The organism is Pseudoalteromonas sp. 78C3 (genome assembly GCF_002836695.1).
GTDB lineage: Bacteria > Pseudomonadota > Gammaproteobacteria > Enterobacterales > Alteromonadaceae > Pseudoalteromonas > Pseudoalteromonas arctica.
This window is the reverse complement of record NZ_PJAV01000139.1, coordinates 1-57671: the sequence shown is the minus strand read 5'-3', so window position 1 is coordinate 57671 and position 57671 is coordinate 1. Positions and strand designations below refer to the sequence as shown.

Here is a 57671-nt window from a genome sequence, read left to right as displayed (position 1 = left end):
AACAGCTTGTACTGGGCTATAACCGCCCCATTTGCTGTAACTTTTGATTGCGATGCAGAGTCAATCACACCTTCTAGGAGACAGACTATTATTTCCAAGCTTTTTCAATTTTGCCGACAAATAATCGGCCCGAATACCAGTGCCGAAAGCGCTTCTGTAAGCAGTGAGCCTATTGTTGTCACTCGTGGTGAGCATGGTATTTCTCGCAAACAATTTAGCCCAAATGCAATCAAAGTATTATACCGCTTAAAAGACGGTGGCTACGATGCCTACCTTGTTGGTGGTTGTATTCGCGATATATTGTTAGGCCAACAGCCAAAAGATTTTGACGTAGTTACTAATGCAACGCCAGATCAAGTAAAAAAACTATTTAGAAACTGTCGCCTTATTGGTCGTCGCTTTCGTTTAGCACATATTGTATTTGGCCGTGAAATTATTGAAGTGGCGACTATGCGTGGCCACCACGAAGCGCAAGAAGACAAAAATCAAATAAGCCAATCAAGCGATGAAGGCCAATTACTACGAGACAACGTATTTGGCAGTATTGAAGAAGATGCAGAACGCCGCGACTTTTCAATCAATGCACTTTATTACTCAATCAAAGATTTTAGTATTCACGATTACGCCAACGGCTTAGCGGCAATTAAAGCTAAACAAATTGAGCTAATCGGCGACCCTGAAACGCGTTACCGCGAAGACCCTGTTCGTATGTTACGTGCAGTTCGCTTTGCTACTAAACTTGATATGAGCATTGCGCCTAAAAGTGAAAAGCCAATTAGTGAGCTTGCAAGTTTGCTTGATAACATTCCGCCGGCACGTTTATTTGAAGAAATTCTTAAGCTGTTTTTAAACGGCAAGGCCGAAGCTAACTTTTTAATGCTGCGTAAATACGGCTTATTCCGCTCACTGTTTCCTGAGCTTGATAAAATCTTAGATAAAAATCCAAGTGGCTTAGAACACACGCTTATTCAGCAAATGTTTCAAAATACCGACAAACGTATTAATGCAGATAAAAAAGTAACACCAGCGTTTATTTTTGCCGCACTACTTTGGTTCCCACTGCTTGAACGTACTAAAAAGATTCAAAGCCAAGAGCAACTACCTGAGTACGATGCTTTCGCACAAGCAATGAATAAAGTACTAAGCGATAACTCACAACACATTGCGGTTCCTAAACGCTTTACTTTAGGTGCTCGCGATATTTGGCATATTCAGCACCGTTTGGATAAACGAGCAGGCCAACGTGCTTACAGACTAACGCAGCAACCTCGCTTTAAAGCCGCCTACGACTTTTTACTCTTACGCGTAGACGCAGGCGAAACACAGCATACTGAGCTTGCCCAGTGGTGGACACAATATTTAAGCCAAGATATAAACGGCCAAAAAGAGATGGTTAAAAACTTAGGTCACCAAGGTGGTCCTAAGCCGCGAAAGCGCCGTCGACCGACTAAAAAGCCAGCTGAGTAATAACATGTACTGTGTTTATTTGGGTTTAGGTGCCAACCTAAACTCACCAAAAGAGCAGCTTGATAACGCGGTAATCGCGCTTAAAAAGCTGCCTAATTGTGAATTTATAAACGTATCGCATTACTATGCAAGTAAGCCTATGGGCCCACAAGATCAACCAGACTATATCAATGCAGTAGCGTGCATTAAAACGACCCTTGAGCCAGAGCAATTACTTGATTTAACGCAACGTATTGAACTTGAGCATGGTCGAGTAAGAAAGGCTGAGCGTTGGGGTCCACGCACTCTTGATATAGATACTCTATTATTTGATGATCAAATTATAAATACGGTGCGCTTAACTGTGCCTCATTATGGTTTGAATAATCGCGAGTTTGTGGTTTATCCACTATTAGAGCTTGCACCTGAACTTATTTTACCAAGCGGCATTGCATTAAAAACCATTGCAAATAACTTACCGCTCAACGACTTACAACAATTACCTCTGTAATTAACCTAGGCTTTTGCCTGCGAGGATATTATGTCTAAAATAACCGTTTCTACTTTAAATAAAATGAAAGCAGAAAATAACAAAATTACTGCATTAACAGCCTATGACGCTAGTTTTGCAAAGTTATTTCATGATAACGGCGTTGAAGTTATTTTAGTGGGCGACTCTTTGGGCATGGTACTACAAGGCGGCGATGACACCCTTGGCGTAACCAATCAAGATATTGCATATCATACCCGCTGTGTACGCGCTGGTAGCCGCGAATTATTTGTAATTGCTGACTTACCTTTTATGACCTACTCAAGCGTAAGTGATACTTGTAAAAATGCAGCTGAGCTTATGCGCGCTGGCGCAAACATGATTAAACTTGAAGGCGGAGAGTGGCTTTACGAGAGTATTAAAACGCTTACTCAACAAGGTATTCCAGTTTGTGGGCATTTAGGCCTTACACCACAGTCAGTACATGTATTTGGTGGCTTTAAAATACAAGGTCGCGAAGAAGACAAAGCACAAAAAATGATTGATGACGCAAAAGCACTAGAAGCTGCTGGCGCACAATTATTAGTACTTGAATGTATTCCAAGTGCACTGGCAAAACGCATTACAGACGCTCTAAGTATCCCAACAATTGGTATTGGTGCGGGCAGTTTAACTGACGGCCAAATACTGGTAATGCATGACCTTGTTGGTATTTCAGCAGGTTACATTCCTAAATTTTCTAAAAACTTTTTGCTCGAAACAGGCAATATGCCTGCAGCCGTTCAAAAGTATTGTACAGACGTTAAAAATGGCGCGTTTCCAAGCGCTGAACACGAGTTTAAATAATGCAGTCAATTACTGAAATCAGATCGTTACGTAGTCAAATTAAAGCATGGCGCCAAGCGGGTCTTAGCGTGGCTCTTGTGCCAACAATGGGCAACTTACACCGTGGGCATTTTTCGCTAGTAGAAAAAGCAAAAAACTTAGCCGATAAAGTCGTTGTGAGTATTTTTGTTAACCCAATGCAATTTGGTGCTAACGAAGATTTAGATAACTATCCTCGTACACTAAACGAAGATAAACAAGGCCTTGCAGAACTAGGCACTGATATTGTATTTACCCCAAGTGTAGAGACAATTTATCCAAATGGACTTGGCGCACAGAGCTTTGTAGATGTGCCTGATATTTCATTAGGTTACTGTGGTGGCTCACGCCCTGGTCACTTTAGAGGTGTTGCCACGGTAGTTACAAAATTATTTAATCTTGTACAACCCGATTACGCCTGCTTTGGTGAAAAAGATTTTCAGCAACTGCAAGTAATTAAAACCATGGCGCGCGACCTATCAATTCCGGTTGAAGTTATTGGTGTACCTACAATGCGAGAAGTTTCTGGCCTTGCTATGAGCTCGCGTAATGGTTACTTATCTGATGAGCAAAAAGCGACTGCAACCGTATTATTTAAAGCACTTAATACATGCGCTGAGCAACTTAAAAGCGGCGAAAAAGACTTCGTAAAACTTGAAAGCTTAGCTAAACAGAGCTTAGAGCAAGCTGGCCTAAAGCCAGACTATTTTGAGATTGCTCAACGAGATACATTAAAAACTGCTACAATCGAAGATACTCAATTTGTTATTTTAGCCGCAGCCTATTTTGGTGGTGTTAGATTGATCGACAATATTCAAGTCGAAATTTAATATTATTGCGACTCCATTTTAAGGATAAGAAGCATGCACACTTTAATAAAAACAAGCGTAGTCGCCCTTACTTTTGCACTATTAGTAGGTTGCCAAAACCAAGTTGAAAACCCTGAAATGAATCAGTGTGCTCAACAAAATTACCAATGCGAAAGTACATGTGAACAGCAAACAACTGCTGAGGGCTTAAAACAGCAAGTATGCTCTGGTAAATGTGTTGAGAGCTATAATCAATGTAAAGCACAAGCCGAAAAATTAGGTAATATTTAATTCCTTAAAGTTTTTAGTTTTAGGCATAAAAAAACCGCTCAGTGAGCGGTTTTTTATTGCCTATGGTTTATCATACCAATTTTATTAAAAACATGACCATTCTAGCGTATTAAATAACTCACTAACTACGTTAAAAATTATTTATATAGAACAACTATGTATCATAATTTTAGCCTTGTTATTGCGCTATTTTCTTATCGCTATAATAACTCACTAATTTAATGCAATTGGTATTAGTTCAAACCAAGCTTTTTAAGTTCTGTTTTTACTAGCTTTGCAGAAAGTGGTACATAACCATCTTTTTCTACAATTTGCTGACCATCTTTTGAAAGTACCATTCTTAAAAATTGTTCTTCCATAGGTGATAGTGGCTTATTCGGGTGTTTATTCACATAAACATATAAAAAGCGCGATAGCGGGTATTTACCTTGCGCAACGTTATCAAGTGTTGCATCAACAAAGTTATCGCCTTTTTTAGCAAGCGGTACTGTACGTACGCCCGATGTTTTATAGCCGATACCAGAGTAACCAATTGCATTTAATGAAGATGAAATTGACTGTACTACCGATGCAGAACCCGGTTGCTCATTTACGTTATTACGGAAATCACCTTTACACAGTGCTTTCTTTTTAAAGTAGCCATAAGTACCTGACACTGAGTTACGTCCATAAAGCTGAACGTCTTTAGCAGCCCAATCGCCTGTTAGGCCGACATCGCTCCAACGATTAACTTGCTCTGGTGCGCCACATTTACGAGTAGATGAAAAAATAGCATCTACTTGGTCAATACGAAGACCTTCAATTGGGTTATCTTTATGTACAAATACAGCAAGTGCATCAATAGCTACGCGAACTTCTGTTGGCTTATAACCGTAACGTTTTTCGAACGCTTCGATTTCTTTTGATTTCATTTTACGGCTCATTGGACCTAGGTTAGCTGTACCTTCGGTAAGTGCCGGTGGCGCAGTAGAAGAACCTGCCGCTTGAATTTGAATATTTACATTTGGGTAAATACGTTTGTACTCTTCAGCCCAGAACGTCATCATGTTGGCTAAAGTGTCAGAACCTACAGATGAGAAGTTACCTGAAACACCACTAATTTTTTGATACTCAGGAATATCTTGATCTAAAGCAACTGCTTGTGCAGATACGAAAGTTGTAACAGCCACACCCATTGCGGCAACTAAGTTTTTAAATTTCATGTAGGGTTCTCCGGTTTGTTCGTCCCATTTTCTAACTGCTGCCCACTCTAAAGTGAGTACATGACAGTTACATTACTCTTAAATGACACTTTTATGACTTTGCTTTTCAGCCTAATTACTTAGCTAGCGAAACTGTCTTATCTATTGAAAATTCGAAAGAAAAACACGAACCTTTGTTAACTTCACTGCTAATATTTAATTTACTATCGTGGCGCGTTAGTACATGTTTTGTAATCGCAAGCCCTAAACCTGAGCCACCTGTTGTTCTGCTGCGGGCTTTATCAACACGATAAAAACGCTCAGTTAAACGGTTAATATGCTCTGGCGCAATACCATCACCATTATCGGTAACACTAAAACACGCTTTATTGTTTTTGCGCTGCCAACATACTTCCACTTTGCCACCGGGTTTAGTGTAATGAATGGCGTTAAATACTAAATTAGAAAACGCACTACGCAGTTCATCCTCAGAGCCTTTAATATCGAGGGTTTTATCAATATTAAAAATAAGCTCATGGCCTTTGTCTTGATTAATTGAGTTTGCCTCAGTGTGAATATAACCAAGTAATTGCGGCACATTTATAGCTTTATCGTTGTCTTGGCGCCGTGCACCTTCAATACGCGAAAGCGATAATAATTGGCTGACTAAGCTATCCATGCGCTTGCATTGTTCAAGCATAGTATTTTGCGCTTTGTTCCACATTGCTGGCGGCGGCATCATGTCGCCATCCATCATCTCAAGATAGCCAGTAACCACTGTAAGCGGTGTACGTAGTTCGTGTGACACATTGGCTACAAAGTCTTTACGCATCTGTTCTAGCTGTTTTAAGCGCGTTACATCACGCACAACAACCATAAGTTGCGTGCTTGCATAAGGCATAACCCTAAATTCTAGTACTTGCTCAATGCTATGACCGTTATCCAGCTCAAGCGCGTCGTCAAATTCACCTTTGTGCATGTATTTAGCAAACTTAGGTTCGCGAATTAAATTATCAAGACGCTGACCATGATCGGTTGGCCACTGCAAACCAAGCACTTTAAGGGCTAATTGATTACACCACACAATACTTAAATCATTTTGCAGTACCACTACCGCATCAGGTACTGCTTCAGCTCCATCGCGAAAGCGACGAATTAAATCAGCAAGCTCATTACGTTTTTTACGATTACGGTGCTGTAGATGATAAATACCTTCAAACACTTGCTCCCATGCACCCTCGCCCTCAGGTGGATTAAAGCTACGTTGATTAAGTAGCCAATCGCTCAAACGATAAAGTTGATGGTAGTGCCAAATAAGGAGGGAAAAAGATCCTAAAAATAAAAGCAAAAATGGCGCGCCAACCAGCACACCAATTAATAGTAAGGGTAAAAAATAGATAAACAGGCGCTTTACTAACGCCTGCTTATTAACAACTCGATACATACACTCACTTTACCTTAGAGTAGTAATACATGCGTATTTCATACATTAGCTAAGCTTTAAGCTGATCACAGCTTACTTGAAAAACGATATCCAGCACCACGTACAGTTTGCACCAAACGGTCATGTCCAAGTGGGCCAATTGCTTTACGCAGACGACGAATGTGCACATCAACCGTGCGATCTTCTACGTAAACATTAGTTCCCCATACATGATCAAGCAGCTGTTCACGGCTATAAACACGCTCTGGGTGAGTCATAAAAAAGTGCAGTAATCTAAATTCGGTTGGCCCCATATCAAGCTCGTTACCTTCTGAGGTAACACGATGCGAAATAGGGTCTAAACGCAGGCCATGTACTTCAATAGCTTCTTCTAATGAGGTTGGCGATACACGGCGAATAACCGCTTTAATACGCGCCATAAGCTCTTTAGGAGAAAACGGCTTAGTTACGTAATCGTCAGCACCTACTTCAAGACCGCGTACTTTGTCTTCTTCTTCGCCACGGGCTGTAAGCATAATAATTGGGATTTGGCGGGTGTGTTCGTTTTGCTTAAACTTTTTAGCAATTTGAATACCGCTTCCACCTGGTAACATCCAATCAAGTAAAACCATATCTGGGTAAGGTTCAACCATAGCTGCAATAGCAGAGTCGTAATCTTCTGCTTCAATTGCTTGAAATCCATTTTGCTCTAAAACAAAAACCAACATCTCCCTGATAGGAGCTTCGTCATCTACGACTAGTACTTTACGTGACATTCCAATTTATCTCTTACGCTATCGAATTAGTTTTCATTATTATGACTAAGTATGACATTTTTATGAAAGTGTAACGTGTAAATTAAAATGGTGGTAAAAAAAACACAAATTAGTGACAAAAAACCTCATTAACGTCATATTTTTAAAACCTTTTTAATATTTAACGTAATAATAAGAGATTTACGATAAATTTATAAAATAGCTAATTTTTGAAATTATCTGCTTTTTGTCGCTAGTTGAATCATTAAATAATACAAAATTAGCTGGGATCATTGTTTTACTAACCAAGACATTTTTACAGATCGATCGTTTAAAAGCAGCTTTAAAGCCATTTTAAAATTAATAAACCCGCCTGTGTAACAATCAATACGTTTAAAAATAGATCTAAATTTTACTAAGCCCAAAATAAAGGATCAGATTTTTACCAAGCCGATCCACTCTCAGATCAGAGTTGTACCTAGTCAAAGCCATAAGTTGTTGATTGTTTATACAAATAAATAACGATCAAATTATCTCAGAGCCCAAAATAGCATTAAAGTGTATTTGGCTTAGTAAAGTAATGATCCGAAAAAGGCTGTGTTAGTAAATGCGTGATCCCAAAATTCCGCGTTGGTAATGCAGTGATCTGATCAAAAAAAGCCGAACCTGTAATATAAAAAGAGCTGACATTAAAAAAGCCAGTAACAAAGTTATTGGCTTAGTATTATAAATTGATCCATTATCTAATTTTAGGGTCTAGTTCGCCGCTTAAGTATTTAAGGTGCATTTCATCAAGTGAAATTGGCTTAATTTTACTAGCCTGACCAGAAGTACCAAACGAGTTATAGCGTGCAACACAAATCTCTGTCATTGCTTTAGTTGCTTCAGCTAAGTATTTACGTGGATCGAAGTTAGATGGGTTAAGCGCCATATGACGGCGAATTGCACCGGTAGATGCTAAACGTAAATCGGTATCAATATTTACTTTACGAACACCAAACTTAATACCTTCAACAATTTGCTCAACAGGTACGCCGTAAGTTTCTGGAATTTCGCCACCGTACTGATTAATAATTTCTAACCACTCTTGTGGAACTGAAGATGAACCATGCATCACTAAATGCGTGTTAGGAATACGTGCATGAATCGCTTTAATGCGGTCAATCGCTAAAATGTCATCTGTTGGTGGGCGAGTAAATTTATAAGCTCCGTGCGAAGTACCACAGGCAATTGCAAGTGCATCAACATGTGTTTTATTTACAAAGTCAGCCGCTTCTTCAGGGTCTGTTAGCATTTGCTCAGTGGTTAGTATACCTTCTGCGCCAACACCATCTTCTTCGCCAGCTTCACCTGTTTCAAGTGAACCAAGTACACCTAGCTCGCCTTCAACCGATACGCCACAAGCATGCGCCATAGCAACAGTTTCGCGCGTTACTTCTACATTGTATTCGTAGCTTGAAGGAGTTTTGCCGTCGCTCATTAACGAGCCATCCATCATTACTGATGAAAAACCAAGCTGAATTGAACGCTGACATACACCTGGCGATGTGCCGTGATCTTGGTGCATAACAACGGGAATATGTGGCCATTCTTCAACGGCTGCTAAAATCATATGACGAATAAATGGAGCACCAGCATAAGCACGTGCGCCAGCTGATCCCTGAACGATTACTGGGCTGTTTGTTTTGTCAGCCGCTTCCATTATTGCGCGCATTTGCTCTTGATTGTTAACGTTAAAAGCAGGTACGCCGTAACCATGCTCTGCTGCATGATCTAAAAGTTGTCGCATACTGATTAAAGCCATTGGGTATTCTCCAATTTATCGACAGTAGTTCCCTACCATCTAGTTTGAACGGATGTGTTAGTTTGGCGTTATAACAACGCCACGAAAAACCACTGCTTTGCAGTAATATTCCGTCTAAATTAACTATTAAATTAGGGTGAGAGGTATTTAATAATTAATTGTCGGTGGGGGCTATTACCCCCTCACCTTACGCTACTAAAATTACTTAGCGCGCGACTCTAGCATTTCAACTGCTGGAAGTTTTTTGCCTTCTAAAAACTCTAAGAACGCACCACCACCAGTAGAAATATAAGAAACTTTATCGGCAATGCCGTATTTATCAATTGCGGCTAAGGTATCACCACCACCAGCAATTGAAAACGCATTTGAGTTAGCAATTGCTTGTGCAATAGCACGTGTGCCATTACCAAACTGGTCAAACTCGAACACGCCAACAGGGCCATTCCATACAACAGTGCCCGCATTTGCAATAATTTTTGCAAGCTTGCTCGCTGTATCAGGACCAATATCAAAAATCATATCGTCGCTTGTTACTTCGCTTACATCTTTAAGCGTAGCTACAGCAGATTCAGAAAACTCATTACCAACAACTACGTCAGTCGGTACCGGAATTTCACCATTATTAGCAATCGCTGCAGCACATAAACGGTTCGCTTCATCCATTAAATCTGGTTCGTAAAGCGATTTACCAACTGGGCTACCTGATGCAGCAATAAAGGTATTTGCAATACCGCCACCGGTAACTAATTGGTCAACAATTTTAGAAAGTGAATCTAAAACGGTTAGCTTAGTTGAAACTTTAGAACCACCAACAATCGCTACTAATGGACGAGCTGGGTTATCAAGTGCTTTGCCTAACGCTTCTAGTTCAGCTGATAACAATGGACCTGCACATGCCACATCAGCAAATAAGCCAACGCCATGCGTAGATGCTTGTGCACGGTGAGCCGTACCAAATGCATCCATTACATATACATCACACAGTGCTGCAAGTTGCTTAGATAAAGCTTCGTCGTTTTTCTTCTCGCCTTTGTTAAAGCGCACATTTTCAAAAACAACAACTTCGTTATCAGCAATATCAACACCGTTTAGGTAATCTTTTTCTAAACGTACAGTTTGCTCAAGGGCATCGTTTAAGTAATCAGCTACAGGTGCTAGCGAAAACGCTTCATCATATTCCCCTTCCGTAGGACGGCCAAGGTGTGACATAACCATTACTTTAGCACCCATCTCAAGCGCTAATTTAATAGTAGGTAGTGCTGCACGAATACGCGCATCTGACGTCACTTTACCTGCTTTAACTGGTACATTTAAATCTTCACGAATTAATACGCGTTTGCCGTTTAAATCTAAATCTGCCATTTTTATGACCGACATGAACATCTCCTTAGTTAACGATACTGAACCTGAAAAATACGTTTAAAATTATTATATTAATAAATTACTTATTCACTGCCATCATAGCACGCGCTGTGTCGAGCATACGATTAGCAAAACCCCATTCGTTATCACACCATACTAATAACTTTATCAGTCGTTTGTGACTAACACGTGTTTGTGTGCCATCAATAATACAAGAATGTGGGTCGTGATTAAAATCAACCGACACAAGCGGCTCTTCGGTATAACTTAAAATACCTTCTAAGCGGTCTTTTGCTTGTGCTTTAAGTGCGTTATTTACTGCGTTTAAATCTACATCAGTATTAACCGTTACACTTAAATCCATTGCCGTGACATTTATAGTCGGTACACGTACAGCTATGGCTTCAAAACGGCCTTTAAATTTAGGTAAAATACGGTCTATACCACGGGCGAGCTTTGTATCAACTGGAATAATTGATTGGCTTGCAGCGCGAGTACGGCGTAAATCATGATGATAACCATCAATCACTTGTTGATCGTTCATCGACGCATGAATCGTTGTAATAGCGCCCGACTCAATACCAAATGCATCATCTAATACTTTAATAACCGGCACAACACAGTTAGTTGTACACGAGCCGTTAGACACAATTGTGTGCTCGTTTTTAAGCTCATCGTCGTTAATGCCATACACAATCGTAGCATCAACATCGTTATCGGCCGGATGCGAAAACAACACCTTTTTAGCGCCTGCGGTAATATGTAACTGCGCATGTTCACGTGAGTGATAAACACCTGTACATTCAAGTACAACGTCTACATCGAGCGTTTGCCAAGGTAATTCAATTGGGTTTTCTTCACAAAAAAGTGCAATGGTATCGCCTGCAACACTAATGGTGTCTTCACCAAGTTTTACAGGAAAAGAAAAACGACCGTGGGATGTGTCGTATTTTAATAAATGAGCAATAGCTTCAGGATCAGCAAGTTCGTTAATCGCAACAATTTTTATATCGTCGCTCAAACCAGACTCGTATAACGCGCGGACAATATTTCGACCAATACGACCAAAACCATTAATTGCAAGTTTGATTGCCATGAAATATAAAATCCACTCTTTTAGTGTGCAGATAAAGGCAATACGCCTTTTAGATGGCTGTATTGTAATCGACCTTGCATCTGATTATAAGAGGGAAGCATTAGAAACTTTAAATTAAGGTTAAAGAGCTTAGGCATTGCAAGCTCTTCGAGGGTTCTGGCTTTTTAAATTAAGTTTTTTATACTAAATTTTTCAATGCATTAATTATATCTTCTGGCTCAGAACGAGTACGATAATCAACATCAACATAACGCCAAGTCACTTTACCTTGTTTATCTAAAACAAAGGTGGCAGGGATCGGTAAAACACGACTATTGCCATTGTTAACCGACTCTAAATCTAGGCCTCTGTCTACTCGCATATGCTCTAGTAAAAATGTGGGTACTTGCCATGCTACGCCGTAGCTTGCTGCTACATCCGCATTTTGATCACTCAGCACTAAAAAATCCATTTTACTTATTTCATCATCACTAAGTGAGCCATCGGGTACTTGCGGGCTAATAGCCACCAATTGTGCGCCTAATGCGTGAATTTCAGGTAAACGTGCTTGAAGCGCTTTGAGCTGTAAATTACAGTACGGACACCAACTTCCACGATAAAAAGTAACAACCACAGGCCCTTTAGCAAGTAACTCAGTTAACTGCACCGATTGACCATGTTGATTTGGTAACTCAAAACTTGGTGCGATTTGGTTTAAATCAAGTGCATTAGCACCTTGTTGAAACGCTTTTGCTTGTGCAATCGTTTCATCAACACCTTTCATAAAATCAGGATTACCTTTACGCCCTGCTGCTATTTTTGCCTCAGTTTGTCCTTTTAACGTGTTATTTTCATCGCTCATAATATGGCTACCTTCAAATTAATCAAAAACTTAAAGCCAGCTTACATTATGAAAATGTATTTGAAATGAAAATTTTAACTTAATCATTTACTTCTAAATCAAACACCACGTTTATTGATGATTTAAAGCTTACCGTTTGTTGTAGATAATTTTTGCGAGCTTTAGGAAATGAATCGCTTATTGGATTTACTCTATCTATTTTTTTAACCGCTGCACCAAAACCACTGTAAACGCTTTTTTGAGTTGAGCTAATAGTGCGTACTTCACCCACTTTTGTACCAAAGGAGTTAGCAAGCATATTTGCTTTTTCTTTTGCGTTATTAAGTGCTTGTTGTGTAGCTTGTGCTTGTAACAGCTCAGCTTTTGAAGATAAAAACTCAGTATTTTGAATCGCATTTACTTTTAAATTCAATAAAAAATCACTTAAATCATTCACTCTTTTAATATTTTTTAGTGTTACTTCAAAAGTCCTTATAGCTGCGTATTCAGCGGGAGCCTGATGCCCTGTTTCAATGTAATCCATACCCGTTTTTTCAACTTTAACACTTGAGGCGACTACATCATCGGCAGTTATTTCAAATTGACTTAGTCCGTCAATTAGTAAATTAACTTTATTATCAAGATCGTTCTTAGCTGCTAAAGGTTCGTTTTTAATACTTATAATTTGAAATAGTATTTTAGCGATATCAGGATTGGCAAGCACCTCTGCAGTCCCTTGAACCGAAATTTTACGGCTTGTAGGTAAGCTTGAATTGGCAAAAGTGATAAGTGGGAATAAGGTTAAGAAAATGGCAGTGATGAGTTTCATGTTCGTTCCTTGAAGTAATTAGTAAATAATGATTACGTAACTGTACCTATAGCTATACGGGTAACAATAAAAGTAAACTGCTCTTTATTGTAGGCGGGAGTTTATCTCGCGCGGCATAAAGCCCCGCCTACAGCCAACCTACATCAACTCGGCTACTTTTAACTCTTTGCCACGGCTTATTTGATGACACTGGGCTAGCAGTAGCTCGGCGGTGGCTTGTGCATCGGTTAACGCATGATGGCAATGATAGCTTGGTAACTCATAACGTGTGCGGCATGCATTAAGGGTTAAATCATCTTGTTTTATTTCAGTTGAATGATGGAGTAAGCGCTTTTGTTCAATATGGAGTGTGTCGATTATGAGTTTAGGACGTATAGTTATATTGGCATTTTTAAGCGCTATTTTTAAAAACCCCCAATCGAGCATGGCATTATGAAACACTAAAATACAATCACTAAAGTGGCTACTTAGTTGCGTTAATATACTGCACAAGCTCTGTCCTTTTGTTATAGCATCGTCGCTAATCCCATGAAAAACAGGACTTTGCTCAAGGCTTTTTACGTCTTTATTTATAAGGTGCTGCGACTCGCTCATTTTTATACATTGGTTATCTATTATCACCCACGCTACCGATACAATTTCGTGCTGTTTTGCATCAAGCCCAGTGAGCTCTAAATCAATCACCAAATAACGTTGTTGTAAGGCATTTTTGCCTAGTAATTTACGGCGCTTTAAATACCGAGTGAGCAGCTTTTTTACCATGTTAGTAATCCATCATTATAAACTGCCGCGAGCAAACTTAAACGCGGCGGCTTGCTGCGCTTGTTTAACAAGGTAAAACGCTTCTTTTAGTTGATGGCGCTCTAATGAGTTTAATTTATTAGGGTTAATACAATTACTCGGTAAACCCTCTTCGTTTATTTGTGTACTCAAGCGAAGCTGCGTTAAGAACCGCCAGCAGTCTTTTAGGTTGTATATATCTTCTTTGCTGATCAGTTTATGTTTTAGTAGTGCGTCCAACCGCTCTTGTGTGTTGGCGCGCCTAATACCCGCTTTTAAAGCGTATAACCGCACTATGTCATTTATAATTACGACACCGCGTTTTTTTAAATCTATATATTTATTATTTTGATCTGTTTTTTCAGTTTTAAATTTATTAAATAAACCAATTGGCACGCTGTTGCTGCTTATGTCGGTTGCCATTGCGGCATAGAATAAGTCGTTACGCGATATACGAATTAATTGCTCGCAAAAAGCGGTGTATAAAGTATTTGAGCCTTCAATAAATCGCAGGTCAAAAAATATTTTACAGTTAAGCATTGCATCAGGCGTTGGGCTTTTTATCCATTTAAAAAATCGCTCGCTCCAGTCGTTTACGCTCATACGGCACTCATCGCTGCTTGCCATAATATTACCTGGGCAACGCCTAATGCCGCATTCAACTAAGTTTTCACATACAAACTCCCCCATGCTTTTAAAGTAAGCGTGCTGCTCGGGAGTTAAGTCGTTTGGAAGTAATAAGCCGTTATCTTGATCTGAATGCAGAGTTTGCTCTTCGCGTGCTTGCGAGCCAAAGCAAATAAAACTAAAGCTGGTTGGCGCTGCGCCATGCTCTTCTTGAAATAAATGAATAAGGCGCGATGTAAGCGCATCAGTTAAACCACTCAGTAATTTACCAATTAGCGATATGTCGTCAATGTTGTACGAAAAACCACGCAAAAGTTCGGGGATTTCTTTTGCGTAGCGTTTTAAATCAGTAACAGTATGCGCTTTGTATATGCGCCCAATAAGCTGTACGGGGTCACTTTTTTGTTGGCGCAGTAAATCGGTGCTGGTTATCATTCCTATCGGGTTATGGTTTTCGTCGAGCACCGGCAAATGATGAATATTGTATTTAAGCATTAAGTGCAGCGCCGAAAACACCCGGTTATTTTCAAATATAAACTTGGGCTTGGCGGTCATAATACTGCTGACTGCATCTTGTGGATCTACTTCGTCGGCAAGTACTCGATTACGTAAATCGCGGTCAGTCACAACTCCCACTAAGTGTGCGTGCTGCGTTATCATTATTGACGAGACACCATGCTCTTTCATTTTTTTAGCGCTTTGCCTAATACTTGCATCGGGCGAAAGTGTAATTGCTGTGCGGGTCATCAGCTCTGATATTTTACGTTCAGACCAACTATCGTTTTTACTTTTATAATGCGATGACAACAACCGGTTAGCATGAGCGCGTACAAAATATTGCTCAAACGATTTATATTCTCTGCGTAAAAAATCAAAGTGCGTTTGAGAGAGCATATACACTATGCCCTCTTTTTGTACTTTCAACCTATTTTGAATTGCCTCACCAGTTAACAGCGACGGAAAACCAAAATAATCACCTTGCGCTAAGCGTGTAACTACATCGCCCTTGCCATCAACTAGGTCATACAAACCAGAGCGAATTAAAAACAATTTAGGGTTTTCACTTTGTAACCACTGAGTTTGGTTTTCGCGGGTGAGGTAAATAATATCAAGATGATTTACAAAATATTCGCATGCGCTGCTATCAAGCATAGTAAAAGGCGCTTGCAAACAAACGTATTGGGCTATTTCTTGTTGTTCTACACTCATTGTATTCGCTCTTTAAATGGTGATGTACCAATCTAATGTACTTATTTATTAAACAAATAAAAAGCCCGACTAAAGTCGGGCTTTTGGTGCTTTATGTTTTCTAAACTATATTTATAAATTGTAGCCTAGTGGTCGTGTGCTTCTGCAGACCCTTTAGGGTTACGAATGCTTTCAACCATTTCTTGAATTTCAACTGGTGTTGGTTTAGTAAACTTAAGAACAATTGCAGCAACTGCAAAGTTAATAATCATACCAATTAAGCCAATACCTTCAGGCGAAATACCTAAGAACCAGTTTTCAGGGCTGTTTAGCTCTGGGCTAACAAACTTGAAGAAAATGATATACGCAGCGGTAAAGCCAATACCCGTTACCATGCCTGCAATTGCGCCTTCGCGGTTCATTGTTTTAGAGAATATACCCATAATAATTGCTGGGAAGAAACTCGCTGCCGCTAGGCCGAATGCAAATGCCACTACCGATGCCACAAACCCAGGCGGGTTAATACCAAAGTACGCGGAGATAACAATAGCGACCATGGCTGCCAACCTCGCTGCAAGTAACTCTTGCTTGTCGGTAATATCGGGCTTGAGAGTTCGCTTGAGTAAATCGTGCGAAACGGAGGTCGAAATAACCAGTAGTAAACCTGCTGTTGTAGAAAGTGCCGCGGCAATACCACCTGCAGCTACAAGTGCGATTACCCATGCTGGTAAGTTAGCAATCTCTGGATTTGCTAATACCATAATGTCGCGGTCTACGTTTACTTCGTTAGCACTGTTCGGATCGGTGATTTTACCCGCCGTGTAGAACATTTTGCCATCGCCGTTTTTATCATCAAATGTAATTAAACCTGTGCGTTCCCAGTTTTTAATCCATCCTGGTGCTTCTGCGTAAGCTGTACCGCTACCGTCTTTACCATTAATAGTATCAACCATGTTTACGCGAGCAAAGGCTGCAACCGCAGGTGCTGTAGTATAAACAATCGCGATGAACACAAGTGTCCATGCTGCAGAAATACGCGTGTCTTTTACGCGAGGTACAGTGAAAAAGCGAACAATTACATGTGGTAAACCAGCAGTACCTACCATTAACGCGCCAGTAATAGCGAACACGTCAATCATGCTCTTAGAGCCTTCGGTATATTGTGCAAAACCAAGTTCAGCGCTTAAGCCGTCTAGTTTATCAAGTACGTACACGCCATCGCTGCCAATTAATGTGGCACCAAAACCGGTTTGTGGGAAAAAGTGACCCGTCATCATCATCGAGATAAAAATGGCTGGTACAAGGTAGGCAAATACAAGTACACAATACTGCGCTACTTGTGTGTAGGTAATGCCTTTCATGCCGCCAAGTACCGCATAAAAGAATACAATCACCATACCAATGTAAACACCGGTTTCAATTTCTACTTCTAAAAAGCGTGAAAATACGACGCCTACGCCACGCATTTGCCCTGCAATGTAAGTAAAACAAATGAATATGGCACATACAATTGCCACTAAACGCGCAGTGCGTGAATAGTAACGGTCGCCAATAAAATCAGGAACAGTAAACTTGCCGAATTTACGTAAGTAAGGCGCTAAACACATGGCTAATAGTACATAACCCCCTGTCCACCCCATTAAGTAAACGCTGCCATCGTAACCTGCAAACGAAATAATACCTGCCATTGAAATAAACGACGCGGCGCTCATCCAATCGGCAGCCGTTGCCATACCATTAGCAAGAGGAGGTACGCCGCCGCCTGCTACATAAAACTCTTTAGTTGAACCCGCACGGGCCCAAATTGCTATGCCGATATAAAGCGCAAAGCTTAAACCAACAATTATAAACGTGAGTGTTTGAACATCCATTGCTTAGCTCCTATTCGTCTACGCCGTATTTTTTATCTAACGTATTCATTTTGAAAACGTACACAAAAATCAAAGCAACAAAGGTATAAATCGCGCCTTGCTGGGCGAACCAGAAGCCAAGTTTAAACCCAAAAAAACGTACTTCATTAAGTACATCAACCAGTAATATGCCAAAGCCGAAAGACACGATAAACCACACTGCTAATAGTTTAAATAACAGCGAAATGTTTTCTGCCCAATAAGCTTTTGCTTGTTCTTCATCTTTAAAAGCCATTTTTGTTTTCCCCTTTAAGCACCGCAATATCGCGATGAGTGGTTTTTTATCTTCGCTTACCAATTTAGCAACGCTGGTTACATATTGAATTGAGACCATAGTCGTAACAGCTTGTTAACGTTTACGTAAACTGTATTTATCATTCAAACGTATTTTATACATTTTCATTTTATTTCAATTGGTTAGCTTAATTTTTTGAATTGGCTTTACTATTAAATTGGTAAGTTGGTTATTAATGCGACATTAGTCTAATGCTTGAGATGATTTTATTTTTGTTATTAATATTCAATAAGATAGAAATAAAATGAAAGTTTTATTTTAAATTCAAGCCTCACACTTAACCTCAGTTCTGGTATTGTGTTAATCCCTCATAGGGTTGAGGGACTATTTAAAATAATAAGGTTTAATAACAACATGACTGCCGTACTCATTATTGTTGCTTTAAGTTATATAGGTGTGCTGTTTTGGCTCGCCAATTGGGGCGATAAAACAACCCCTTTGGCAAAGCGTATTAGCCATCACCCTTTTGTGTATTCACTCTCACTTGGGATTTACTGTACCTCTTGGACTTACTACGGCTCAGTGGGTACAGCCGCCACCAGCAGTTGGAGTTATTTGCCAATATTATTGGGCCCTGCGCTGCTGTTTTTATTCGGCCAAGGGTTTTTACGTAAGCTGGTACTGGTAAGCAAAAAACAAAACATAACCACTATTGCTGACTTTATTTCAGCTCGTTACGGCAAACGCCAAACTACCGCGATTATGGTTACTGTAATCGCCTTACTCGCGACTATTCCCTACATTGCACTGCAATTAAAAGCGCTTAGTACCAGCTTTTTACTTTTGCAAAACAGTAATAAAATATCAGGCGATATGCTCGCGCTTTCTGCCACATTAATTATGGCCTTATTTGCAATATTTTTTGGTACCCGCAAAGTGGACGTAACAGAGTATCGCTCTGGGTTAATGCTTGCTGTCGCGTTTGAATCGATGATTAAACTTATTGCACTTATTGCTGTAGCAGGACTTGCTGTTTACACCTTATTTAATATGCCAGAGCCTACTTCAAATAAAGTAACCGAGTCGATTTGGGCCCATTGGAGCGACTTTAACTTTTTTAGCTTTAACTTTATTGGCCAGTCCTTAATGGCTGCGGCCGCTATTATATGTTTACCACGCCAGTTTCATGTAACCGTGGTCGACAACCAAAACAAACGCCACTTACTTACCGCTCGCTGGGCTTTTCCGCTGTATTTATTATTAACTGCCGCAATGATTTTACCTATTGCTACTGCGGCTATTCATCCTGAAATTGGCAGCGGCTATTCGCCAGATAGCTTTGTACTTGCCCTACCGTTAATTAACGACAACGCCTTTTTAACCACCTTTGTATTTATAGGTGGTTTATCGGCCGCCACCGCAATGATAGTGGTAGCAACGCTTACATTAAGCACGATGATTTCAAACGATGTGGTATTACCCCTAATGCTACGTCGTAAATTTAAACGCAACTTAATTACCACCAGTTATAAGTCTCGTATTTTGCTTGTAAGGCGCTTTGCTATTGCAGGCATATTAATTTTGGCCTATTTCTATCAGCAATGGTTTGGCCATAGCAGCGCACTGGCAAGTATGGGCTTAGTTGCTTTTTCACTTGTTACTCAATTATTACCCGCTATTGTGGGCGGTTTATACTGGCGAAAAGGCCATGCTTATGGGGTTTATGCAGGTTTAGTAGCGGGCTTTATTTGCTGGGTACTATTTTTAATGCTGCCAATACTCGATGCCGGTGCAACGCTTGATAGCGAGCTACAACAAACGCTTATAACACGCGGAACCTTGATAGCTTTGTTTGCCAATATTGGGTGTTATATTAGTTTTTCACTTGGGGCTGAGGAACGCTTAATTGATAAGATTCAGGCAGCTGCTTTTGTTAACCCTAAAGATCAGGCTATTTTATCAAGGCGCTTAAATAAAGACGTAAAAGCCACTGTTTACGACTTTAAAATACTACTGCAAACCTTTTTAGGTATTCAGCGCAGCCAACAAGTATTGGCGCATTACGCACTCGCCCATCACTTGAGCGATAACAACGCACACCCAGAGCCTGAATTTATAGCCTACTGCGAACGCGCGTTAACAGGCGTGCTTGGCGCATCGTCCGCACAAGCATTAATACATACGGTATCGTCGGGTAAGCGTATGGCGTTTGAAGAAGTTGTAAACTTTTTTGACGAAACCACACAAGCGCTGCAATTTAATCAAAATTTGTTATTTACCTCACTCGAAAATTTAAGCCATGGTATTTCGGTTGTCGATAAAGATTTAAAGCTAGTAGCTTGGAATAAGCGCTACAGCGAAATGTTTGGCTACCCTGAAGGATTTTTAGAAGTAGGCCAACCCATAGAAGATATTATTAGATACAACGCTAACCGTGGTGAATGTGGCCCTGGCGAAATAGAACGCCAAGTAGAAAAACGTGTGCAGCATTTAAAATACGGCAGCTCGCATCACTTTATTCGCCACCGTCGTAATGGCCAAGTATACGAAATGATTGGTAATCCGCTGCCCGATGGCGGATTTGTTACCAGCTTTTCGGATATTACCAATCACATAAGTACGCAAAATGCGCTTGAAGAAGTAAATATGGATCTTGAAAACCGCATAGAAGCGCGAACTCAAGAAGTGCAAACCATTAATAGAGACTTACAAGCTCAAATAGATAGCCGTGTACAAACCGAGCAAGCACTTACTTTAGCCAAACGAGAAGCAGAGCAAGCCAACGACAGTAAAACGCGCTTTTTAGCACTGGCGAGCCACGACATTTTACAGCCGTTAAACGCAGCACGTTTATACCTTGCTGCCATTGACGAAAAGCAACTCGACAGCACTAACCAAAACAGCTTTGAAAAATTAGGCGACAGTCTCGATTCAACCGTGCATTTAATGTCGGCGCTACTTGAAATAGCCAAGCTAGAACAAGGCGCTATGACCCCAACCCCTCGCCACTTTTATATTGAAGATATTTTAGCGCCATTGCAAAGTGAATACGCTATTTTATCAAGTGATAAAGGCCTTAAGCTTAGTGTGCGTTCAAACCAGCAAATTGTGCACAGCGATATAACCTATTTGCGCCGAATTATTCAAAACTTGCTCTCTAATGCAGTTAAATACACCGATAATGGCCGTGTATTAATTGCCTGTAGGAACCGAAAGCACAATTTACGAATAGAAGTATGGGATACAGGCCCTGGTATTAGCGAAGTAGAGCAAGCTAAAATATTTAACGACTTTTACCGTGTTGAGTCGGGCGATAACAAAGGCGTAGGCTTAGGCTTAGGTGTTGTAAAACGTATGGCTGACTTATTAAGTTTGCCGCTTGATGTGCATTCTGAGCCCAATAAAGGTAGCCGTTTTAGCATTGAAGTACCTTATGGTGACGAGCAGTTTGTACAACAAAAAAGTACGACAAACAGCCTAATAGAAAACCGTGCAGCAATTAATATTGTTGCCGTAGACGACGACCCTGAAAACCTAGCTGCAATGGCAAGCTTACTTAAAAAGTGGCAAGCTAATTACACGCTATTTGATAATGTAAATAATGTACTGGCGCACGCTAAGCAAAACGGTGCACCCGATGTTATTTTAATGGACTACCAATTAGGCAATGACTGCGATGGCATAACGCTAATTAAAACCCTGCGCGAAATTTGGCAAAGCCAAGTGCCCGCTATTTTAATTACCGCAGTACGCGACACCGAGCTTAAACAAGAAACCAAAGCCGCTAATATTCATTATTTAAGTAAGCCAATTAAACCGGGCAAACTAAAAGCACTGCTTAATCACAGTACATAATAAGCTAGTAAAAAGTGTTCTAGTTAAAAGTATTCTAGTTAAAAGCTATCAAGTAATAGCGTAAAACAAAAAGCCCAGTATCTTCACTGGGCTTTGCTTTATTAAGTGTTTATAAAGTTAAACTGGATTTACTCGGCTTCTAAGCTTTTGGAACAACCAACTTAATCCCACCAACGAAAGTCCTAATCCAATAAACGAAAGCGCTTTAAGTAAGCCCTCCAAGTTAGCCATATCAATTAAAAACACTTTAACAATAACTGCAGCTAGTAAGCCTAAGCCTACTTTTTGTATTAATAACTGGTTTTTTAAATGACCAAAAATAACAGTACCCGCACCCATTACTAACCAAATAACAGAGTAGCTATAAAGCTCTGCATTACTTGCGCCTTTTGATAAGTAAATGTAAGGACCTTGCCAGTATTGGCGAATAAAGCTGTTTATTGCCAATAATATAAAGCCACCTGCAATGGCCAATATAAATGGTGTCGCTTTAGCATTTATTGGTTTTACAAGCTTGGCCAGCCAAAGCGTTAATCCTGCAGGTACTAACCACAATAGTAATAACCAGTTAAATATTGGCAGCTCACCTATGTAAAGTGATTCAAATAATGGGTTATCATCAAGCAGTGTTTTAATAGCAAAAAGCCCTGCTAACCCTGCAAGTGCAAAGCCCGCCACTTGGTATAACTTAGCTAAAGTACCGGCAAGTTTTGCTCTGTGTAAATACACACACCCTAATGCCAGCCAGTTACAGGTAAGGAGTATTTGTTCGTAAAAATTAAGTGAATCAAATTGCGGATAATGCCCTACTAACTGATAACTTGTTTCGGTTGTAATAAAAAGCGCTAAACAATGAAGGGCTGCACCTTCCAGCCATATTTTAAGTTTTGATGAGTCAAAGCACTTAGCTGCGGCAAAAAATAACGCGATACATAACGGGTAAACCACTATGCTCCAATGCAAACCAAATACCGTGAGTGCATCGTAACTTGGCGTCCAAGGTGAAAGCGTAAGGCGCAGTAATAACGCAGCAACCAAGGCTTTTATAGGCCAATGTGGCATAGGCACGCTATAGCGTTTAATAAGTACGCTTATAAGTAATACTTGTACAGCAAGAGCAATGGTTAGGCCGCTGTCACTTAGTAGCATGGTAATTGCTAACGTAATATTGGCATTAGCGCCTACCCAATAAGTAAAACGCTGAAATAGCGTTGTATTATGCTGCGCGAGCTTTATTAAAATAGCGGCGACTACAAACAATACAACGGCCCAAAGTGGATATGCAGTACTTAACGCGGAATTAGGAATAAGCGTATATAAAGTCGCTATCATTACAAATACACTAAATGCCCCCGTAATATGAAACGCTAAACGCTTAATCTGTTTTTTACCGTAATAAAGCCCAAAAGCGGTAAGTAACAATCCGAGAAATAAACCCAAACCATACTCATTTTTGAATATAAAGAGTGCGTCATCAAATAGGTTTGGCGAAAGATGCGTGCGCTGAGCGCCTATCACTAATAGCGTTGAAATAACTAACGCTACACCCTGCCAAATATCCCAACGGCTATTTTTAAGGACTAAAAACAACACCAATACAATACTCAACACGCCGATTGTTTGCCACTGCATATCAAAGTGACTTATTAGCATGGTAAATATTAAGGGCGCCATAAAGGCGAGTAATAATGCATGATCTGGAAGCACTCTAATTAAGCGTTTTAAACTGTGCGGGCGATGTTCAATAACATTCAGTTTTAGACCTAAGCGCGGTATAGCAATTAACCCAATAATACTAAGTAAAGCAAATGCCCCCATTAACCAAACGGTATTAATTTTAAGTAATGTAAAACCAACTAAATACCAACCAATGTGCCCTGCCCATAATAAATACCACAACCAAGCTCGCTGTACTTTATGTGCAACTAACGCAGCCGACAAACTTACAAAGCCAACATACATAAATAATGCAAACAAGTTACCACTGCCAGTGCTAACCCATATTGGTACACTATAAGCGCCAATAATACCTAATACCGCTAATAATGGGCCTAACCTAAGCGCCATAGCACTTGCGCTAATTGCAATAACTGCCAGTGTAAAAAATGCCACGGTAGGGCTAAGCATATCGTAGCTACTGTAGGCTAAAAGCGTTAAAGCAAAACAGGTAATAAACCCGCCGCTTGCAAGCGCTGCGGGTATGTAATTATTAAAGCCTTCAAATATAATACGTTTATGGTGTAAATAAGCCGCAGCTGCAATTAAGCCAAGCCCAAATAAGCCGCCTAAGCTCAGCCTCATTACAGGCGATAGTAACCCCGCTTCTAGGCTGTATTTAGCTAAAAATATGCCACCAAACGCAAGCGCTATTGCGCCTATCCAGGTCATCCAGTTTTGCTCAAACCCTGCGCGTAATTTATTAAATAGTAATTCTATGGCTGATGCTTCAGCTGGTTTGGCTTTTTTAGGAGGCACTGATGGCTGATTTATTACAGGTGGCGACGCGTTTTGGGACGTTAAGTTTGGCTGTGTTTTATGAGCAATTGGCTCAGACCTTGAAAGCGCTGCCTGAGCCGTAGATGCTTCACTTTGAGGTTCACTTTGCGATATCGATTTATGTGTTTGTAAGTGTGTTACTTTGGCCCTTAAAACAGCCACTTCTTGTTTTAATCCATTTAACTGCACTAGCGCTATTAAACCGCAGATAGCACCGGCAACTACAACCAGTATTACTATGACGGCTAACCCAACTAAATCATCCATGGCACACTCTTATTAATTATTATGCCCTGAGTGTACCTAATTATTAATGAGTAGGTAAATTTTGTTCAATAAAAAAGCCTAAGTACTTAAAGTGCTTAGGCTTTATGCTACTTAATATGTTTAGATTTATTCAACACTATCGGTAATAGTGCGCTCTAGGGTCATTTTATAACCTGAGCTTGTTGTTTCATCATGCTCTAAAATCAATATGTAGTTACCCTCTTGTGTAAAGTCCATATCGCTTTGTTGAATAAGCACAATTTGCTGACCATTATCTTCATATACAACATAAACAGTGTAAATTTCGTTATCTACAACCTGCTCTTCTTGGTCATACTTATCTAGGCCATCGACTACGTTACTGGTGTCGTCTACTGTTTCGCCGTTAAGTGTAAAGTACACATCAACATCTGAAACCGATTGCCCTGCGTAGCTTTCAATTAGGTTTACAACCGATACCGTATGGCTGTAACTACTTGGTGTTAGGTTTTCTTCAACGCTCATCATACGTAAACCGTTATCTGCGTCGTTATAAAAAATACCCACCGCACTTTGCTCACGCTCTAGCGTCATTAAAAAGTTATCAGCTAGTTTTGTACCTTCTTCGTCGTACATCGCTACGCTGTAACTATTAGGCGAAAGTTCAACATAATCGGTATAAGAGTCACTAGCAACTGTATTTGTTGTGTTTACAGTTGTACCGCGTGTAGCAGAAAAGCTTACTGGCGAGTAGTCATCAACCGTATTTATAAAACGTAATTGCCCCAGGGCAGATTGATGTTTAAGCTCAGTAACGTAGTTGTTATCGGTTACTACATCAAGCGTAATACCGCCTTCTTCTGTAGCATAACTTGGGCGGATCATTGCTACATAGCTTGCTTCGTCGTATAAATAAACAGATGACGACTCGTACACAACATCACTGCTGCCCGCTTCTGTTATGTAAACAGTGTAATAGCCTTCATCAATGCTTTGCAGATCTAACTCACTTAAATATTGAGCCGATGAAAAAAGTGTCGCGCTTTCAAATACGCCATCATCAGTTGCTAAATAAATATCGTAGTTAGTATCCTCCCCTGCAATATTGTAAAACCCTAAGTTAAACTCACCCGTATCGCTTGTGATAGGTACGCTAAGCTCTGTAAATGTAGGCTCATCAAAGTTGCCGCTCATTACTACTAACTGTGTTTTGTCGCCTTTAATAGAAATTTCTTGGTCGCTAATTGTTATATAGCTGTCGTTAGCATCTAGGTATTCAAAACTTACATCATAAGTGCCTGTGCTGTAGTTATGGCGAGTAGTTACATCGGCAAAATCAGCGCCTGAACGTTCTGTTTCTTCAACAAACAAACGCGTATATGGGCTATTGTAAGAGCCGTTATACAATTGGATGTAACCTGTAGAGCTTGAGCTATCGTCAGAGCCACAGCCCGACAAAATAGTAATTAGACTTAAGGGTAATGCAGCTTTTAAAAGGGAGTTGGTCATTAAGGTTATTCCTTATTATTAATATCCCCATTATGACCTAAACATTCTATTTTAATTTCATGATTTACAAAGCATTACCCTCACTGACATTTCCTTACGAAAACGTTAAAAAGTGTAGTAAATGTGCAAACAATAAGGACGTGTTTTTATATAGTTAAAAACGCTTACGGGGCAATTTCAAAACGATCTCGGCCACTCTTCTTAGCTAAATATAAAGCTTGATCAGCGCGCTTCATTACTTTATCTAAAGGCTCATTAGGCGTTTGCATTGCAACACCTATACTTACTGTTAAGTGGCGAGAATTTTGAACATTTATGGTGTGTGCAAGATCAATTAATTGCTGCGAAAAATCACACGCTTGCGTCATATTATTTATAGGCAAGTAGCCACCAAATTCTTCACCACCGAGGCGAGCAAATTTGTTTTGGTGCGTAAAAGCATTGTCGTATTTAGTTGCTAGTTCTTTAAGCACCACATCACCAACATCATGACCAAATTCATCATTAATTGCTTTAAAGTGGTCTATATCTACAATTAAAATAACGTAAGGTGAGTGCTGAGCATCTTTAGCGTGCTGATAAAAATAACGTCTATTATGTACCTTGGTTAAATCGTCAATAATTAGCTCACGCGCTAATCGATTATTAATACTTTGTATAAAGCGCATCGTTTTAAATAAACCATAGGAAGTTAAAAGCATGCCGCTGGTTCTGCATAAATCTTCAAAATAAATACTTACCCAGTAAGGCTGTATCACTATCTCATCGATTAAATCAGCTGTATTACCCATGGACCAGAGCATTAATCCGAGAGTCGAAAATGTATATGCAAGCTTTGAAAGTTTGGAGCACTGAACCATCCAAAATAAAAAAATAAGAACAATTAAATTAATAAAATCAGTTGTAAAACCGTAAACATTATTTTGAACTTGTAGGGGAGGAAAGTTAGTTAGGGAGTAGGCTGAAAAAATAACAATATAAGCTAATAAAAATAGGCTTACAGTTTTATTTTTCCAGCTCATTTTAAAAAAATTAGAAAGCCTGATAGTGAGTTTTACAGTTTCAATCATATTAACCTTAAGCTTTTCGATACTATATTAAAAAACTATAGCACATTACCAAAAAGGCTTATTAGAATAAGGTGGTTAATAACCTTTAATAATGAGCTTAAATCACCAAGCTTAATCCCCAAACTCCTAACACAAGTAACGTTATTAAAACCATTGCCTTAGTTTTGTGTTTACTAATGATTCGCTCAGCTTCATTACCTGCATAATAAACAATAATAGCCAGACCAAAGTAACGAATAGAACGCGCAATACCCGAGGCCAACAAAAACAGCCAAATAGAGTACTTAGTCGCGCCAGCTGCAAGCATCGCTATTTGAAACGGAATAGGCACTATGCCTAGTGTTATTACAAACCAAAAACCTTGATCTTGCATTTGCTGTTTAACGTTTTCAAATTGCTCAGGGCTCGAAAACGTATTAATAATCCAATCGCCAACCGCATCAAATAAATAATAACCCAACGCATAACCAAACAATGCGCCCACTATGCAGCCCAAGGTCGCCATTAATGCTATAAGCCATAGCTTTTCACGGCGAGCTTGCATTAGCGGTACTAATACAGCTTCAAGTGGAATAGGAACTATGGTTGACTCTAAAAACGACGCCACTGTAATACCGCTAAGCATATGCTTAGAGTCAATAAAATTACGCGTTTTTTCTTTTAGCTTTTTTTGAATGGCCATAGTAAATCCTTTTCACTTATCAGTAAGAACAAGAGTATTCAATAAGCCAATAATTACACATTTAGGTTAATACACGCTGAAAACAGTGTACTAAATTTATCAGGTCCTAGGGCGTATTGATCTTTGTGGATTGAAATTTGTTCAATCCAAGGAAGATTAAATCACGGCGCGAGGTTTGTAACCTAGTGGGCTAAGTAAAAATCGAGCAAAGCTTCCGCGTCCTGCTCACGCCCCTTACCTACATCCATGCAGGCAACAAAGAGTTAATCGTCCCTAGAAAGAACCCAGAGGGCAGCGCATGTTTGGTATTTATGCTGCGTTATCGCCTTATTTATGGGGAATAACCACACTACATAGGCTCTGCCTTGCCTAAAAACCAAACACACAGCTGCAAATTCAACCACCAATGATCAATACGCCCTACTGCATTAACAAATTAGTAATATCCATAATAATATTTTATTATGTGCCCATGCAGTTAGATTCCCTATCACAGTAGTTATTAATTTATGCAAAGTGCGCGTTTTATTCCCTTTAGAAAGCAAGATATTGTTGATATGTGTAGCGAAGAGCTTAAAAGCAGTACACAAAAAACATCGTTTAAACAATTTTGCGATTTACTAGCAAGCCTTATTCATTACGATTACCACTCAACACTTGAGTCACTTAAAAACAACTACGCCCCTTTTGATCCCAACAGTGACACGCGATCGTTAGCGCCAGTATCGGCGGATCAAAAAGCGCAGTGCCAACATGAGTTTGCTAAAGATTTTGCTAAGGTGCTTAATGCCGCTAATTTTGAAGTGATAACCAATGAAGACTTACAAGATGCATTAAATGAAGAGTCATTATTTAAGGTGCGCCTTGAAGTTGAATTTGACGACTTTGAAGAAGTGGTATTTTATCGCCGTGGCGAGTCGCAACTCACTGAAACTATTACCAGCTTTTGGGGCTTGCGTAAAAAGCCGCTGCACTTTACTAATTACGACCGTGTTGCCGTGTTTATTCGCTTTAAAGATAGCGCTTATTTTGAAGCTAAAAATAAAACGCCAATGGGATTTGAGCCAAGCTCAACCATAGTAAAGCTGTTTCAAAATGTGCCAAAGGCCGATCTCGAAATGCTATTTCCTAATAGCGAAGTACGCATGCGCCCTATTGATAAAGCAATTATTGGCTCATCGGCTTTAGTTGGCGGTGCAGTGGTACTTATAACTAAACTTGGCGCATCAATCGTATTATTGCTTGCTCTGTTTGCTTTTTGGGGTGGTTTTAGAAGTGAAGCTGTAGAAATGACCCAACAACATTTTATTACCTTTGCTATTGGCATGGGAGTATTTGGCAGCTTTATTTTTAAAGAATGGAGTAAGTTTAAAAACCGTAAAATTAAATTTATGAAAGCGCTTAGCGATAACCTCTACTTTAAAAACCTTGATAATAACGCGGGTGTTTTTCACACGCTTATTGACGCTGCCGAAGAAGAAGACATAAAAGAAGCCCTGCTTGCGTATACCTTTTTACTCAAATCAGAAAGCGGCTTAACCGCACAAACGCTTGATGAACAAATAGAGCATTGGTTTAAAAGTAAATACCAGTGCGATCTTGATTTTGAAATTAGCGACGCACTTGAAAAGCTGGTGCGTATGCGTTTGGTAACGTGCACTAGTGATGTGTATAGCGCAATAAATTTAGATCACGCAAAAACGATATTAGATGAGCGTTGGGATAATCTTTTTCAATATAATTAATGTAGTATTTTTGCTAAATAATACCCAAATAAAAAAGCAGCTGTAAGTACAGCTGCTTTTTTTATTACATTATTAATAGCTAGTATTTAAACTAATTCAGCTTCTGCTTTTTTAGTAAATTTAGAATGTACTAACTTATAAAGCGCAGGCAATATTAACAGTGTCAGTAAAGTTGATGAAATAATCCCGCCAACCACTACTGTCGCGAGAGGTTTTTGCATTTCAGAACCCGTTCCCGAATTAAGCGCCATAGGTATAAAGCCTAAACTTGCCACCAGCGCCGTCATCAGTACCGGGCGCAAGCGCTGTAATGCACCGCTGTGAATTGCATCAAACAAACTTAAACCATCGCTTCGTAACTGCTTTATAAACGACAGCATAACTACGCCGTTTAATACCGCGACACCACTTAGGGCAATAAAGCCGACACCTGCTGATATTGAAAGCGGCATATCGCGCAGCAATAACGCAAGCACACCACCCGTTAATGCCAGTGGCACACCACTAAATATAATCAATGAATCACGAAGCGATCCAAAGGCGCTATACAGTAAGCCAAATATAAGCAGTAAAGTGACCGGTACAACCAACGACAATCGCTTACTTGCCGATTGTAGCTGCTCAAACGTGCCGCCGTATTCAAGCCAATAGCCACTTGGTAAATTAAGTGATTCATTCATGCTTGCTTGCGCATCACTTACAAAGCTTGCTAAATCGCGCCCTTCCACATTGGCAGTTACCACTACGTTACGCTTACCACTTTCGCGGTTTATTTGATTAGGCCCTTTTTCAATGCTAATTGTCGCTACTTCGCCAAGCGGTACAAACGCAAGTTCTGGGTTACTATCTTTAGGTAAAGCAACTGGCAAACGAGCAAGTGCTGATACATCGCTAGACCAACGTTTATCAAGGCGTACTAATAACGAAAAGCGTTTATCGCCCTCGTAAATTAGCCCGGTTTGCACGCCGCCAACAGCGGCGGCAAGTGTTTGTTGAATATCGTTTACGCTTAAACCCAATAACGCCATGTGGTCGCGCATTGGTGTTACCGAAAGTGTTGGCAATCCTTCCATTTGCTCCAAACGTACATCGGTAGCGCCTGCAATATTACGCATTAGCCCTGTGGCTTTTTCGCCAAACTCTTTAAGTACGCTTAAGTCGTCACCATAAATACGCAGTGCCACATCGGCGCGCACGCCAGCAATTAACTCATTAAAGCGCATTTCTATTGGTTGTGTAAATTCGTAATTATTACCAGGGACATCGTTAACACGGGTACGAATTTGCTGAACCAATTCTGCTTTAGTAAGTGCTGGATTAGGCCACTCATCTTGCGGTTTGAGTATTAAAAAAGTATCGGCAACATTGGGCGGCATAGGATCGCTTGCTACATCGGCAGTACCAATTTTTGAAAATACGTTAGCAACCTCAGGCTGATCTAATATGGCTTGCTCAAGCTCTTTTTGCATTTGCACAGATTGCTCAATACCGGTGCCAGTAATGCGCAGCGCATGCATAGCAATATCACCCTCATCAAGTTTCGGTAAAAATTCTGCGCCCATGTTTTTAACTTTAAAACCAAGCACTAATACTAATGCAGTGGCAATACCCACCATCAGCCACGGTAATTTAAGCGATATACCAAGTAATGGCTTATACACTTTTTTAACGCCGCGCATGACTGCGTTTTCGGTTTCATCAACCTTACCGCGAACAAACACTGCAATAGCAGCCGGTACAAATGTAACGCCAAATATAAGCGCGCCAATTAACGCCGCAACTACAGTAAATGCCATTGGCTGAAACATTTTGCCTTCAACGCCGCTTAGTGCAAATAAAGGTAAGTAAACCAGCATAATAATAACAATGCCAAATACAGCCGGTGTAAATACTTCTTTGGTGGCTGCGGTCACTACATTTAAACGCTCGTTTAAAGTAAGTAGCCTGCCATGTTTATGCTGAGCTACACCGAGTTGGCGTAGGCAGTTTTCAACTACAATTACAGCACCATCAACAATTAAACCAAAGTCGATTGCGCCTAAACTCATTAGGTTACCCGATACGCGATTGCCTACCATACCTGTAACGGCAAACAACATACTCAACGGAATAACCATTGCCGTAATAAGCGCGCCCGTTACATTACCCAGCAGTAATAGCAAAATTACTATCACTAAAATGGCACCTTCAAATAAGTTGGTTTGCACGGTTGCTATGGTTTTATCAACAAGAGTAGTACGGTCGTAAACTGCCTCAACAATAACGCCAGCGGGTAAGCTTTTTTGCACATCAATTAACTTATCAGCCATGGCTTTTGCCACTATGCGGCTGTTTTCGCCAATTAGCATCATGGCGGTGCCGAGCACGGTTTCTTCGCCGTTATAAGTGGCCGCGCCGGTTCTAAGCTCTTTGCCTAAAAGCACGTTAGCCACATCTTTAATGCGTACAGGTGCATCGTCGCGCTTAGCTATAACGGTATTGGCTATGTCATCAATGGTTTTAAGCTGCCCAGGCGAGCGTACTAAATATTGCCCGTCAAAGCGCTCAATATAACCTGCGCCTCGGTTACTGTTATTAACCTCAAGTGCACTAATTACATCGCTAATAGTAAGCTTATAGGCAATGAGTTTTTCGGGCACTGGCGCTACTTGGTATTGGCGCTCAAAACCACCTTGGCTGTTTATTTCGGTAACGCCTTTTACTTTTAAAAGCTGCGGACGAATAACCCAATCTTGCAAAGTGCGTAAGTCTTCGGCGTTGTAAGCAGTGCCATCTTCTTTTAACGCATTAGGCGCGGCGTGCACACTATAAGTAAATATTTCGCCTAAACCACTGGCAATAGGACCCAAGTTTGGCTCTACGTTATTAGGTAAGTCGGATCGAATACTTTGAATACGCTCACCAATTTGCTGACGCGCCCAATAAATATCGGTGCCTTCATCAAAAATAACCGTTACTTGCGAAAGCCCATAACGCGAAAGCGAACGGGTATAATCAAGCTTAGGTATGCCCGCCATGGCGGTTTCTACCAAATAGGTAATGCGTTGCTCTACCTCTAATGGCGTAAAACCCTGCGCTTTGGTATTAATTTGCACTTGTACGTTAGTTATATCGGGTACTGCGTCTACTGCTAAATTTTGAATGTTGTATACACCAAATCCAGCAAATAAAAATGTAAGCGCAAGCACCAGCATGCGGCGTTTAACCGAAAAAGAAACTATCCAATTAATCATGGTGCCTCCTAGTGAGCGTGGCTTGCGCCGCTTTTTAAAATATCAGCTTTAATGACATAACTATTGTCTGTTACGTATTCGCTACCCGCGTTTAAGCCTGTAAGTACTTCTACCCACTCGCTATTTTTTGCACCTAAGGTAACGGGGCGTACTTCAAATACATTATTTTTACGAACAAACACACTGGGTTGACCGTTAAACTCTTGAATAGCTTGTGGCTTAACACGCACGCTGGCATTTATTTTAGCCACACTTACATCGCTATTTATATGCATGCCTGGGCGCCAATGCCCGTCTGGGTTATTAAGCTCTATACGGGCACGCGCTATGTGCCCGCCTGTCATCATTGGGGCTATAAAAAACACTTTGCCTTGCGTATTTAAATGGTGATGCAAGTCGTACACTTTAGCGCTTTGACCAATGGCTAGCTTTTCAATGTTTTCAGGAAAAGCCGATAACTCAACCCACACTTTATCAAGGTTAACTACCTGCATCAGTGCACTGGTGCTTGCAAGCTCGCCACGCTTTAAGTATTGCTCGGTTACAACGCCGCTAATTGGGCTTTTAATAGGGTAGTTTTGCAGTGTTTCGCGGTTGGTTACATTGGCAAGTACTTCGCCTTTTTTAACGTTTTGACCAATGCTTACAAAAATATCACTGATCAATCCTGTATACGGCGCCATTACTTCTACCGTGCCATGTTGTGTTGGTGCAATAACGCCAAAAAGCGTATCGGTAATATCCACTTCACCACTTTGCGCTATCTCGGTTTTAATGCCTGCGCGCTCAATAGCTCGCTCTGTTAACGTGGTACGGCCTTCGTGTTGATCGTATTCATAGCTAATGCTCTCGCCTTTATAATTAGCAATAACGGTAAGTGCAAACGAATGTGGTTCGTTAATTGATTGCGTGCTAACAAGGTAGTCGCCCTCAGCTGTAAACTGTATATTTTGCGACCCTTCAACTAAGCGCTTTAAACTCATTGTTATGTTTAAGTCGTTTATATTAATCGATTTATTTTGTTTATAGCCGTATACACGTAGCTCAACATTACCTGCAAATTCTTGCAATTTAAGCTCAAGGGTTAATTTAGGATCAGTTAATAAAAAGCCGCCGTGTGGACCTTGTTTTTTCTCGTGTTGCTCTGTTTCTTTATGACCTGACTCGCCATGCTCAGCAGAGGCAAATGCATGTGTACTTACAAAGCTGCTGGCAAACGAAAGTGATACTAGTAATGCGATTATATTTTTATTCATGATTGATGAGTCTCAATTAAAGATTGGCCTGTTAAACGCTCAAGAGTAAGTAGCACTTGGTACAGCTCTGCGTGAGTTGTAATAAGTGTGCGTTTAGAATCAAAAAGTGCTTGTTGAGCATCAAGCAATTGCAACACCGAAATTTGTCCGCGTTGATAACTTTTTAAGCTTTGCTCAATCAATGTTTGTGCCTGAGGAATAATTTGATCAGATAATAGCTTCGCCTGATTAGCTCGGCCTTGATAATAAGCGTACAAAGTACGTACTTGCTGGCGTAGCTGGATGCGCAATTGCCCTTGCTGCTCATTTAAAAGCATGAGCTGACTATTTGCAGCTGCAATATTTCCGCTATTTGAATTACTTAATTGCAGTGGCATAGAAAACGAAAACACTAATGAGCTGGAGTCGCTTTGTTGGTTATAGCGCACGCCTCCCCCTACATTAATATCGGTTTTTCCGTTTGCTTTTTGCAGTGTTAAATTAGCTGTTTGCTGTAAATATTGCTGTTGTAATAATGCAAATTCAGGGGCTTGGTTAACCGCATCTAAAAGTGCTTGCGCTGATTTAAGCGCAGTAATTACATTAATATTACCAGCAAAAGTATTGTAGGGTTGCTCATCACTCCACAGCTCGTTAAGCGATAAACTTGCTCGCTCAAATTCACTATTAAGCATGGCTTTATCAAGCTCTACTTGGCTAAGTGCATAACGCATGCGCGTCACATCAGCTTGCGACGCAGCACCTGCATTAGCTCTTTGCTCAATCGCTTTAAGTGCTTGGGTTACTACCTCTTTACGCTCGTTATTTAGACTTAATAATGTTTGAAATTTAAGCCCTTGGTAGTATCGCTCAGCAGTGGTTGCTAATAACGCTAAACGGGTATTTTGATACTGTATTGCTTGGGCTTTTATATTGGCGGTTGCGTAATTAATACGGTGTTGCCGCTTATCGCCCAGCTCTATTAGTTGGCTAAGCCCGAGCGTTATTTCAGCGCCTTGAATGCCACGCGCCTTGTTAGTGCCCAGTAAGTTTTCGGCTTCAACATTCAATACAGGGTTAGGCGAAAGAGCAGCTTGAGATTTAAGCGCACTCAATATTTTTTGATGATAAGGGTAGCGTTTTAATACCAGATTTTGTTGTTCTGTATTACTCAGTGCCTGCTTAAGGGTTAATGTTTTAACATTCGCCAAAGTACTAAAAGCAGGTAGCGCGCACATTAGCGCCACCAGCATAATTGGTTTTTTATTCATATAGCGTGTCCGTTTTTTAACAAACAGAGTTAACTTAATCACTACGCCTATTTTAAAAACAAGCGCGATCAAGCAACCTAAATATGTAAATAACTAGCCTAATAGCGCACAAGCGCAGGCAGTTTTTACAAAGTATTTAAAATTAGAAACTAGCTATAAAAATTTGGTGGCGGTACATCTGGCGGGTAATTTAACCCGTTATAGCACGCAGGCGAAGTTGCTTTACTTTGCTCTGGGCTTATTGAATGGCTAGAGGTGCTGTTATAGCCACAATGGCAATGTTGGTGAGCATGAATTTCGGTAGTTGATGTTTTATCGCTTTGGTTATCATCGGCTGTGGAGTCGCCTTGCGATAACGAACTGGTTACGTGATCAACGTCTTCTTGCAAATGATACGCAGCGCCATCACAGCTAATAAAGCTATGTACAAGCACTAATAATATCACTATTAAAAAACGGTTTGAGCGCATTACCTACCTAAAACTCTAAAATGCAATTTAAGAAATCGCACAATACCTTAAATTTATTCAAATGTAGAGAGCCGCTAACGTTATTTTCTAAATTCGCTTGGCGACACACCTACCGACTTCTTAAAACGTTTGGAAAAATTAAAAATATTAGAGTACCCCACATAACTTGCCACATGCGAAATTGGCCAAGCCGTGTTTAACAATAAGTTTTTAGCCCGTTCAATGCGTAAATAAATAAGTTGTTGTATTGGGCTTTTACCAAATTGCGCTTGGCATAAACGATGCAAATGCGGCGATGAGTAATGCACATGTTCGCACATTACCTCTATTGTCCAATCAAACTGCAAGCGCTTGTCTACCTCTTCAAACAGACTAATTAAACGGTTATGCGCCGCACCCTGTGAGTTATTTTGCAGCGTAGCATTTAAGTAATGACTTAAAATAGGCGTTACGCTTTCGCGTAAATTAGCATTAGACTCGCTGTATAAAAGCTCCATAGCAAGGTGTAACGGTTCAAGTTTTTGCTCGGTTAGTACCAGTGCTTGCGCTAAGTTTAAATGCTGCCAACGTTTAGTATTTGCAAGGTTTAACCAAATAACATCCCAATGTTCAGCATCAATTTTCACTTCAAAGCTTTGCTTTGCTGGTAGCACAATAAGTGTATTGGCATTAAGTGTGTACTGCTCATTTTGTGTTGTTAATTTACCCTGCCCTGCAAGCGTATAAAAAAGTGTATGTTCTAGCGGTGCTGAGCGTGCTACGCAATAACGACCCGATAGGTTTGAGCAACCCGCAAGTGCTATTTCAAGGTTTGACATTTGCGCGAGCGTTTGTGAATCAATAAAGCGTTCTATACAGCGCGGACCAATATCGAGTATGTCTTTAATGTTATAGCGCATAATTACAATGATAGTTTTGGATAAATAAAGGAGAGCTTTAAGCATAACCCCTGCGATTATTTTTAGCTATATTTAGCACATTATAATTGCCCGCTTATGCAATAGGATAAACATGACCTCTTTACAGCACATAATTAATCGCCGCGATTGGGAAAACCCAATTTCAGTACAAGTTAATCAAGTAAAAGCGCACAGCCCACTCAATGGTTTTAAAAGCGTTGAACATGCCCGTACTAACACGCAATCGCAAAAACAAAGTTTAAACGGTCAGTGGGACTTTAAATTATTTGATAAACCCGAAGCGGTTGATGAATCGTTGCTAAGTGAAACACTAAACAGCAACTGGCAAAGTATTACAGTGCCTTCTAACTGGCAATTACATGGCTTTGATAAACCTATTTACTGTAATGTTAAGTACCCATTTGCAGTTAACCCGCCTTTTGTACCAAGCGACAACCCTACAGGCTGTTACCGCACTGAATTTAATATAAGCGAAAGTCAGCTAACTCAGCGTAATCATATTATTTTTGAAGGCGTTAACTCGGCGTTTCACCTGTGGTGTAACGGACAGTGGGTGGGTTATTCACAAGATAGCCGTTTACCGAGCGAGTTTGATTTAAGCGAACTGTTAGTGGCAGGTACTAACCGTATTGCGGTTATGGTTATTCGCTGGAGCGATGGCAGTTACCTAGAAGATCAAGACATGTGGTGGCTAAGTGGTATTTTCCGCGATGTTAACTTACTTACAAAACCACAAAACCAAATACGTGATGTGTTTATAACCCCCAATTTAGACGCTTGCTATCGCGATGCAACGCTACATATAAAAACGGCGATTAATGCGCCAAATAACTATCAAATAGCGGTGCAAGTTTTTGATGGCGAACAGGCGCTATGTGAGCCACAAATTCAAAGTACTAACAATAAACGTGTTGATGAAAAAGGTGGCTGGAGCGATGTTGTATTTCAAACAATTGATATACAAAGCCCTAAAAAATGGACCGCCGAAACCCCATACTTATACCGCTGCGTTGTGAGTCTGCTTGATGAGCATGGCAATACCGTCGATGTTGAAGCCTACGACATTGGCTTTAGAAAAGTAGAAATGCTTAACGGGCAACTGTGTGTAAACGGCAAGCCGCTACTTATACGCGGCGTTAACCGCCACGAACACCACCCAGAAAACGGTCATGCAGTTACTACCGCCGATATGATTGAAGATATTAAGCTGATGAAGCAAAATAACTTTAACGCCGTGCGTACTGCTCACTACCCTAATCATCCCCGTTTTTATGAGCTATGTGACCAGCTAGGTTTATACGTAGTTGATGAAGCAAATATAGAAACCCATGGCATGTTTCCTATGGGCAGGCTTGCAAGCGATCCGCAGTGGGCTGGTGCATTTATGTCGCGTTATACACAAATGGTTGAGCGCGATAAAAACCACGCCTCAATTATTATTTGGTCATTGGGCAACGAATGCGGACACGGCGCAAATCATGATGCGATGTACGGCTGGTCAAAAAGCTTTGACCCCTCTCGCCCAGTGCAATACGAAGGCGGCGGCGCAAATACAACGGCTACCGATATTATTTGTCCAATGTACGCTCGTGTAAATACCGATATTAAAGACGATGCGGTACCTAAATACTCTATTAAAAAGTGGCTAAGCCTACCAGGTGAAACTCGCCCGCTTATTTTATGTGAATACGCCCATGCAATGGGCAACAGCCTAGGTAGCTTTGATGATTACTGGCAAGCATTTAGAGAATACCCACGCCTGCAAGGTGGCTTTATATGGGATTGGGTAGATCAAGGTTTATCTAAAACTGACGAAAACGGCAAGCATTATTGGGCTTACGGCGGCGATTTTGGTGATGAACTAAATGACCGTCAATTTTGTATAAACGGGCTATTGTTCCCAGACCGCACGCCACACCCTAGCCTGTTTGAAGCTAAATACAGCCAGCAGCATTTACAATTTACGCTGCGCGAGCAAAATCAAAACCAATACACCATTGATATATTAAGCGATTACGTATTTAGACACACCGATAACGAAAAACTGGTTTGGCAACTAATGCAAAATGGCATCTGTGTTGAGCAAGGCGAGCATGTACTTAATATTGCCCCGCAAAGTACGCACACGTTAACGATTAAAACTAAAACAGCGTTTGAGCAAGGTGCGCAATATTACCTTAATTTAGATGTAGCACTAATTAACGACTCACACTTTGCAAACGCTCAACATATTATGGATACCGAACAATTTAAGCTTATAAATAGTAATAATTTAAGCAGTAAGTCATTTGCATCATCATCTGAGCAAAACGCTATAAGTGTTAATGAAACCGACTCTCAACTAAGTATTGAAAACGATAAATTTAAACTGATTTTTAATCAACAATCAGGGCTTATAGAGCAGTGGTTACAAAACGATACTCAGGTTATTAGTAGCCCACTGGTTGATAACTTTTATCGTGCCCCACTTGATAACGACATTGGTGTAAGCGAAGTAGACAACCTAGACCCCAATGCATGGGAGGCTCGTTGGTTGCGTGCAGGTATAGGGCAATGGCAGCGCACATGCAGCTCGATTCACGCAGTGCAATCAAGTGTTGATGTACGTATTACTTGTGTATTTAATTACGAGTTTAATGGCGTGCTACAGGCTCAAACACAGTGGCTATATACACTAAATAATACCGGCAATATTAGCTTAAATATTGACGTGCACTTAAACGATACTCTGCCGCCAATGCCGCGTATAGGGCTAAGCACAACGCTTAACAAGCAAAGCGATACAAAAGTAAACTGGCTAGGTTTAGGGCCTTTTGAAAACTACCCAGATCGCAAAGCCGCAGCACGTTTAGGTTATTACAGCTTGAGCTTAAATGAGCTACATACACCGTATATATTTCCAACTGATAATGGCCTGCGTAGCGATTGCCAATTGCTGAGTATTAATAACTTAACTGTAACTGGCGCGTTTTTGTTTGCAGCCAGCGAGTATTCGCAAAGTACGCTAACGCAAGCAAAGCACACTAACGAACTAATTGCTGATGATTGCGTACATGTACACATTGATCATCAACATATGGGCGTAGGTGGCGATGATTCATGGAGCCCAAGTACTCATAAAGAGTATTTACTTGAGCAAAAGCAGTACAGTTATTCTTTAACTTTTTCAGCTAAATAATTTAGTAGTTAACCTACAAAAACAGCGGCCAAATTGGCCGCTATTCTTCAATTAATAAACTCTATTTTTTAGCTAGCTTTTTAACTAATACGTTATCAAGCGAAAAACTTCCCGCTCCTTGAATTGCTAAAACTACAGTTACTACAAGTAACGTTAATGCGTATTCATAGCCATTGTTTGCCATAAATAAGCCATTACTAATATGTACGCTAAAAATAGCAATCATCATAGTAAAGCCGGCAACTACAGCTGCTGGGCGAGTTAACAATCCAATTGCTAATGCAATGCCACCAAAAAACTCAGCGCTACCTGCCATCATTGCTAACCAATAGCCAGGCTCTAAACCAATACTCGCCATCCATTGACCTGTACCTTCAAGCCCGTAACCGCCAAACCAAGCAAATAGTTTTTGTGCACCATGCGCCGCTAAAATAAGGCCAACTGGTACTCGTAAAATTAATGCTGCTACGCCTGCTTTTGAGCTAAGTAATGTGTTTAGTAATTTCATGAGTTTAGTCCTGTTTTAATTTATTTAATCGTTAGATTTTTCCTAACCGTTGAGCACAGTTTACTATCATCATTAAAAAACATTAATACAGACTTTATTGGTTAATTAGCAACACAGTATTTATAATAAACCATAAAAAAACCGCCAACCTAAAGGTCGACGGTTTTTTATTAACGCTAAAACTTAGTATATTTAAGTAAGCGCTTAGCTTTGAAAATTAAGCAACTGCTTGCTCTAAAATTTCGCGGCTTTCTTTAAGCGTAATAGCTTGGTTTTCACCAAGTGCCAGCATGCCGTGTGCTTCAAGTTTGCCAATAATATTGTCGATTGCTGCTGCTTTATCATCGCCATGTTCAGTAAGTTGCGTGGCTACATCAAGGCTGTGGTAAAACGCTTCAATTGCTGCAATTGTTTTCTCTGCTAAATCGTCTGATTGCTCAAGGCCAAATACGTTTTTACCCATTTGCTCAAGCTTTGCTTTTTTAACTGCAAATTGGTTGCGTAGTAAAGAAGGCTGAACGATAGCAAGTGAACGCGCATGGTCAACACCGTAAGCGGCTGTAAGCTCGTGGCCAATCATGTGTGTTGCCCAATCTTGCGATACACCTGAGCCAATTAAACCATTAAGTGCTTGGTTAGCTGCCCACATAAGGTTTGCACGCCATGCGTCGTCTTGGTTTTCAAAGTTATCGCCCAGTGTTTTAAGCGTTCTTAAAAGTGCCTCTGCGTAACCTTCTTGAACCAATGCTGTTTCAGGGAATGTTAGGTACTGCTCACAGGTATGAACCCATGCATCTACTAATCCATTTACAAGTTGGCGCTGTGGTAATGTTTTCATTACATCAGGGTCCATAATCGCAAATTTAGGAAGTACTTCTGGTGATGCAAACGGTAGTTTTTGCTTCGTTGCTTCTTTGCTCACAACTGAGTTTTGGTTAGACTCCGAACCCGTTGCAGGCAATGTTAATATTGCACCAATTGGTAATGCGCTAGTAATAGTGTGCTTACCAGTAGGAATATCCCAACCTTCGCCATCATAAACTGCAGATGCTGCAATGTATTTAACGCCGTCGATTACTGAACCGCCGCCTACACCTAGTACAAAGTCGATGCCTTGTTCTTTACAAATTTTTACTGCTTGGTCTAGTACTTCTATAGTTGGGTTAGCGCCTACACCCGAAAATTCAACCCAGTCAAAGCCTTCAAGTGCTGCTGCAACTTGGTCGTACACGCCGTTCTTTTTAATTGAACCGCCGCCGTACACTACAAGTACTTTTTGATCCTTTGCGATCAAATCAGTTAGTGAGGCAATTTGTTCTTGGCCGAACTGGATAAGTGTTGGGTTTACGTAGCTAAATTTCATTATTTTGCTCCTAGGTGACGGTTAAATACTAAATAGAATGCTTAGTTACTAACTAAGCTAAACTTCAATGAGTGCATATTAGTGGCAAAACAAACATAAAAAAAGCCTAATAACTCGCAAAAGCTTGCCTAAAACTGTCAAGATTGATATTTTACGCAAAATTCGTACGATAGTAGAAGTTTTAATGTCCTCAATAGCCAACATGATGCAAAAATTTGCAGAGCACAATAATTTACTTAACTTTGAAGGCAACATGGAAACCATTATTCCAGGTGTGTATTTTCATCGTGCAAGTAAAAGCTCGCCGCGCCAGCCACTTATATATAACTCAGGTATTATTATTGTTGGACAAGGACATAAGATAATTCATTTTCCTGATCATCAAATAAAATATGGTGAAGGCGACTACCTTGTTTTAGGTGTACCTGTGCCACTTGAATGCGAAGCTTTTACCGATAACAACCTGCCTGTTATGGGGATTGTTATAGATATAAACCCGGTAATGTTACATAAATTAGTAAACCAAATTGGTACACATAAGCCATTCACTACTGGGCAAATGAGTGGCGTTCAATCGGCTAAAATAGATGGCGCAATGGAGCAAGTAACCCACCGTTTACTTAGCGTGCTTAATAACCCCATTGAGGCTGACGTTTTTGGCGAAGATATAGTAAAAGAATTAGTATATCGTGTACTTTGTGGCCCACAAGGACATACTTTAATAGGGCTTGCTATGCATGATGGGCATTATGCGCGTATCGCCCGCACGCTTTCAACTATGCACAGTAGTTATGCCAATCAAATTACAGTTGAGGGGTTGGCTGAAGATGTAAACATGAGCGTATCGTCGTTCCATCGTGCTTTTAGGCAAGTAACGTTTGAGTCACCTTTGCAGTATTTAAAAAAAGTACGCTTAGCTAAGGCTAAAGAGCTTATAACCAGTAGTGGAAGCAAAGCCAACGAAGCCGCATTAAAGGTTGGCTATACCAGCCCATCGCAATTTAGCCGCGAATTTAAACGCCACTTTAATAAAACCCCCAGTGAAATGTTAATTCAACTACATAACTAGGTAATGGTTTTAGAGATGTAAATTAACCGAGAGAGTCAATCTTAAGCACTGCTTTTTTGGTGTTTAGCAAAGCTTGCTTAGTAAATTGGCGATTAATAAGTTGGCTAAAAATAATAGTAAATAACGTTGAGAAAATGGCAGCTGTTGCGTACACCTGCCAAATCATAAAGTTATGTTTTAACATAAACGCAATCACCGCAAAAAATACACACCCACCTAATGAACCAATAAGACCGCCATTAAGAATTTTAAACGTTGAGGCTTGTTTGTCACTAAAATGGGCAACACTGCCCATTACCGCCAAAATAACCGGAAAGGTAGATATTAACCCGCTCCACGCAGACCCTATATGCTGTGATATAAACGTAACAAGCACGATAAAGCTCGTCACTAATATCATTTTTACCAGAAGCTCCCAGCGAGCATTTAATGGTTTTGCATCAACCGATATATTTAGCTTTGTAGAGATAATAGTTAAACCGAGTAAAATACAAAGTGAAACCACACTCGCCACAATAATATTCACTGGTAAAAATAAAGTAATAACGCTAAATACACACCAAATACTCAACGCTGTAAAAAGCGATTTAAGCATTCCAAACCTTCGTGATACAACCAAGTAACTAAAACAAAATAAGCCTATACCGCTCATACCATAAAGAGAGGCCACCGCTGAGTTAGCTGCAAATAATTTACCTTGCTCTAATGCTATAAAATAAGAAATAGGCCCAGAGGTAATAGGCAAGCCAGGAATTATGCCGCTAACAAAACTACCAAAGCGTTTTTGGGCGAATGTTATTAGTAAAATAAGCAAAGGTGCAATTATGAGTTTAAGCAGCATAAATAACAATAAAGTATGAGAATTGAAATTAAGTCTACGTGTCTATACCTACATTGTAGAGTGAATAAAAATCATGTATGTAGCGTAATTTTTTTTACCTGTAAATATTAACTAATTTATCAAAACACTGATTAATAGTTATAAAAAAACCACTTGTTAAAGTGGTTTTTTAGCTTAACTTAAACAACAGCATTTATACTTTTTTAAATAAAACCTCTGGATTTACCATGGTTTTCATTTCAAGCACATTGCCATTTGGATCTTCAATAAAAAACGTTTCTTGCTCAAACTCATCACCAATAAAACGGCGATATGGTTTATCTAGGTATTCAATACCCGCATCTTCAATACGTGTTTTTAACCCGTTAAATTCATCTTCAGATAAGTGAATCCCAAAGTGAGGTACTGCTACAGCTCCCATATCAACATCATGGCGAACTGTTGGTAGGCGCTCAACACTTTGGTGCAAGGTAAGTTCATTACCCCAAAAATCTATATCTACCCAGCGACCTTCTTCACTGTTACCCGTTTTACAGCCTAGTACGTCACAATAAAACGCTTTAGCCACTTTTAAATCGCCAGCCGGAATAGCCAGATGTAAACAGTTAGACATAAATAACCCTTGGTTAACACTTTAATACATTAAATTATCGCCATTATACATAACTTGTGATTTATAGAACATTAACAGCGGCACTATTAAGCATATTTAATACCTAAATGCAGTTTAAAAAACACGCTTTTAAAGTTTGTAATTACTTATAACATTTATTTGTTAGAGAGTATTAGAAAGCGCAAAAGGATTAGTTTAAAATGCGCCGCTATGATTAAATTCTTACTTTTAAAATTCATCACTTTCTTTTTAGGCTTTGTAGCTTGCTTTGCTATGCACACTACTTTTGCATTACCTTTAGTGATTTCTGCTGCGCTAACGGGGCTTATTGGCTCGTTTATTCCTTTTCCTGCACATTATAAAAACCATCCGTATGCTGCAATTTATGCTGGTAGCTTTGCAGGCATGTGTTCAACTCATTTAATTACCAGTTACTGGGAAATTGCTATTATTTCGCTTATTGGCTCAAGTTTGTATGTGCTTACTATGAATATGTTTACAGGTTTTGGTGGCAAGCTTGGCAGCGTAGCTTTTGCAAGCGTGGCACTTTTTGTATTAGCCAAAGGAATTGTATTATGAGTATTGAATATCCATTACTTGTACTGCTTGGGGCTTTTTTAACATTTTATTTAGCTAAGCATAGTCGCTTTGACGGGGTTAGAGCGTCGTCTTCACTTTCTATTATTGCTTATTTAATTTTTAGCGCTTTAAATTTGAACCCCGATTTATACGCAATTGTATTTTTTGGCGGCACATTCATAGGTATGAGCGCCCCACATCGATTTGGTATTTATACTGTAGCAAGCTCATCTATTTTGTTTTCAATCTTATTTGAATTTCTTGTACCAAAACTTGACGGCTATGGCGGTGCATTGGGTATTAGTGCATTTTTATCTGTATGTATTTGCCATACTTGTATTTTATTAGGTGCCCCAAGAAGTAAAAAACCGCCACCAGTTCAATAAAAAGTGGAAACTAGGCTGATTTTTATCCTGACATTAACTTTAATATATTTAAAAATTAGAGTGTAAAATATTCATGTTTTAACCTGTTCCTTTTTTCTGCAAGTCTGTTAGAATCTTCCGCGAACTTTATTTACCCTAAATAAAGACAATCATATATGGATTTATGAAAATGAAAAAACTAATCGCAGTAGCAGCTCTATCTTTACTTCCTTTCTCAAACGCAATGGCTGACCAAGATATTGGTTGTGGTCTTGGTTCTATGTTATTTGCTGGTCAGCAAGGTAAAGGCGTTAAAATTTTAGGCGCTACAACAAATGGTACATCTGGTAACCAAACTTTTGGTATCACTTTTGGTACTCTTGGTTGTGATGGTACTGGTACAGTAACTTCTTCAGAAAAAATCGCTTTATTCATTGACGGTAACATGGAGCAACTTGCTCGTGATATGTCAAAAGGTGAAGGCGAAACTTTAGCTACTCTAGCTGAAGCTTGGGGTGTTGCAGATCAAGATAAAGCAGCGTTCAATAAGCTTGCTCAAGCACAGTTTTCTTCAGTATTTACTTCTGAAAACGTAACTTCACAAACAGTTTTAGAAAACCTAAACACTGTTCTTGCAAGTAACGCACAACTTGCTTCTTATACTCTTTCTTAATCAGCTAAATTAGCCGGTTTTATACGTATAAATAAAGCCGCTGGAGTATTTCTCTAGCGGCTTTTGTAATTTAGTGATTATGAAAAAAATATTATTTGGTTTACTGCTCGCTCTTTTTAGTACTTACTCAAACGCTCAAAGTATTGAAACAAATACATTAGCAACACACCCTTACTGGCTTAAATTAGGTCACTACCGCTTGGCCACATTAGGTGATTGGAAAAGTGAAGTAGACAGTGCTGAGTTTTTTTTATCTCCTACAGGTAAAACAAGCCCATATGACGAACTTAAAGCCACTATAGCTGCATTTAGTGGTAAAAATACTGACCCAAAAACAACACAATATCGTTGTCAGTTTCCTGCACGTTATAAATGGCTAAAAACAAAAATTAAAAATAACTGGCCCGAACTTAATTGCCCAGAACTACAGGCGTGGCAAAAAATAATAAACCCTAAAGGGGTTACGTTAGTTTTTCCAACTGCATTTATGAATAGCCCATCATCAATGTTTGGCCACACTTTACTTCGTATTGATGCAAAAGATCAGACTCGCCATAAAGAGTTGCTCGCATTCGCAGTTAATTTTGCAGCAGAGCCAGACGGCTCAGATAACGCAGCTATGTATGCACTAAAAGGCTTGATTGGCAGCTACCCAGGTAAGTTTTCGCTTATGCCGTACTATAAAAAAGTACGCGAATATAATGACTTAGAATCTCGTGATATTTGGGAATACAAACTTAATTTATCAGAGCTACAGGTAGAGCTTATTTTATTGCACTTGTGGGAGCTACAATTAGCTACATTCGATTACTTTTTTATTGATGAAAACTGCTCTTACCAATTACTTGCATTATTACAACTTGCACAAGAGGACTTTGATTTAACATCGTCATTTAATATGCAAGCTATTCCATCAGATACCGTTACAGTACTAAGAAATAACAACTTATTACAAACACCTAATTACCGCCCTGCTTTTGGTACTAAGCTATACCATTACTCTACTCAAATGACTGACGAACGACTTGATGATGCAAGAGAGTTAATGCAAGGTGGCTCCCTCAATACTCGTAATTACTCACAGTCGCAATTAGTCGCTATATTAGAAATGGCGTATGAATGGTTAAATTTTGAATTTTACGATAAAGCGTTAAATCGTGAAGAAATTGCCCCGAGACTAACTAAGCTACTCCTAATGCGCAGCAAATATAATGTAGCTTCGCCATTTACTAAGCCAAACCGCCCTATTGCTTCCCCAGAGCAAGGTCATGGTTCTTCTAAAGTATCGCTAGGTAGGGTACAAAATAATAACCAAGTAAACCTTACAAATTTTGGTTATAGGCTTGCGTATCATGACTTACTAGATAGGCCTGAAGGTTTTATAGCGGGTGCACAAATTAGTTTTTTTGATTTGGAAGCCGCTATTACTGACGAAGGAAATGCAGATATTGAACATTTTTACTTATTAGATGCTATGTCGCTTGCACCCGATAACCGCGTATTTGATAGCTGGTCGTGGAACTTTAAAATGGGCTTTGACCGACAACCAAGTGACAATAAACGTTTAGGCCGCTTTTTTACAAAAGGAGGTTATGGTAAATCTTATGGCGATCCTAATAATCTGCACGGCTATATTCTTGGTCAATTTGAGCTAAATACAGGCGATATAACCGACCGACTTAGTACTGGAATAGGCAGCGAAGCCGGTGTAATTTGGCAAATAAACAATAAGCATAAACTCGCTTTGACTGGCAATATATTATGGCTAACTGATAACGCAGCAAGTAAGCACAGCGAAATAGCTATAACATGGAATTACGCTGTTTCTCGCAATGTATCGCTGCGCAGCAAAGTACAGCATGCTCAATGGCATAGCCATAATTCATCAATGAGTTTAGCTATGCAGTTTTACTTTTAACTTTTTCAATATTATTTATATTTAATGCTACTTGTAGGGTAGCCAAATAGCACTCTACATTTAGCTTTTATTCCCGATGCCTTATAAACACTTTTCAATAAGTGCTCCCACTGATGAAACGTAATAACGACTGGGTTATTGCTATTAAGCTGCCCTATAATGCCGTATTTACAAGGCTTTGATTTATCTTCTTCTACAAAGGTGCCAAATAACTTATCCCAAATAATAAGTACACCTGCAAAGTTTTTATCAAGGTAACCTGCATTTATTGCGTGATGAACTCGGTGATGCGAAGGCGTATTAAATACTTTTTCAAACCAGCCTAACTTACCCACTATTTGAGTATGTACAAAAAATTGATACGCCAAATTTAATGCAACCACGCTAAATACTGTTAGCGGTTCAAATCCAATTAAAATCATAGGTAGCCAAAACACCCACATACCGGCTACGGGGTACATTAAGCTTTGCCTAAATGCGGTGGTGAAATTCATTTTAGTTGAGCTATGGTGCACCACATGTGCAGCCCACAACCAATGAATATGATGCGATGCTTTATGAAACCAATAATACAAAAAATCTTGCAGTAAAAATGCAAATGCAATACTTAATACACTCACTTCAATATCAAACAATCTATAGCCATACAACCAATTAAATAAAGGCATTAACAGCAGTAACGCAATAGCATCTGCGCCTTGGTGTAATAGCGCTAACACTGTATTTGCTAGGCTATCTTTTATGTCGTAATAGCACTTAAACTTAATAAACTCACAGCAAACAAATATCAAAAATAACGGGCTAAGAGCGAGCAAAATAATTTCTGAGTTCATACTTTACCCGCCAAAAAATAATTATTTAAATTGTTTAACGCTTGGGCTATATCTTTTGCAATAACATATTTAAGTAATGCATTTGGCATCCACCATGGAGCTGAGCAGCTTATGCAATAGTTAAGTTCGGTAACTAAAGTATTGATGTCTTTATTTGCAGTGAGGTATATATCGCCTCGATGATTAGCTACTGGTTTATCGCCTACTATTTGGTAACTGATCTGATTTTGATCGGCACTGATTATTTGCTCTGAAAAAGTTATTTTACCTATTTTTACTTGCCTAACAGATCCTTTTCCGCCTTCTATTTGCCCTTCGTCTTGTGCTTGTAGCAGCGTAAATTTGGCATTAAAAAATCGATGCAACTGTTGATGATCCAATAGTGTGCTTATTATTTGCTGTGGCTGTGCATTAAGCGCTTGTTTAATTGTTATAAGTATCATTTTTACAGCAAGAGGTTATTAGGCATTCAACTAGCATATAAAAATTTAACGTGGCAAACTTGCTAATACACGACTATTTTTTAGCTTTAGATGACAAATGCACACATTGGCTGATCATTACTTTTCAAGTATTCTTGATTACTTACAAGCGCAAGGCATTAATACTAAAACGGCTTTGCACGCTATTAGCTTTGACGAATTTAGTAATCAGCGTACCCATCAATTAGCGCCGCGTATTAGTTTAAATAGTTACAATGCTTTATTAGTTTATGGCAAGAAAACACTTAACGATCCTCTTTTTGGTTTTACCCTAGGTCAGCAAATTCGCACTGCTGACTACGGCGTTTTAGGTTACTTAATTGAATCAAGCGATAACTTAAGCAGTGCCATTAAAGCATTGTTAAGCTACGACAGCTTGGTGGCTGATATTGGTAAAGCCAAGTTTGAACTAAATACTGATACAGCAACTATTCGTTGGATTGCTCACCAAAGTTGTAATGAGCATGTTGTTTTACGAAACATGACCGCGTGGGTAAGTGTGATTCGCCAGTTAATAAATTTAACGCTTTCGCCAAGTAGTATTAGTTTCACTTATAATTGGTTGCCATCGCAAAGGCGCGCCCTTGAATCATGGTTTAAATGCCCTGTAAAAAGCAGTGCTGAATATAATCAAATTAGCTTTCCGAGCGATTATTTGACGCTGCCCTTTAAAACCGATAACGCCATTATTAATTCTACTTTTAAGCAATTGTCAGAGCAGCAACTCTCTAACTTTAAAAGCCAGCAGTGTATTGACGATAAAGTTAATCAGTTACTTACAGCTAAAACTACCTTGCAAAACTGCAACCTAATAGGCATAGCTGATGCGCTTAATTTAACACCCCGAACGCTACAACGACGCTTAAAACAACAAGACTTAACCTTTGCTCAGCTACTTGAAAAAGAACGTAAAAAACGTGCAGATACATTAATAGCCAGCATGCCACTTGCTGATTTATCTAATATTTTAGGATTTAAAGATCAAAGCTCTTTTAATCGAGCTTTTTTACGCTGGCATAAATGCTCGCCATTACAATTTATAAAATACAAAACAGCAAGAACAGCCAAGTAAGTGCAAATTATTTACGTTATATAAACATAATATATATATGTTTTAGTTAATACTCTCTACACTAGGTGTATTATTGCTTTAAAAGATTTTTTATGTTTTTGCGTGTTTTATTAAGTGCTTTTGTATTTATTTTATATAGCCCCCTGTGTAACGCCGATTCGGTTACTTTTATAGCTGAAGACCTTCCTCCTTATCACTTTAAAAATCAGCAAGGTGAAGTAAGCGGCGCTTTAGTCGACATTGCCAAAGCAGTTGTGAAGCAAACAAACTTAACCGCTAATTTTGAAATAATGCCTATGGCCCGCGTTTTTAAAGAGCATAAAACAAATACCAACGCCATAATGTTGTCTTTGTTAAAAACCCCAGAGCGGATTAATAAATATACGTGGTTAGGCGAAGTGTATTTTGCAGATGCTTATTTAATTAGCTTAAAAAGCCATGTAGATGAAGTTGTTCACTTAAATTTTGCTAAAGAGTATAAAGTAGCAACCATTCGTGGCTACCTGAGCGAAGCCTACTTAAAACAAAAAGGCTTTACCGAAAATAACAATTTAATACTGGTCAGTTACTATAATCAACTTTGGCAAATGCTTTATAAAAACCGGATCGACTTTGTAGTAACTAATACACTTACACTTAATAACGAGCTAAAAAGCCTAGGACTCGATCCTAGCCTAATAACAAAACGAATTCATTTAAGCGATCTTCCCTCCTCACTTAATTTTGCAGCAAGTAATCAACTTAATCCTAAAATAGCTAAAGCACTCTCTGACGCATTAAGTAACATTAAAGAAAATGGTGAATACCATGCCATTTTAAACAAGTGGCAACTTTTATTACCAAACACGACTAACATGCAGCACTAACTATAGTTAAAGCCCGGCATTAGTTATTGGCAGTGGTTATTTAGTTATTTGCTAAACGCGGCAAAGCAAACTACAAAATTAAAAATCTCCTCCCCCCCCCAAAATAGACTACACCTTAGCGCCAAAATCTACGTTATACATCACTAAATGAATAGCCAAACACATAAAAAATACATACCGCAAACACTTCCATAAAAGCCGTTAAAAAACACCTAAACCAAATTGGTATAACAAAAGATCATTTAAAAAATATTTAATTTTACTAATTGGTAAGTTTTAATTGTTAAATTGGTATGCTAGATTGAGATTAAGCGATGCCTGTACCGCACAATTTTTACTTCATCACACAGAGACAATAATGATAAAAAATACATCCACATTTAAACTTACGGCTTTAGCCGTTATCACCCCTTTACTTTTTACCGCTTGTTCAAGTACCCAAAGCACTAATCAGCAAAGCGATGCGCCGGTACCTGCAACAAAGTTTGATTTATCTCACTGGAAAATAAATGTACCAGTGGATTTAAACAACGACGGTAAAATTGATGAAATAGATGTAGAAGAAATTCAGACTTACGCACACCCTGATTTTTTCTACCTTGATGATAAAGGCTACATGATATTTACCTCCCCTAATAAAGCGCTTACAAGTGCTAACTCTACTAATACCCGTAGTGAACTTAGACAAATGATCCGTGGATCAAATACTAAAATTAAAACTAAACACTCTAAAAACAACTTTGCTTTAGCTGTTCACCCGCTATCTGACCGATTTGGTTCTGTTGGTGGAAAAATGGAAGCAACATTAAAAGTAGACCACGTTGCGCTACGTGCTACCGACCCTGATAAGAAAGCAGCTTACTCGGTTGTTGTAGGACAAATTCACGCGGGTAAAGATCAGGCACTTATTGATACAAAGCTTGGTTATGGCTGGGGCAATGAGCCACTTAAAATATATTATAAAAAATGGCCAGGGCATAAAACAGGCTCAGTTTTTTGGAACTACGAACGTAACTTAGCTAAAACGAATCCTGATCGTACAGACATTACTTACCCTGTTTGGGGTAATACATGGGAAAACCCTAACGAGCCAGGCAGCGCCGGTATTTCACTAGGTGAAGAATTTAGCTACACGGTAAATGTGTATAAAAATGTTATGCACCTTACATTTAGCGCACAAGGCAAAGAAGACGTTAATTACTCTATTAACTTAGGTAATAACGTAGATGCTTATGGCAAAGTGGACGAAAAAGACCATCCACATGGCTACGCTGCAGATTGGCATTACTTTAAAGCCGGCGCTTATAACCAATGTAGTACTAAAAGCGCGAAAGGTATTTGGTACCCAGGTTGTTTAGGTACTGGCGATTGGACTACAGATAAGCAAAATGGCGATTACGCTCAAGTAAGCTTTAGTAAACTAGAGTTAAGCCCAGCGACACCGCCAACAAAATAACTAGGCTAGTACAGCCTCAGATAAGTAATTTTTTAGTGATGTAAACAGTGGCGTTGGTAGATTATTAATATCGTACCAGCGCCACTTTAAACATTTATTAGGCTCTTTAAGCTCAGGCTCTCCGCCTTCAAAATCAGCTTTTACATACAGCGTAATATAGTGCTTGTTCTCTGCTGTAAAAATATCATTGGTAAAATCAAGCTTAGTAATTTTACTTACCTTTAAACCTGTTTCTTCAAACACTTCTCGTATTGCACATTGCTCAACACTTTCACCAAACTCTAAATGCCCACCAGGTGTTGCCCATGTATTAGCACCATGCGCGCCAATGCGCTCACCTAGTAAAATTGTGTTTTGATGCTTTATGATAACCGCCACACCAACTCTTACTACGTTACTCATATCGTATTTTCTCTTATTTTTACTGCCCGCCATGCTGAACCACACGCTTTGTATTGTCAATTTTGTATTTTTAAAACCAGTGTGTTGATTAACTTTTAACCGACCAAGGTCGAATAGCTTGCTTGCTAAAAAAAGCCTACATTTTGTAAGGTCTCTCACACACAAATTTAGCTTTAGGAGCCTTACATGTCAGGCGAATATAAACAGCAATATAATGCCTTTAAACAAAACCCAGCCCAATTTTGGCTCGAACAAAGTAAAAATATTCCATGGTATAAAACCCCCACAAAAGCATACACACAAGACGACGACGGGCTTTATCATTGGTTTAGTGACGGGCAATTAAATACCAGTTTTTTAGCGCTAGACCAACACGTTATTGCCGGATTTGGCGAGCAAACTGCACTGATTTACGACTCTCCAGTCACTAATACAAAGCAAACTTATAGCTACTCACAACTACAACAAGAAGTTGCTAAATTTGCAGGCGTAATACAATCGTTAGGTGTTATAAAAGGCGACCGCGTTGTTATTTATATGCCAATGATCCCACAAGCTGTTATTGGTATGTTGGCGTGCGCTCGCCTTGGTGCTATTCATTCGGTGGTATTTGGTGGGTTTGCTGCACACGAATTGGCTGTACGCATTGATGATGCCAAGCCCAAACTTATACTGAGCGCCTCATGCGGTGTTGAAGTAAACAGCGTTATTGAATACAAACCACTTATTGATAACGCAATAGACTTAGCTGCGCACAAAGTAGAACACTGCGTTATTTATCAGCGCCCACAAGTAACCGCCACTCTTAAGCCTAAACGAGACATAGATTGGACTCAGGCAATGCAAACGGCTGCAAGCGCAGATCCGGTGCCTGTAAATGGAGATGATCCGCTTTATATTTTATATACCTCAGGCACGACAGGCACACCCAAAGGCGTAGTGCGCGAAAATGGCGGTCACGCAGTGGCAATGCAATACAGCATGGAAACCGTTTATGGTATGAAGCCCGGCGACGTATTTTGGGCAGCGTCTGACATTGGCTGGGTAGTTGGGCACTCTTATATAGTTTACGCACCGCTAATGTATCGCTGCGCGACCGTATTATATGAAGGTAAACCCGTTAAAACGCCCGATGCTAGTGCATTTTGGCGCGTGGTTGAAGAATATAAAGTAAATGCATTATTTAGTGCCCCCACCGCCTTTAGAGCAATCAAAAAAGAAGATCCAAATGCCGATGGTTTTAATCAATACGATACCTCAAGCTTAAAACGTTTATTTTTAGCTGGCGAGCGATTAGACCCTCCCACTTACGAGTGGCTTAAAGAAAAAACCAAACTGCCAGTGCTCGATCATTGGTGGCAAACCGAAACTGGCTGGGCTATTGCTTGTAACCCTGTAGGGCTTGAGTACTTAGCAACAAAACCGGGCAGCTCTACCGTGCCTACTCCAGGTTTTGACGTGCGAATATTAGATATAGATGGCAATGAATGCGCAGCTAACGAGCAAGGCGCCGTGGTAATTAAACTGCCACTTCCACCGGGTTGCCTACCAACAATTTGGCAAGATACCCCGCGCTTTAAAGCAAGCTACCTAAATGAATACGAAGGTTATTATTTATCTGGCGATGGTGGCTATATTGATGAAGACGGCTACCTATTTATTATGGGCAGAACCGACGACGTTATAAATGTAGCAGGACATAGGCTTTCTACCGGCGAAATGGAAGAGATAGTAGCCGCGCACCCTGCTGTTGCTGAATGCGCTGTTTTTGGTGTGAACGATCCCCTAAAAGGGCAACTCCCTATGGGAATGATCGTGCTTAAAAATGATTTTATGGGCTCAAGTACCGACGTAGAACAAGCGCTTGTTTTAAGTGTTCGTAATCAAATTGGCGCTATTGCGTGCCTTAAAAATATAGTTAGCGTAGAGAGGTTGCCCAAAACACGCTCGGGTAAAATACTGCGTAAAAATTTACGTCAACTAGTTGATGGCGAAGAGCTACAAATACCTTCAACCATAGATGATGCCAGTATCTTTGAAGAAATAAACCAACAACTAACACAAAGATAAACCCAACCAACCTATCTAAAGCCATTTTTATAATGGCTTTTTATTTATGCCTTATATTTGATCATTTTACTTAAGTTTAGGCTTAGGTTTTAGGTTTTAGGTTTAAGCTTTAATTTAACTAACAGCTGAAATTTTTTACAGCCTTGTGCTTTCTTCTTTTAATAGTGTTATTAATTTAATCAATTTAAAAAGGAATTGTGTATGCCCCGCTTGCTACAAAAACTATTAACCACAGCCCTATTATTTATAGGCTTTGCCACACAAGCCTTTGAAATAGAAGACTTAGGCAATGGCTTACACCGCTTTATAGACGACAGACACCGCTCAATATTTTTAATCACTCCTGAGGGCGCAATTGTTACCGACCCACTTAATAAAAAAGCCGCCACATGGTTAAACAAGCAAATTAAAACCCGCTATAACGTACCGGTAAAGTATGTAATTTATAGCCATAATCATAGCGATCATATTTACGGCGCCGAGGTATTTAAAAGCCCGCACACCACGTTTGTAGCGCATAAACTCGCTGCGCAAGATATTAAAAACACACAAATGAAAACAGTAACGCCCAGCCTTACTTTTGATGACGAGCTACGACTTACCCTTGGTGATTCCACAGTAAAGCTTAACTACCATGGTCCAAACGATGGTCGTGGTTCGGTTAGTATATTATTCGAAAAGCAAAAAACATTGTTTGTAGTTGATTGGATTGTTATTGGCAGAATGCCGTGGCAAAAGCTGTGGAGTTACGATATTCAAGGCATGATTAACTCAACCCAAGCGGTACTCAAATATGACTTTGATACTTTTGTAGGCGGACATGCCGATATTGGCAGCAAGGCTGATGTAGCGCGTTACTTAAGTTATTTAGAGCTTTTGTATAGCCAAGTAACCGCAGGCGTTTTAGCCGGTAATACACTTGACGAAATTAAACAAAATGTAAAATTAGACCAATTTAGTGACTTTAAACAGTTTGATGCATGGTTACCGCTTAACATAGAAGGCGTGTACGAGCGTTTAATGGAAGAGTCAGGCATGGGCTGGCGCAGCGATCTATAAGCTTTAGTCTAATAATCATTGGTATTGCCGTATTTAACGCAATACCAATGTATTCATTAATTAAATAAGGTTATTACTGATCAAACCTTTTTAATCTATCCCAATTACTTTAAGCAGTAACCTACATATAAACCGAGTAAGTAGTACTCCAAAAGCTCGCTAACGTTGCCAACATTTACTGCGTCTAGCTCATTTACACAAAACCACGCTTTGGAAATAACCATGCTTTATAGGCTGGGTATATTTAGGTATTTTAAAATTGATTAGGCTTACCAAGCATTCATAGGTATTTTTAAAGGTACTTGGCTACCATCTTCATTCTCTAAAAGTAATTGTAAAATCTCTCCAGACTCCTTGCGCATTAATTCTTTTGCTTCACTGGCAGGGCAGCCTGGAATTTTACAGCCTTCTATAGAAATGATTTTCTGTCCTGCAATAATCCCTGCTTTTTCAGCGGGTGAATTAGGCTCTACTTTTTCAATAACAAATGATGTTACCGTCGGGCTAAAAAAACCATCAGCCCCGACGTTCCCCAAAACTCCAAGTTTAACCTTCTCTGCAGCCAAGGCATTGAAAGAAGTAATTGAGATTAAAATAATTATGAATTTGAACATATGAATTAACACTCCATGTAAATATAACGAACTTATAGAATAAATCTAACAATAAAAATTAATTTAAAAATAGCTTTAAACTGTAAGCGTTTGAGAACTGGTTAGTCGCTCTTTTGGTAGAGCCATTCAATCTTATTTAACTCCCTCTCAACCAATTCACTCGGCATAATCTTTTCACTAGCTTGAAACCATGAATAGTTAGCCCGAAACCTGTAGAGTTGAGTGATTTTTTTCTTTACCTCCTCCGGTAATGCCATTTTTGCCCATGGATTTTCAAAGAAAATCAAACCATCTTTAGTTAACAATAAAGCACCATTCAAATGTTGTCTTTGCCTAAATAACCCATCCTCCATTTGTTGGTAATAACCAGAATTAGAGTTTAGATAACGTAACTCTGTTCTATCAGGGGTAAAAGTAGACTTATGTTTTTTGCCATAAAATGCATGCCAAATACCAAAACTACCAGTATATATAGTACCTACATGGTGGATAGTGACTAATGGCAGGGCATCATCGCAAGAAGCATTAAAACCATGAGTTAAATCAAGCCAAAGCAAGTTATAAGAATCAACTTTAGTTTGGTCATTATTTCTTTTGTGGCTTAATACTCTATCTATAATCTTATTTGAAGGGTACCTTTTTGCTCCTACTGTTTGTCCTGTTTGGGGGTGAGAGAATGAAATCGAAATCATTTTATCTTTTTGTTCATTATGTTGCTTTTGTACCGCTTCAATATTCTGTTGAGATGTTTGGGGACAATATACTTCCAAATAAGTAGAGTCTAGTAACTTAAAATCAGGATTTTTTTGACCCTGTCTTTCTACTAAAGGCTCAATTTCATGAAAAACATTAGATAGCTGCCCGCCTGCAATAAGTTCAGCAGCTACTTTTGAGTTTAACTGAATTTTTTTGTCATTGGATTTATAAGACTCGTAAGATAGCAACTTGAGGTTTTCAACAAGCCACGATTCATATCTATCAATGCCCACAAGAGATTCAACTGCAGCACTAATATTTAGTATATTTGAATAAGAACCTTCAGAAACCCTCTTATCCAAATTTTTTTTT

The 57671-nt window shown here is 39.6% G+C and carries 48 protein-coding genes (1 of these 48 running past the window's edge); 18 read left to right on the top strand and 30 right to left on the bottom strand.

Annotated features, from left to right (window positions below; translation table 11 throughout):
• The 5 genes in view from pcnB to CXF76_RS08970 are tightly spaced (at most 33 nt apart) and all read left to right on the top strand, a layout consistent with a single transcriptional unit that may run on beyond the window.
• Nucleotides 1-1467 carry the 3' portion of a polynucleotide adenylyltransferase PcnB gene (gene pcnB, locus CXF76_RS08990; protein WP_024608323.1) on the top strand. The gene continues 15 nt to the left of window position 1, outside the view, so only the last 1467 of its 1482 coding nucleotides appear in the window; its start codon lies beyond the left edge, outside the window; the stop codon is at nucleotides 1465-1467.
• Nucleotides 1468-1471: 4 nt separating this feature from the next.
• Nucleotides 1472-1957 carry a 2-amino-4-hydroxy-6-hydroxymethyldihydropteridine diphosphokinase gene (folK, locus tag CXF76_RS08985; protein ID WP_024593696.1) on the top strand — a complete coding sequence of 162 codons (486 nt, stop codon included), beginning with the start codon at nucleotides 1472-1474 and terminating at the stop codon, nucleotides 1955-1957.
• A 30-nt stretch (nucleotides 1958-1987) separates the two neighbouring features.
• Entirely contained in the window at nucleotides 1988-2782 is a 795-nt protein-coding gene (gene panB, locus CXF76_RS08980) for a 3-methyl-2-oxobutanoate hydroxymethyltransferase (RefSeq protein ID WP_007587166.1), read from the top strand.
• Complete coding sequence (panC, locus tag CXF76_RS08975) at nucleotides 2782-3630, top strand: pantoate--beta-alanine ligase (RefSeq protein WP_007587167.1); 849 nt, start codon at nucleotides 2782-2784, stop codon at nucleotides 3628-3630. The genes panB and panC overlap by 1 nt, the downstream gene beginning before the upstream one ends.
• Before the next feature lie 33 nt (nucleotides 3631-3663).
• Nucleotides 3664-3900, top strand: coding sequence for a hypothetical protein (locus CXF76_RS08970; protein ID WP_007587168.1), 237 nt, complete (start codon nucleotides 3664-3666; stop codon nucleotides 3898-3900).
• 233 nt (nucleotides 3901-4133) lie between these two features.
• Here the strand turns inward: CXF76_RS08970 and CXF76_RS08965 are convergent, their stop codons facing one another.
• The 12 genes from CXF76_RS08965 to CXF76_RS08910 all read right to left on the bottom strand — a co-directional run bounded on the left by CXF76_RS08965 (nucleotide 4134) and on the right by CXF76_RS08910 (nucleotide 17910).
• Nucleotides 4134-5102, bottom strand: a complete 969-nt coding sequence (locus CXF76_RS08965; protein WP_010554592.1) for a PstS family phosphate ABC transporter substrate-binding protein — start codon at nucleotides 5100-5102, stop codon at nucleotides 4134-4136.
• Nucleotides 5103-5217: 115 nt separating this feature from the next.
• Nucleotides 5218-6525 (bottom strand): phosphate regulon sensor histidine kinase PhoR, encoded by a 1308-nt coding sequence (gene phoR / locus CXF76_RS08960; protein ID WP_024608321.1) that lies wholly within the window; start codon nucleotides 6523-6525, stop codon nucleotides 5218-5220.
• A 65-nt stretch (nucleotides 6526-6590) separates the two neighbouring features.
• Entirely contained in the window at nucleotides 6591-7280 is a 690-nt protein-coding gene (gene phoB / locus CXF76_RS08955; protein WP_006791869.1) for a phosphate regulon transcriptional regulator PhoB, read from the bottom strand.
• Between the two features lie 718 nt (nucleotides 7281-7998).
• Complete coding sequence (fba, locus tag CXF76_RS08950; RefSeq protein WP_007377491.1) at nucleotides 7999-9063, bottom strand: class II fructose-bisphosphate aldolase; 1065 nt, start codon at nucleotides 9061-9063, stop codon at nucleotides 7999-8001.
• A gap of 201 nt (nucleotides 9064-9264) precedes the next feature.
• Nucleotides 9265-10440 (bottom strand): phosphoglycerate kinase, encoded by a 1176-nt coding sequence (locus tag CXF76_RS08945; protein WP_007587175.1) that lies wholly within the window; start codon nucleotides 10438-10440, stop codon nucleotides 9265-9267.
• Between the two features lie 64 nt (nucleotides 10441-10504).
• Nucleotides 10505-11521 (bottom strand): erythrose-4-phosphate dehydrogenase, encoded by a 1017-nt coding sequence (epd, locus tag CXF76_RS08940; RefSeq protein WP_007587176.1) that lies wholly within the window; start codon nucleotides 11519-11521, stop codon nucleotides 10505-10507.
• Between the two features lie 178 nt (nucleotides 11522-11699).
• Nucleotides 11700-12362: a peroxiredoxin-like family protein gene (locus CXF76_RS08935; protein WP_101163483.1), complete on the bottom strand. Its 663-nt coding sequence runs from the start codon at nucleotides 12360-12362 to the stop codon at nucleotides 11700-11702.
• A gap of 79 nt (nucleotides 12363-12441) precedes the next feature.
• Nucleotides 12442-13170, bottom strand: coding sequence for an SIMPL domain-containing protein (locus CXF76_RS08930; RefSeq protein ID WP_101163482.1), 729 nt, complete (start codon nucleotides 13168-13170; stop codon nucleotides 12442-12444).
• A gap of 138 nt (nucleotides 13171-13308) precedes the next feature.
• On the bottom strand, nucleotides 13309-13932 hold the full coding sequence (locus tag CXF76_RS08925) for a 3'-5' exonuclease (RefSeq protein WP_101163481.1): 624 nt from the start codon (nucleotides 13930-13932) through the stop codon (nucleotides 13309-13311).
• A 15-nt stretch (nucleotides 13933-13947) separates the two neighbouring features.
• Nucleotides 13948-15786 (bottom strand): DUF294 nucleotidyltransferase-like domain-containing protein, encoded by a 1839-nt coding sequence (locus CXF76_RS08920; protein WP_101163480.1) that lies wholly within the window; start codon nucleotides 15784-15786, stop codon nucleotides 13948-13950.
• Nucleotides 15787-15911: 125 nt separating this feature from the next.
• Nucleotides 15912-17636: a sodium:solute symporter family protein gene (locus CXF76_RS08915; RefSeq protein ID WP_007587184.1), complete on the bottom strand. Its 1725-nt coding sequence runs from the start codon at nucleotides 17634-17636 to the stop codon at nucleotides 15912-15914.
• A gap of 10 nt (nucleotides 17637-17646) precedes the next feature.
• Nucleotides 17647-17910, bottom strand: coding sequence for a DUF4212 domain-containing protein (locus CXF76_RS08910; protein WP_007377498.1), 264 nt, complete (start codon nucleotides 17908-17910; stop codon nucleotides 17647-17649).
• A 414-nt stretch (nucleotides 17911-18324) separates the two neighbouring features.
• Between CXF76_RS08910 and CXF76_RS08905 the strand changes: the two genes are divergently transcribed.
• On the top strand, nucleotides 18325-21765 hold the full coding sequence (locus tag CXF76_RS08905) for a PAS domain-containing hybrid sensor histidine kinase/response regulator (protein WP_101163479.1): 3441 nt from the start codon (nucleotides 18325-18327) through the stop codon (nucleotides 21763-21765).
• 117 nt (nucleotides 21766-21882) lie between these two features.
• On the opposite strand, the gene CXF76_RS08900 is transcribed toward CXF76_RS08905, so the two are convergent.
• From CXF76_RS08900 to CXF76_RS08885, 4 genes are all read right to left on the bottom strand, one after another.
• Nucleotides 21883-24528: a DUF2339 domain-containing protein gene (locus tag CXF76_RS08900; RefSeq protein WP_101163478.1), complete on the bottom strand. Its 2646-nt coding sequence runs from the start codon at nucleotides 24526-24528 to the stop codon at nucleotides 21883-21885.
• Between the two features lie 126 nt (nucleotides 24529-24654).
• A complete protein-coding gene (locus CXF76_RS08895; protein WP_101163477.1) occupies nucleotides 24655-26016 on the bottom strand; it encodes a hypothetical protein in 1362 nt (453 codons plus the stop codon).
• Nucleotides 26017-26180: 164 nt separating this feature from the next.
• Entirely contained in the window at nucleotides 26181-27086 is a 906-nt protein-coding gene (locus tag CXF76_RS08890; protein WP_101163476.1) for a GGDEF domain-containing protein, read from the bottom strand.
• A 97-nt stretch (nucleotides 27087-27183) separates the two neighbouring features.
• Entirely contained in the window at nucleotides 27184-27768 is a 585-nt protein-coding gene (locus CXF76_RS08885; protein WP_010554604.1) for a YqaA family protein, read from the bottom strand.
• Nucleotides 27769-28277: 509 nt separating this feature from the next.
• On the opposite strand from CXF76_RS08885, the gene CXF76_RS08880 reads away from it, so the two are divergent.
• Entirely contained in the window at nucleotides 28278-29513 is a 1236-nt protein-coding gene (locus CXF76_RS08880) for a TMEM143 family protein (protein ID WP_101163475.1), read from the top strand.
• Nucleotides 29514-29599: 86 nt separating this feature from the next.
• Here the strand turns inward: CXF76_RS08880 and CXF76_RS08875 are convergent, their stop codons facing one another.
• From CXF76_RS08875 to CXF76_RS08855, 5 genes are all read right to left on the bottom strand, one after another.
• Entirely contained in the window at nucleotides 29600-32746 is a 3147-nt protein-coding gene (locus CXF76_RS08875; RefSeq protein ID WP_101163474.1) for an efflux RND transporter permease subunit, read from the bottom strand.
• An 8-nt stretch (nucleotides 32747-32754) separates the two neighbouring features.
• Nucleotides 32755-34002, bottom strand: coding sequence for an efflux RND transporter periplasmic adaptor subunit (locus CXF76_RS08870; RefSeq protein WP_101163473.1), 1248 nt, complete (start codon nucleotides 34000-34002; stop codon nucleotides 32755-32757).
• Nucleotides 33999-35252 carry a TolC family protein gene (locus CXF76_RS08865; protein ID WP_101163472.1) on the bottom strand — a complete coding sequence of 418 codons (1254 nt, stop codon included), beginning with the start codon at nucleotides 35250-35252 and terminating at the stop codon, nucleotides 33999-34001. The genes CXF76_RS08870 and CXF76_RS08865 overlap by 4 nt, the downstream gene beginning before the upstream one ends.
• 149 nt (nucleotides 35253-35401) lie before the next feature.
• Nucleotides 35402-35722, bottom strand: a complete 321-nt coding sequence (locus tag CXF76_RS08860; RefSeq protein ID WP_008135125.1) for a hypothetical protein — start codon at nucleotides 35720-35722, stop codon at nucleotides 35402-35404.
• 80 nt (nucleotides 35723-35802) lie between these two features.
• Nucleotides 35803-36621, bottom strand: coding sequence for an AraC family transcriptional regulator (locus tag CXF76_RS08855; RefSeq protein ID WP_024589739.1), 819 nt, complete (start codon nucleotides 36619-36621; stop codon nucleotides 35803-35805).
• Between the two features lie 112 nt (nucleotides 36622-36733).
• On the opposite strand from CXF76_RS08855, the gene CXF76_RS08850 reads away from it, so the two are divergent.
• Nucleotides 36734-39820, top strand: a complete 3087-nt coding sequence (locus CXF76_RS08850; protein ID WP_101163471.1) for a beta-galactosidase — start codon at nucleotides 36734-36736, stop codon at nucleotides 39818-39820.
• Between the two features lie 61 nt (nucleotides 39821-39881).
• Here CXF76_RS08850 and CXF76_RS08845 read toward each other — a convergent pair whose 3' ends face one another.
• Nucleotides 39882-40328, bottom strand: coding sequence for a DoxX family protein (locus CXF76_RS08845; protein WP_024589737.1), 447 nt, complete (start codon nucleotides 40326-40328; stop codon nucleotides 39882-39884).
• A gap of 217 nt (nucleotides 40329-40545) precedes the next feature.
• Nucleotides 40546-41691 carry an iron-containing alcohol dehydrogenase gene (locus tag CXF76_RS08840; RefSeq protein ID WP_024607913.1) on the bottom strand — a complete coding sequence of 382 codons (1146 nt, stop codon included), beginning with the start codon at nucleotides 41689-41691 and terminating at the stop codon, nucleotides 40546-40548.
• A 184-nt stretch (nucleotides 41692-41875) separates the two neighbouring features.
• On the opposite strand from CXF76_RS08840, the gene CXF76_RS08835 reads away from it, so the two are divergent.
• Nucleotides 41876-42760 (top strand): AraC family transcriptional regulator, encoded by an 885-nt coding sequence (locus CXF76_RS08835; RefSeq protein ID WP_024589735.1) that lies wholly within the window; start codon nucleotides 41876-41878, stop codon nucleotides 42758-42760.
• A 22-nt stretch (nucleotides 42761-42782) separates the two neighbouring features.
• Here CXF76_RS08835 and CXF76_RS08830 read toward each other — a convergent pair whose 3' ends face one another.
• Nucleotides 42783-43601: a hypothetical protein gene (locus tag CXF76_RS08830; RefSeq protein ID WP_101163470.1), complete on the bottom strand. Its 819-nt coding sequence runs from the start codon at nucleotides 43599-43601 to the stop codon at nucleotides 42783-42785.
• A gap of 193 nt (nucleotides 43602-43794) precedes the next feature.
• The gene (locus CXF76_RS08825) at nucleotides 43795-44214 is read right to left on the bottom strand and encodes a VOC family protein (protein WP_010554617.1); all 420 of its coding nucleotides are present in this window, start codon (nucleotides 44212-44214) and stop codon (nucleotides 43795-43797) included.
• A 273-nt stretch (nucleotides 44215-44487) separates the two neighbouring features.
• On the opposite strand from CXF76_RS08825, the gene CXF76_RS08820 reads away from it, so the two are divergent.
• The 4 genes from CXF76_RS08820 (at nucleotide 44488) to CXF76_RS08805 (ending at nucleotide 47749) form a co-directional block, all read left to right on the top strand.
• Entirely contained in the window at nucleotides 44488-44793 is a 306-nt protein-coding gene (locus tag CXF76_RS08820) for a hypothetical protein (protein ID WP_007587218.1), read from the top strand.
• A complete protein-coding gene (locus CXF76_RS08815) occupies nucleotides 44790-45179 on the top strand; it encodes a hypothetical protein (protein WP_007587227.1) in 390 nt (129 codons plus the stop codon). The genes CXF76_RS08820 and CXF76_RS08815 overlap by 4 nt, the downstream gene beginning before the upstream one ends.
• 169 nt (nucleotides 45180-45348) lie before the next feature.
• Nucleotides 45349-45831 (top strand): DUF3015 domain-containing protein, encoded by a 483-nt coding sequence (locus tag CXF76_RS08810; RefSeq protein WP_024589733.1) that lies wholly within the window; start codon nucleotides 45349-45351, stop codon nucleotides 45829-45831.
• A 79-nt stretch (nucleotides 45832-45910) separates the two neighbouring features.
• On the top strand, nucleotides 45911-47749 hold the full coding sequence (locus CXF76_RS08805; protein ID WP_101163469.1) for an Lnb N-terminal periplasmic domain-containing protein: 1839 nt from the start codon (nucleotides 45911-45913) through the stop codon (nucleotides 47747-47749).
• 11 nt (nucleotides 47750-47760) lie between these two features.
• On the opposite strand, the gene CXF76_RS08800 is transcribed toward CXF76_RS08805, so the two are convergent.
• Entirely contained in the window at nucleotides 47761-48582 is an 822-nt protein-coding gene (locus CXF76_RS08800) for a sterol desaturase family protein (RefSeq protein ID WP_101163468.1), read from the bottom strand.
• The gene (locus tag CXF76_RS08795; protein ID WP_101163467.1) at nucleotides 48579-49025 is read right to left on the bottom strand and encodes an SRPBCC family protein; all 447 of its coding nucleotides are present in this window, start codon (nucleotides 49023-49025) and stop codon (nucleotides 48579-48581) included. The genes CXF76_RS08800 and CXF76_RS08795 overlap by 4 nt, the downstream gene beginning before the upstream one ends.
• Before the next feature lie 97 nt (nucleotides 49026-49122).
• On the opposite strand from CXF76_RS08795, the gene CXF76_RS08790 reads away from it, so the two are divergent.
• From CXF76_RS08790 to CXF76_RS08780, 3 genes are all read left to right on the top strand, one after another.
• A complete protein-coding gene (locus CXF76_RS08790) occupies nucleotides 49123-50136 on the top strand; it encodes an AraC family transcriptional regulator (protein WP_101163466.1) in 1014 nt (337 codons plus the stop codon).
• A 92-nt stretch (nucleotides 50137-50228) separates the two neighbouring features.
• Nucleotides 50229-51002, top strand: coding sequence for a substrate-binding periplasmic protein (locus CXF76_RS08785; protein ID WP_101163465.1), 774 nt, complete (start codon nucleotides 50229-50231; stop codon nucleotides 51000-51002).
• A gap of 358 nt (nucleotides 51003-51360) precedes the next feature.
• Complete coding sequence (locus CXF76_RS08780) at nucleotides 51361-52458, top strand: polysaccharide lyase family 7 protein (protein ID WP_101163464.1); 1098 nt, start codon at nucleotides 51361-51363, stop codon at nucleotides 52456-52458.
• Here CXF76_RS08780 and CXF76_RS08775 read toward each other — a convergent pair whose 3' ends face one another.
• Entirely contained in the window at nucleotides 52459-52860 is a 402-nt protein-coding gene (locus CXF76_RS08775; protein ID WP_024605810.1) for a nucleotide triphosphate diphosphatase NUDT15, read from the bottom strand.
• A gap of 186 nt (nucleotides 52861-53046) precedes the next feature.
• On the opposite strand from CXF76_RS08775, the gene CXF76_RS08770 reads away from it, so the two are divergent.
• Together CXF76_RS08770 and CXF76_RS08765 are read left to right on the top strand one after the other, a co-directional pair.
• Nucleotides 53047-54930, top strand: a complete 1884-nt coding sequence (locus CXF76_RS08770) for a propionyl-CoA synthetase (protein ID WP_101163463.1) — start codon at nucleotides 53047-53049, stop codon at nucleotides 54928-54930.
• 201 nt (nucleotides 54931-55131) lie between these two features.
• Nucleotides 55132-55989, top strand: coding sequence for an MBL fold metallo-hydrolase (locus tag CXF76_RS08765; protein WP_101163462.1), 858 nt, complete (start codon nucleotides 55132-55134; stop codon nucleotides 55987-55989).
• A 269-nt stretch (nucleotides 55990-56258) separates the two neighbouring features.
• Here CXF76_RS08765 and CXF76_RS08760 read toward each other — a convergent pair whose 3' ends face one another.
• Together CXF76_RS08760 and CXF76_RS08755 are read right to left on the bottom strand one after the other, a co-directional pair.
• Nucleotides 56259-56603: a PDZ domain-containing protein gene (locus tag CXF76_RS08760; protein ID WP_096792521.1), complete on the bottom strand. Its 345-nt coding sequence runs from the start codon at nucleotides 56601-56603 to the stop codon at nucleotides 56259-56261.
• A gap of 101 nt (nucleotides 56604-56704) precedes the next feature.
• A partial coding sequence (locus tag CXF76_RS08755; RefSeq protein WP_157823346.1) for a hypothetical protein occupies nucleotides 56705-57671 on the bottom strand: 967 nt, incomplete at its 5' end.

Excerpts from the sequence above, each read along its gene's own strand:
- CXF76_RS08905 (WP_101163479.1), top strand. The coding sequence starts at position 18,325 with ATGACTGCCGTACTCATTATTGTTGCTTTAAGTTATATAGGTGTGCTG.
- CXF76_RS08780 (WP_101163464.1), top strand. The coding sequence starts at position 51,361 with ATGATAAAAAATACATCCACATTTAAACTTACGGCTTTAGCCGTTATC.
- panB (WP_007587166.1), top strand. The coding sequence starts at position 1,988 with ATGTCTAAAATAACCGTTTCTACTTTAAATAAAATGAAAGCAGAAAAT.
- CXF76_RS08875 (WP_101163474.1), bottom strand. The coding sequence starts at position 32,746 with ATGATTAATTGGATAGTTTCTTTTTCGGTTAAACGCCGCATGCTGGTG.
- CXF76_RS08810 (WP_024589733.1), top strand. The coding sequence starts at position 45,349 with ATGAAAAAACTAATCGCAGTAGCAGCTCTATCTTTACTTCCTTTCTCA.
- CXF76_RS08840 (WP_024607913.1), bottom strand. The coding sequence starts at position 41,691 with ATGAAATTTAGCTACGTAAACCCAACACTTATCCAGTTCGGCCAAGAA.
- CXF76_RS08815 (WP_007587227.1), top strand. The coding sequence starts at position 44,790 with ATGAGTATTGAATATCCATTACTTGTACTGCTTGGGGCTTTTTTAACA.
- CXF76_RS08765 (WP_101163462.1), top strand. The coding sequence starts at position 55,132 with ATGCCCCGCTTGCTACAAAAACTATTAACCACAGCCCTATTATTTATA.
- CXF76_RS08790 (WP_101163466.1), top strand. The coding sequence starts at position 49,123 with ATGCACACATTGGCTGATCATTACTTTTCAAGTATTCTTGATTACTTA.
- CXF76_RS08945 (WP_007587175.1), bottom strand. The coding sequence starts at position 10,440 with ATGTCGGTCATAAAAATGGCAGATTTAGATTTAAACGGCAAACGCGTA.
- CXF76_RS08920 (WP_101163480.1), bottom strand. The coding sequence starts at position 15,786 with ATGAGTGTAGAACAACAAGAAATAGCCCAATACGTTTGTTTGCAAGCG.
- epd (WP_007587176.1), bottom strand. The coding sequence starts at position 11,521 with ATGGCAATCAAACTTGCAATTAATGGTTTTGGTCGTATTGGTCGAAAT.
- fba (WP_007377491.1), bottom strand. The coding sequence starts at position 9,063 with ATGGCTTTAATCAGTATGCGACAACTTTTAGATCATGCAGCAGAGCAT.
- CXF76_RS08820 (WP_007587218.1), top strand. The coding sequence starts at position 44,488 with ATGCACACTACTTTTGCATTACCTTTAGTGATTTCTGCTGCGCTAACG.
- CXF76_RS08760 (WP_096792521.1), bottom strand. The coding sequence starts at position 56,603 with ATGTTCAAATTCATAATTATTTTAATCTCAATTACTTCTTTCAATGCC.
- CXF76_RS08835 (WP_024589735.1), top strand. The coding sequence starts at position 41,876 with ATGTCCTCAATAGCCAACATGATGCAAAAATTTGCAGAGCACAATAAT.
- panC (WP_007587167.1), top strand. The coding sequence starts at position 2,782 with ATGCAGTCAATTACTGAAATCAGATCGTTACGTAGTCAAATTAAAGCA.
- CXF76_RS08865 (WP_101163472.1), bottom strand. The coding sequence starts at position 35,252 with ATGAATAAAAAACCAATTATGCTGGTGGCGCTAATGTGCGCGCTACCT.
- folK (WP_024593696.1), top strand. The coding sequence starts at position 1,472 with ATGTACTGTGTTTATTTGGGTTTAGGTGCCAACCTAAACTCACCAAAA.
- CXF76_RS08895 (WP_101163477.1), bottom strand. The coding sequence starts at position 26,016 with ATGACCAACTCCCTTTTAAAAGCTGCATTACCCTTAAGTCTAATTACT.
- CXF76_RS08970 (WP_007587168.1), top strand. The coding sequence starts at position 3,664 with ATGCACACTTTAATAAAAACAAGCGTAGTCGCCCTTACTTTTGCACTA.
- CXF76_RS08860 (WP_008135125.1), bottom strand. The coding sequence starts at position 35,722 with ATGCGCTCAAACCGTTTTTTAATAGTGATATTATTAGTGCTTGTACAT.
- CXF76_RS08910 (WP_007377498.1), bottom strand. The coding sequence starts at position 17,910 with ATGGCTTTTAAAGATGAAGAACAAGCAAAAGCTTATTGGGCAGAAAAC.
- CXF76_RS08885 (WP_010554604.1), bottom strand. The coding sequence starts at position 27,768 with ATGGCCATTCAAAAAAAGCTAAAAGAAAAAACGCGTAATTTTATTGAC.
- CXF76_RS08855 (WP_024589739.1), bottom strand. The coding sequence starts at position 36,621 with ATGCGCTATAACATTAAAGACATACTCGATATTGGTCCGCGCTGTATA.
- CXF76_RS08965 (WP_010554592.1), bottom strand. The coding sequence starts at position 5,102 with ATGAAATTTAAAAACTTAGTTGCCGCAATGGGTGTGGCTGTTACAACT.
- CXF76_RS08770 (WP_101163463.1), top strand. The coding sequence starts at position 53,047 with ATGTCAGGCGAATATAAACAGCAATATAATGCCTTTAAACAAAACCCA.
- CXF76_RS08800 (WP_101163468.1), bottom strand. The coding sequence starts at position 48,582 with ATGAACTCAGAAATTATTTTGCTCGCTCTTAGCCCGTTATTTTTGATA.
- CXF76_RS08830 (WP_101163470.1), bottom strand. The coding sequence starts at position 43,601 with ATGCTGCTTAAACTCATAATTGCACCTTTGCTTATTTTACTAATAACA.
- phoR (WP_024608321.1), bottom strand. The coding sequence starts at position 6,525 with ATGTATCGAGTTGTTAATAAGCAGGCGTTAGTAAAGCGCCTGTTTATC.
- CXF76_RS08825 (WP_010554617.1), bottom strand. The coding sequence starts at position 44,214 with ATGTCTAACTGTTTACATCTGGCTATTCCGGCTGGCGATTTAAAAGTG.
- CXF76_RS08850 (WP_101163471.1), top strand. The coding sequence starts at position 36,734 with ATGACCTCTTTACAGCACATAATTAATCGCCGCGATTGGGAAAACCCA.
- phoB (WP_006791869.1), bottom strand. The coding sequence starts at position 7,280 with ATGTCACGTAAAGTACTAGTCGTAGATGACGAAGCTCCTATCAGGGAG.
- CXF76_RS08900 (WP_101163478.1), bottom strand. The coding sequence starts at position 24,528 with ATGGATGATTTAGTTGGGTTAGCCGTCATAGTAATACTGGTTGTAGTT.
- CXF76_RS08785 (WP_101163465.1), top strand. The coding sequence starts at position 50,229 with ATGTTTTTGCGTGTTTTATTAAGTGCTTTTGTATTTATTTTATATAGC.
- CXF76_RS08775 (WP_024605810.1), bottom strand. The coding sequence starts at position 52,860 with ATGAGTAACGTAGTAAGAGTTGGTGTGGCGGTTATCATAAAGCATCAA.
- CXF76_RS08915 (WP_007587184.1), bottom strand. The coding sequence starts at position 17,636 with ATGGATGTTCAAACACTCACGTTTATAATTGTTGGTTTAAGCTTTGCG.
- CXF76_RS08805 (WP_101163469.1), top strand. The coding sequence starts at position 45,911 with ATGAAAAAAATATTATTTGGTTTACTGCTCGCTCTTTTTAGTACTTAC.
- CXF76_RS08795 (WP_101163467.1), bottom strand. The coding sequence starts at position 49,025 with ATGATACTTATAACAATTAAACAAGCGCTTAATGCACAGCCACAGCAA.
- CXF76_RS08925 (WP_101163481.1), bottom strand. The coding sequence starts at position 13,932 with ATGGTAAAAAAGCTGCTCACTCGGTATTTAAAGCGCCGTAAATTACTA.
- CXF76_RS08845 (WP_024589737.1), bottom strand. The coding sequence starts at position 40,328 with ATGAAATTACTAAACACATTACTTAGCTCAAAAGCAGGCGTAGCAGCA.
- CXF76_RS08930 (WP_101163482.1), bottom strand. The coding sequence starts at position 13,170 with ATGAAACTCATCACTGCCATTTTCTTAACCTTATTCCCACTTATCACT.
- CXF76_RS08880 (WP_101163475.1), top strand. The coding sequence starts at position 28,278 with ATGCAAAGTGCGCGTTTTATTCCCTTTAGAAAGCAAGATATTGTTGAT.
- CXF76_RS08935 (WP_101163483.1), bottom strand. The coding sequence starts at position 12,362 with ATGAGCGATGAAAATAACACGTTAAAAGGACAAACTGAGGCAAAAATA.
- CXF76_RS08870 (WP_101163473.1), bottom strand. The coding sequence starts at position 34,002 with ATGAATAAAAATATAATCGCATTACTAGTATCACTTTCGTTTGCCAGC.
- CXF76_RS08890 (WP_101163476.1), bottom strand. The coding sequence starts at position 27,086 with ATGATTGAAACTGTAAAACTCACTATCAGGCTTTCTAATTTTTTTAAA.